Annotated in this window: 54 protein-coding genes (2 of these 54 running past the window's edge); 33 read left to right on the top strand and 21 right to left on the bottom strand. The window is 68.5% G+C overall.

Going from position 1 to position 56,299, the window contains the following annotated elements:
* Together ACIA58_RS27510 and ACIA58_RS27505 are read right to left on the bottom strand one after the other, a co-directional pair.
* Positions 1-505, bottom strand: partial view of a DUF6817 domain-containing protein gene (locus tag ACIA58_RS27510; RefSeq protein ID WP_396406681.1) — the 5' portion only. Its footprint begins 56 nt before the window's first position; 505 of the gene's 561 nt are visible here — the first part of the coding sequence; the start codon lies at positions 503-505; its stop codon lies off the left edge, out of view.
* Between the two features lie 328 nt (positions 506-833).
* Complete coding sequence (locus ACIA58_RS27505) at positions 834-1,781, bottom strand: LysR family transcriptional regulator (RefSeq protein ID WP_396406680.1); 948 nt, start codon at positions 1,779-1,781, stop codon at positions 834-836.
* 97 nt (positions 1,782-1,878) lie between these two features.
* Between ACIA58_RS27505 and ACIA58_RS27500 the strand changes: the two genes are divergently transcribed.
* Complete coding sequence (locus tag ACIA58_RS27500; protein ID WP_396406679.1) at positions 1,879-2,622, top strand: glucose 1-dehydrogenase; 744 nt, start codon at positions 1,879-1,881, stop codon at positions 2,620-2,622.
* A 25-nt stretch (positions 2,623-2,647) separates the two neighbouring features.
* Positions 2,648-3,661: an alcohol dehydrogenase catalytic domain-containing protein gene (locus tag ACIA58_RS27495; protein ID WP_396406678.1), complete on the top strand. Its 1,014-nt coding sequence runs from the start codon at positions 2,648-2,650 to the stop codon at positions 3,659-3,661.
* Positions 3,662-3,794: 133 nt separating this feature from the next.
* Here the strand turns inward: ACIA58_RS27495 and ACIA58_RS27490 are convergent, their stop codons facing one another.
* Positions 3,795-4,238, bottom strand: a complete 444-nt coding sequence (locus tag ACIA58_RS27490) for a DUF6319 family protein (protein WP_396406677.1) — start codon at positions 4,236-4,238, stop codon at positions 3,795-3,797.
* A 41-nt stretch (positions 4,239-4,279) separates the two neighbouring features.
* The gene (locus tag ACIA58_RS27485; protein WP_396406676.1) at positions 4,280-4,897 is read right to left on the bottom strand and encodes a TetR/AcrR family transcriptional regulator; all 618 of its coding nucleotides are present in this window, start codon (positions 4,895-4,897) and stop codon (positions 4,280-4,282) included.
* A gap of 70 nt (positions 4,898-4,967) precedes the next feature.
* Here ACIA58_RS27485 and ACIA58_RS27480 point away from each other — a divergent pair, with 70 nt between their 5' ends.
* Positions 4,968-5,162: a hypothetical protein gene (locus ACIA58_RS27480; RefSeq protein WP_396406675.1), complete on the top strand. Its 195-nt coding sequence runs from the start codon at positions 4,968-4,970 to the stop codon at positions 5,160-5,162.
* Complete coding sequence (locus ACIA58_RS27475; RefSeq protein ID WP_396406674.1) at positions 5,162-6,589, top strand: MFS transporter; 1,428 nt, start codon at positions 5,162-5,164, stop codon at positions 6,587-6,589. Before ACIA58_RS27480 ends, ACIA58_RS27475 begins: the two co-directional genes overlap by 1 nt.
* Here ACIA58_RS27475 and gndA read toward each other — a convergent pair.
* Positions 6,517-7,956, bottom strand: a complete 1,440-nt coding sequence (gene gndA / locus ACIA58_RS27470; protein ID WP_396406673.1) for an NADP-dependent phosphogluconate dehydrogenase — start codon at positions 7,954-7,956, stop codon at positions 6,517-6,519. The two genes, ACIA58_RS27475 and gndA, sit on opposite strands and share 73 nt — an antisense overlap.
* A gap of 135 nt (positions 7,957-8,091) precedes the next feature.
* On the opposite strand from gndA, the gene ACIA58_RS27465 reads away from it, so the two are divergent.
* From ACIA58_RS27465 to ACIA58_RS27450, 4 genes are read left to right on the top strand one after another with little or no spacing between them, the layout of a single operon-like run.
* Entirely contained in the window at positions 8,092-11,262 is a 3,171-nt protein-coding gene (locus tag ACIA58_RS27465; protein WP_396406672.1) for a DUF2961 domain-containing protein, read from the top strand.
* Positions 11,259-11,786, top strand: coding sequence for an isochorismatase family protein (locus tag ACIA58_RS27460; protein ID WP_396406671.1), 528 nt, complete (start codon positions 11,259-11,261; stop codon positions 11,784-11,786). Before ACIA58_RS27465 ends, ACIA58_RS27460 begins: the two co-directional genes overlap by 4 nt.
* A 20-nt stretch (positions 11,787-11,806) precedes the next feature.
* On the top strand, positions 11,807-16,468 hold the full coding sequence (locus ACIA58_RS27455) for a hypothetical protein (protein WP_396406670.1): 4,662 nt from the start codon (positions 11,807-11,809) through the stop codon (positions 16,466-16,468).
* Entirely contained in the window at positions 16,465-17,370 is a 906-nt protein-coding gene (locus tag ACIA58_RS27450; protein ID WP_396406669.1) for a hypothetical protein, read from the top strand. Before ACIA58_RS27455 ends, ACIA58_RS27450 begins: the two co-directional genes overlap by 4 nt.
* Here the strand turns inward: ACIA58_RS27450 and ACIA58_RS27445 are convergent.
* From ACIA58_RS27445 to tyrS, 3 genes are read right to left on the bottom strand one after another with little or no spacing between them, the layout of a single operon-like run.
* Positions 17,367-18,188 (bottom strand): NAD(P)H-binding protein, encoded by an 822-nt coding sequence (locus ACIA58_RS27445; RefSeq protein WP_396406668.1) that lies wholly within the window; start codon positions 18,186-18,188, stop codon positions 17,367-17,369. The genes ACIA58_RS27450 and ACIA58_RS27445 overlap by 4 nt on opposite strands.
* Entirely contained in the window at positions 18,185-19,363 is a 1,179-nt protein-coding gene (locus tag ACIA58_RS27440; protein ID WP_396406667.1) for an aminoglycoside phosphotransferase family protein, read from the bottom strand. Before ACIA58_RS27440 ends, ACIA58_RS27445 begins: the two co-directional genes overlap by 4 nt.
* Before the next feature lie 4 nt (positions 19,364-19,367).
* A complete protein-coding gene (gene tyrS / locus ACIA58_RS27435; RefSeq protein ID WP_396406666.1) occupies positions 19,368-20,561 on the bottom strand; it encodes a tyrosine--tRNA ligase in 1,194 nt (397 codons plus the stop codon).
* 199 nt (positions 20,562-20,760) lie between these two features.
* Here tyrS and idi point away from each other — a divergent pair, with 199 nt between their 5' ends.
* Entirely contained in the window at positions 20,761-21,318 is a 558-nt protein-coding gene (gene idi, locus ACIA58_RS27430) for an isopentenyl-diphosphate Delta-isomerase (RefSeq protein ID WP_396406665.1), read from the top strand.
* Here the strand turns inward: idi and ACIA58_RS27425 are convergent.
* On the bottom strand, positions 21,295-22,167 hold the full coding sequence (locus ACIA58_RS27425; protein ID WP_396406664.1) for an NAD(P)/FAD-dependent oxidoreductase: 873 nt from the start codon (positions 22,165-22,167) through the stop codon (positions 21,295-21,297). The two genes, idi and ACIA58_RS27425, sit on opposite strands and share 24 nt — an antisense overlap.
* Before the next feature lie 79 nt (positions 22,168-22,246).
* Between ACIA58_RS27425 and ACIA58_RS27420 the strand changes: the two genes are divergently transcribed.
* A complete protein-coding gene (locus tag ACIA58_RS27420) occupies positions 22,247-23,155 on the top strand; it encodes a GNAT family N-acetyltransferase (protein ID WP_396406663.1) in 909 nt (302 codons plus the stop codon).
* Here ACIA58_RS27420 and ACIA58_RS27415 read toward each other — a convergent pair.
* The 6 genes from ACIA58_RS27415 to ACIA58_RS27390 form a co-directional block, all read right to left on the bottom strand.
* A complete protein-coding gene (locus tag ACIA58_RS27415; RefSeq protein WP_396406662.1) occupies positions 23,120-24,118 on the bottom strand; it encodes a 2-dehydropantoate 2-reductase in 999 nt (332 codons plus the stop codon). The genes ACIA58_RS27420 and ACIA58_RS27415 overlap by 36 nt on opposite strands.
* A gap of 141 nt (positions 24,119-24,259) precedes the next feature.
* On the bottom strand, positions 24,260-25,219 hold the full coding sequence (locus ACIA58_RS27410) for an ABC transporter permease (protein WP_396406661.1): 960 nt from the start codon (positions 25,217-25,219) through the stop codon (positions 24,260-24,262).
* 2 nt (positions 25,220-25,221) lie between these two features.
* Positions 25,222-26,148: an ABC transporter permease gene (locus ACIA58_RS27405; RefSeq protein WP_396406660.1), complete on the bottom strand. Its 927-nt coding sequence runs from the start codon at positions 26,146-26,148 to the stop codon at positions 25,222-25,224.
* Positions 26,145-27,158, bottom strand: a complete 1,014-nt coding sequence (locus ACIA58_RS27400; protein WP_396406659.1) for an ABC transporter ATP-binding protein — start codon at positions 27,156-27,158, stop codon at positions 26,145-26,147. The genes ACIA58_RS27405 and ACIA58_RS27400 overlap by 4 nt, the downstream gene beginning before the upstream one ends.
* Positions 27,155-28,135, bottom strand: a complete 981-nt coding sequence (locus tag ACIA58_RS27395) for an ABC transporter ATP-binding protein (protein WP_396406658.1) — start codon at positions 28,133-28,135, stop codon at positions 27,155-27,157. The genes ACIA58_RS27400 and ACIA58_RS27395 overlap by 4 nt, the downstream gene beginning before the upstream one ends.
* A gap of 126 nt (positions 28,136-28,261) precedes the next feature.
* On the bottom strand, positions 28,262-30,055 hold the full coding sequence (locus ACIA58_RS27390) for an ABC transporter substrate-binding protein (RefSeq protein WP_396406657.1): 1,794 nt from the start codon (positions 30,053-30,055) through the stop codon (positions 28,262-28,264).
* Positions 30,056-30,221: 166 nt separating this feature from the next.
* On the opposite strand from ACIA58_RS27390, the gene ACIA58_RS27385 reads away from it, so the two are divergent.
* The 6 genes from ACIA58_RS27385 to ACIA58_RS27360 all read left to right on the top strand — a co-directional run bounded on the left by ACIA58_RS27385 (position 30,222) and on the right by ACIA58_RS27360 (position 36,437).
* The gene (locus tag ACIA58_RS27385; protein ID WP_396406656.1) at positions 30,222-30,905 is read left to right on the top strand and encodes a response regulator; all 684 of its coding nucleotides are present in this window, start codon (positions 30,222-30,224) and stop codon (positions 30,903-30,905) included.
* A gap of 2 nt (positions 30,906-30,907) precedes the next feature.
* On the top strand, positions 30,908-32,317 hold the full coding sequence (locus ACIA58_RS27380; protein ID WP_396406655.1) for an ATP-binding protein: 1,410 nt from the start codon (positions 30,908-30,910) through the stop codon (positions 32,315-32,317).
* Between the two features lie 116 nt (positions 32,318-32,433).
* Positions 32,434-34,032, top strand: coding sequence for an ABC-F family ATP-binding cassette domain-containing protein (locus tag ACIA58_RS27375; protein WP_396406654.1), 1,599 nt, complete (start codon positions 32,434-32,436; stop codon positions 34,030-34,032).
* Between the two features lie 120 nt (positions 34,033-34,152).
* Complete coding sequence (locus ACIA58_RS27370) at positions 34,153-34,635, top strand: hypothetical protein (protein WP_396406653.1); 483 nt, start codon at positions 34,153-34,155, stop codon at positions 34,633-34,635.
* 18 nt (positions 34,636-34,653) lie between these two features.
* Positions 34,654-35,808 (top strand): sensor histidine kinase, encoded by a 1,155-nt coding sequence (locus ACIA58_RS27365; RefSeq protein ID WP_396406652.1) that lies wholly within the window; start codon positions 34,654-34,656, stop codon positions 35,806-35,808.
* Positions 35,805-36,437 (top strand): response regulator, encoded by a 633-nt coding sequence (locus ACIA58_RS27360; RefSeq protein ID WP_396406651.1) that lies wholly within the window; start codon positions 35,805-35,807, stop codon positions 36,435-36,437. The genes ACIA58_RS27365 and ACIA58_RS27360 overlap by 4 nt, the downstream gene beginning before the upstream one ends.
* Here the strand turns inward: ACIA58_RS27360 and ACIA58_RS27355 are convergent.
* Entirely contained in the window at positions 36,416-36,931 is a 516-nt protein-coding gene (locus ACIA58_RS27355) for a DinB family protein (protein WP_396406650.1), read from the bottom strand. The genes ACIA58_RS27360 and ACIA58_RS27355 overlap by 22 nt on opposite strands.
* A gap of 78 nt (positions 36,932-37,009) precedes the next feature.
* Here ACIA58_RS27355 and ACIA58_RS27350 point away from each other — a divergent pair, with 78 nt between their 5' ends.
* The 4 genes from ACIA58_RS27350 to ACIA58_RS27335 all read left to right on the top strand — a co-directional run bounded on the left by ACIA58_RS27350 (position 37,010) and on the right by ACIA58_RS27335 (position 43,117).
* Positions 37,010-38,065: a HoxN/HupN/NixA family nickel/cobalt transporter gene (locus tag ACIA58_RS27350; protein ID WP_396406649.1), complete on the top strand. Its 1,056-nt coding sequence runs from the start codon at positions 37,010-37,012 to the stop codon at positions 38,063-38,065.
* A gap of 496 nt (positions 38,066-38,561) precedes the next feature.
* Complete coding sequence (locus ACIA58_RS27345; protein WP_396406648.1) at positions 38,562-41,702, top strand: sugar-binding protein; 3,141 nt, start codon at positions 38,562-38,564, stop codon at positions 41,700-41,702.
* A gap of 36 nt (positions 41,703-41,738) precedes the next feature.
* Positions 41,739-42,143 carry an ArsR/SmtB family transcription factor gene (locus ACIA58_RS27340; protein WP_396406647.1) on the top strand — a complete coding sequence of 135 codons (405 nt, stop codon included), beginning with the start codon at positions 41,739-41,741 and terminating at the stop codon, positions 42,141-42,143.
* Positions 42,140-43,117, top strand: coding sequence for a cation diffusion facilitator family transporter (locus tag ACIA58_RS27335; RefSeq protein WP_396406646.1), 978 nt, complete (start codon positions 42,140-42,142; stop codon positions 43,115-43,117). The genes ACIA58_RS27340 and ACIA58_RS27335 overlap by 4 nt, the downstream gene beginning before the upstream one ends.
* Here ACIA58_RS27335 and ACIA58_RS27330 read toward each other — a convergent pair.
* Entirely contained in the window at positions 43,071-43,580 is a 510-nt protein-coding gene (locus ACIA58_RS27330) for a GNAT family N-acetyltransferase (protein ID WP_396407822.1), read from the bottom strand. The two genes, ACIA58_RS27335 and ACIA58_RS27330, sit on opposite strands and share 47 nt — an antisense overlap.
* An 83-nt stretch (positions 43,581-43,663) precedes the next feature.
* Between ACIA58_RS27330 and ACIA58_RS27325 the strand changes: the two genes are divergently transcribed.
* From ACIA58_RS27325 to ACIA58_RS27315, 3 genes are all read left to right on the top strand, one after another.
* Positions 43,664-43,951, top strand: coding sequence for a DUF1905 domain-containing protein (locus ACIA58_RS27325; protein WP_396406645.1), 288 nt, complete (start codon positions 43,664-43,666; stop codon positions 43,949-43,951).
* A 194-nt stretch (positions 43,952-44,145) separates the two neighbouring features.
* Positions 44,146-44,454, top strand: coding sequence for a hypothetical protein (locus ACIA58_RS27320; RefSeq protein WP_396406644.1), 309 nt, complete (start codon positions 44,146-44,148; stop codon positions 44,452-44,454).
* Between the two features lie 42 nt (positions 44,455-44,496).
* Entirely contained in the window at positions 44,497-45,615 is a 1,119-nt protein-coding gene (locus ACIA58_RS27315; protein WP_396406643.1) for an epoxide hydrolase family protein, read from the top strand.
* Here the strand turns inward: ACIA58_RS27315 and ACIA58_RS27310 are convergent.
* A complete protein-coding gene (locus tag ACIA58_RS27310) occupies positions 45,605-46,549 on the bottom strand; it encodes a zinc-binding alcohol dehydrogenase family protein (RefSeq protein ID WP_396406642.1) in 945 nt (314 codons plus the stop codon). The two genes, ACIA58_RS27315 and ACIA58_RS27310, sit on opposite strands and share 11 nt — an antisense overlap.
* A gap of 42 nt (positions 46,550-46,591) precedes the next feature.
* Here ACIA58_RS27310 and ACIA58_RS27305 point away from each other — a divergent pair, with 42 nt between their 5' ends.
* The 3 genes from ACIA58_RS27305 to ACIA58_RS27295 all read left to right on the top strand — a co-directional run bounded on the left by ACIA58_RS27305 (position 46,592) and on the right by ACIA58_RS27295 (position 48,698).
* Positions 46,592-47,218, top strand: a complete 627-nt coding sequence (locus ACIA58_RS27305; protein WP_396406641.1) for a DUF2461 domain-containing protein — start codon at positions 46,592-46,594, stop codon at positions 47,216-47,218.
* 93 nt (positions 47,219-47,311) lie between these two features.
* Entirely contained in the window at positions 47,312-48,172 is an 861-nt protein-coding gene (locus tag ACIA58_RS27300) for a helix-turn-helix domain-containing protein (protein ID WP_396406640.1), read from the top strand.
* A gap of 148 nt (positions 48,173-48,320) precedes the next feature.
* Positions 48,321-48,698, top strand: coding sequence for a hypothetical protein (locus ACIA58_RS27295; protein WP_396406639.1), 378 nt, complete (start codon positions 48,321-48,323; stop codon positions 48,696-48,698).
* Positions 48,699-48,847: 149 nt separating this feature from the next.
* Here ACIA58_RS27295 and ACIA58_RS27290 read toward each other — a convergent pair whose 3' ends face one another.
* Positions 48,848-49,720, bottom strand: coding sequence for a helix-turn-helix domain-containing protein (locus ACIA58_RS27290; protein WP_396406638.1), 873 nt, complete (start codon positions 49,718-49,720; stop codon positions 48,848-48,850).
* A 451-nt stretch (positions 49,721-50,171) separates the two neighbouring features.
* Here ACIA58_RS27290 and ACIA58_RS27285 point away from each other — a divergent pair, with 451 nt between their 5' ends.
* Entirely contained in the window at positions 50,172-50,366 is a 195-nt protein-coding gene (locus tag ACIA58_RS27285; protein WP_396406637.1) for a hypothetical protein, read from the top strand.
* Positions 50,367-50,395: 29 nt separating this feature from the next.
* A complete protein-coding gene (locus ACIA58_RS27280; RefSeq protein WP_130383591.1) occupies positions 50,396-50,581 on the top strand; it encodes a hypothetical protein in 186 nt (61 codons plus the stop codon).
* Between the two features lie 239 nt (positions 50,582-50,820).
* On the opposite strand, the gene ACIA58_RS27275 is transcribed toward ACIA58_RS27280, so the two are convergent.
* Positions 50,821-51,054, bottom strand: coding sequence for a DUF397 domain-containing protein (locus ACIA58_RS27275; RefSeq protein ID WP_134104684.1), 234 nt, complete (start codon positions 51,052-51,054; stop codon positions 50,821-50,823).
* Between the two features lie 270 nt (positions 51,055-51,324).
* Between ACIA58_RS27275 and ACIA58_RS27270 the strand changes: the two genes are divergently transcribed.
* From ACIA58_RS27270 to ACIA58_RS27260, 3 genes are all read left to right on the top strand, one after another.
* Positions 51,325-52,146: a SigB/SigF/SigG family RNA polymerase sigma factor gene (locus tag ACIA58_RS27270; protein WP_396406636.1), complete on the top strand. Its 822-nt coding sequence runs from the start codon at positions 51,325-51,327 to the stop codon at positions 52,144-52,146.
* Positions 52,147-52,428: 282 nt separating this feature from the next.
* Positions 52,429-53,166, top strand: a complete 738-nt coding sequence (locus ACIA58_RS27265) for a hypothetical protein (RefSeq protein WP_396406635.1) — start codon at positions 52,429-52,431, stop codon at positions 53,164-53,166.
* A 117-nt stretch (positions 53,167-53,283) separates the two neighbouring features.
* Positions 53,284-54,390: an NAD(P)/FAD-dependent oxidoreductase gene (locus tag ACIA58_RS27260; RefSeq protein ID WP_396406634.1), complete on the top strand. Its 1,107-nt coding sequence runs from the start codon at positions 53,284-53,286 to the stop codon at positions 54,388-54,390.
* Here the strand turns inward: ACIA58_RS27260 and ACIA58_RS27255 are convergent.
* Positions 54,356-55,186, bottom strand: a complete 831-nt coding sequence (locus tag ACIA58_RS27255) for a helix-turn-helix domain-containing protein (RefSeq protein ID WP_396406633.1) — start codon at positions 55,184-55,186, stop codon at positions 54,356-54,358. The two genes, ACIA58_RS27260 and ACIA58_RS27255, sit on opposite strands and share 35 nt — an antisense overlap.
* 154 nt (positions 55,187-55,340) lie before the next feature.
* Here ACIA58_RS27255 and ACIA58_RS27250 point away from each other — a divergent pair, with 154 nt between their 5' ends.
* Both ACIA58_RS27250 and ACIA58_RS27245 read left to right on the top strand, forming a co-directional pair.
* Positions 55,341-56,084 carry an ABC transporter ATP-binding protein gene (locus ACIA58_RS27250; protein ID WP_396406632.1) on the top strand — a complete coding sequence of 248 codons (744 nt, stop codon included), beginning with the start codon at positions 55,341-55,343 and terminating at the stop codon, positions 56,082-56,084.
* Positions 56,081-56,299, top strand: partial view of an ABC transporter permease gene (locus ACIA58_RS27245; RefSeq protein ID WP_396406631.1) — the 5' portion only. The gene runs 612 nt beyond the window's last position; 219 of the gene's 831 nt are visible here — the first part of the coding sequence; its start codon is at positions 56,081-56,083; the stop codon falls past the right edge of the window. Before ACIA58_RS27250 ends, ACIA58_RS27245 begins: the two co-directional genes overlap by 4 nt.

The following is a 56,299-nucleotide window of genomic DNA, read 5'->3' as shown; positions in this document are numbered from 1 at the left end:
GGACGGCAGGGGATGCGAGCGACTGCCAGCGCGGGATCTGCTCCTGCAGGAACAGGCCGAGCTTGAGCGCGCGCTCGGAGTCGTTCTCCAGGACGTCGAGCTCGTTGACGATCGTCAGGTCGACGAAGTCGCGGAGGTCCTCGGTGCCGAGCTCCTCGGACGTGCCGGTGAAGCGGTCGGTGACCGTGCGGTGCTCGGCGAGGTCACGCCAGGTGGTCTCGCGGTCGCAGGCGCCGTACCGGTAGACGATCAGCTCGGCCTCGGTGCCGATCACCGACTCCAGGACCGGGCGTTCGGTCTGCCAGTCGAAGAGGTGGGTGGGGAAGCCGTCCGTCCCGTACGCCGCGTGGGCCAGGCCGGCGATCACCAGAGTGTCGGAGGCGCCGAGGGAGCGCAGGCGCTTGGCGACCCGGTGCAGGTGGACGTACAGGCTTCCGCCCGCGTGGTCGATCTCGTCGGCGCCGCGCACCAGCAGCAGCGAACCCAAGTCCTCGAAAGTGCTCATCTGACCCCTTCTCACCCCGGAGCGGCCAGGGCCCCTCGGACCGGCCCAGGTCACCCACGGTAAGGCCAAGCACCCACCCCCGCCCACAGTTGCGGCGTGCCGTTTGGGTCACATCCCGTTCATTCCGTGTTCGCTCGAACACTTGAAGGTCAGGACTTCACCGGACCCGACCCCGGGCCGTCCCCTGAAACGCGGGCCGGCCCATTCCCACCGGCGATGCCGCTGCCGACCATGGATCCATGAGCAACACCGCAGCCCGTTGGACCCTGATCGCCGTCCTGGCCACCATGACTCTGCTCACCATCACGGTGACCAGTGCGCTGGGCGGCTAAGTCGTTGCCGTTGGCAAGGGACGGAGGGCGCGGCGGGTCTCCTCGAGGAGCCGGTGCAGGAGCGGATTCGCGGAGTGCTTCGGCCAGATGAGGGCGAGCACGTTCGGCTCGGCGTCGACCAGCGGAAGCCACGTGAGCCTGGGGTGGGCGAAGTACGTGACCGTGGACGCCGGCGCGATCCAGCAGCCGTGACCCGCCGCGACCAGGTGCAGGCACTCCTCCGGCGTCCGCGCCTGCGGGCCGAAGACGGCGCGGCTGCCGTCCGGACGCGGGTCGATGAACCAGAAGTCGACGACTGCCTGCGGCATCCCGTCCCGGGGACCGACCACCGGTACGTCGGCGAGATCCGCGATGCACAACGTCGTACGCGTCGCCAGCGGATGCCCCGGCGGGAGCGCGACCCACCGTTCCTCCTCGAGCAACGGATGGACGGTGAAGCGCGGATCGTCCCCGATGGGTAACCAGAGGAACGCCGCATCGGCCCGCCCTTCGACGAGCGCGTCGATCTCGTCCGGCAGCGTGTGCGACGAGATCGGCCGTACTTCGACCTCGGGCGCCTCGCGGCGGAGGGCGGCCTCGACCGCGGGCATGAAGTGCGCCGTACTCTGCGCCTTGAACGTGATCCGCAGCGGATCCGGCCGGCCGGACGCTGTCAGCCGAGCCTCGGTCACCATCGCCTGCGCGGACGACAACAGCGCGGCACCCTGCTTGAGCACGACCTCGCCGGCCGCGGTCAGCTCGATCCCGGTCGGCCGCCGCTCGACCAGTGGCGTCCCGATCACGCGCTCCAGCTGGCGGATCTGGCCGCTGACCGCCTGCTGCGTCAGGTTCAGCACTCCGGCGGCCCGCGTCATGCTGCCCTCGGCCGCGACGGCCTCGAGCGCCTGCAAGAGCCGCAAACTCAGATCCACGCCGTCCTCGAATCCACCCGGCCATCGTGCCACAACGATTCGTTGTGCCCTCGCCAACAAGTCTCTGTTTCCACCTGCTGCCATCTGGCAGGACGATCGAAGCAGGTCTGGAGAACGGAGAAGGAAGAGGATGACGCTCAAGGGGAAAACGGCGCTCGTCACCGGCTCGTCGAAGGGACTGGGCCGCGCGATCCTGCTCCGGCTCGCCGCCCAGGGCGCGAACGTGGTGGTCAACTACTCCCGCGACGAGTCCGCCGCGAACGAGGTCCTGGACGCGGCCAAGGCACTCGGGGTCCAGGCCGTCTCGGTCGCCGCCGACGTGTCCCAGGTCGACGGGATCCAGCGGCTGTACGACGCGGCGCTGGACGAGTTCGGCCAGGTCGACGTCGTGGTCGCGAACGCCGGCATGGAGAAGGTGAACGTCCCGGTCGCGGACGTCACCGAAGAGGACTTCGACCTGCTGTTCCGGGTCAACACGAAGGGCCCGTACTTCGTGCTGCGCGAGGCGGCCCGCCGGATCGCCGACAACGGCCGGATCATCACGATCTCGTCGAACACCACCACGGTCCCGCAGTTGGGCGTCGGTCTGTACGGCACCAGCAAGGTCGCCACCGGGTATCTGGCCCGGGTGCTCGCGCTGGAGCTCGGCCCGCGCGGGATCACCGTCAACACGATCGTGCCGGGGCCGATCGACGGCGCGGGCATCTTCACCGATCCGGCGAACGACGAGTACAAGCAGAGCCTGGTCGCGATGGTGCCGATCGGGCGGTTGGGCACGACCGAGGACGTGGCCGGGATCGCGGCCTTCCTTGCCAGTGACGAGGCGGGGTTGATCACCGGTCAGCAGATCGTCGCCGACGGCGGAATGCACTGAGCGCCGAACTTACCGAGGGAGAGAGATGACTGGAACCATGCGTGCGGCCCAGGTCCAGCAGGCCGGCGGACCCTTCGTCGTGACCGATGTGCCGATCCCGGAGCCCAAGGCCGGGCAGATCCGGGTCAAGGTGCACGCCTGCGGGATCTGCGGTGGTGACGCGATCCCGCGGAACGCGCTCTTCGGCACGGTGCTGCCGCGGATCCCCGGGCACGAGATCGCCGGGGTCGTGGACGCCGTCGGCGAGGGCGTCACGGTCTGGGAGGTCGGTCAACGGGTCGGCGTGGGCTGGTCCGGCGGCGTCGACTTCACCTGCGAGTTCTGCCGTCGCGGCGACTTCACGAACTGCGTGAGCCGCACGATCGTCGGCACGTCGTACGACGGCGGGTACGCCGAGTTCATGGTGGCACCGCAGGACGCGGTGGCGCGGATCCCGGAGGGCCTGTCCCTCGAGGACGCGGCGCCGTTGATGTGCGGCGGGATCACAGCCTTCAACGCACTCCGGCACGCGCACGCAGGGCCGGGGGACACGATCGCGGTGCAGGGAGTCGGCGGCGTCGGTCACCTGGCGATCCAGTTCGCCGACAAGATGGGCTTCCGGACCGTGGCGATCAACCGCGGCCGGGACAAGGAGAAGCTCGCTCGCCAGCTCGGAGCGGACGAGTACATCGACAGCAACGAGGGCGATGCCGGTGAGGCGCTGCAGGCGCTCGGCGGCGCGGCCGTCGTCCTCGCGACTGTGTCCCGCGCCGAGCTTCAGTCGGACCTGGTCAAGGGCCTTCGTCCGAACGGTGAGCTGATCGTCCTCGAAGGCGCGGACCCGATCCAGGTCACCGGTCACGCGCTCGCCGAAGGCCGGCTGTCGGTGGCCGGCTGGTACTCGGGTGTGGCGCAGGACTCGGAGGAGACGCTGAACTTCTCGGTGCTGAAGAACATCCGGCCGATCATCGAGACCTTCCCGCTCGAGCAGGCCGAGGACGCCTGGCAACACCAGCCCAAGGCGAACCTGCGGATCGTTCTCAAGACCCAGCCCGAGTGATCCCCAGAACCCGTCCGCAACCACCTCACACGGTTGCGGACGGGTTCTGCATTTGCTGCCCGTGGTGATCAGGGAAGGTGACTACCACGGGGAGTCTGTGCCGGGATCAGCTCGTAGTTGAGCTCAGGTGAGCTCAGTCGAGGTCGGCGAGGGCCTTCTTGGCGGCCTCCAGCTCGGCCTCGAGGGCTGCGACCTTGGCGGCCTGCTGGGAGCGGGCCTCCTCGATGACCTCGTCGATCGGGGTCGACAGGTCCTCATGCAGCTCCTTGGCGGCGCGCGAGACCGCGGCCGCGGCGACGGCCAGGTCGCGGGCCAGGTAGGTCGTGCCCTGCTTGAGCTCGGCGTGCCACTCGCCGTCCGCGGTCCCGGTGACGGTCAGCGTGAGCTCGATGGTCTTCGCCTTCTTGCCGGCCGCCTTCTTCGCCGGTGCCTTCTTCGGCTTGGGAGCCTCGACCGGGACGGACGTGGCTTCGGCCGTTTCGGGCGTCGTTTCGGCCGCGGCCGCCGACGGGTTGATCGGGTCGGGAGTGTCGGCGAGGTCGGACGGCGTCTCTACTGCCAGAGTGTCTACAGTCATCGTTGCGGCGATCTCCTTCTGGGACTGGCGCTGAGTGACTATTAGAACACATGTTCGATTCTCAGACCAACCAGCTTCACCAGGAAGCGGTCGATCTGGTCTGCGAGCGGCGGTAGGTCGGCTTCCGGTTCGTTGATCCGGATCGAGACCGCGCCGTGCACCGCGGCGCGAAGGTCCAGGGCCACGGCGGTCGCGTCGTCCGCGGGCGCGAGGCCGGCGTCCATGCAGGCCTGTACGGCGGCGATCGCCCGCGTCGACAGCTCCTCCTTGAAGACCAGGTGCATCCGCCGGTTGAGCGTGCTCTCGTGCAGCACCTTGTAGAGGCCGGAGTACTCGCGGACCCAGGCGCCGAGGAAGAGGAGCCGCGCGCGTAGCCGCCGCACCGGATCGTCCCCGCCGCCGGCCTCGGCCTGCTCGAGGTCGCGGAGGAGGTCGGTCGTGGACTGCTCGAGCGCGGCGAAGACGAGCGCGTCACGGTCGGCGAAGTGAATGTAGACCGACGTCGCCGCGATCCCGACCTCGCGGGCGACCGCGCGCAGCGAGAGCGCCTCGTCGTCACCCAGCTCGTTCAGCATCCGCAGCGCGGCGTCGATGATCTCCCGTCGCAGCAGCTCTCCCTGCCCGCGACGGTTCCGGCTCCGCGACGTTCCAGCGTCCATAAAGCCGATTGTATTGCAACGCACGTTGCCTTACAGTCGTAGCACTACAGCTGTTCACTTAAGGATGATCATGAGCGAACGCAACAAACAAGCCGTCCTCGACTTCTACGAGGCCGGCCTGAACCAGAAGGACCTCCACGCCACCCTCCGCCAGGACTTCCCCGACCTGAAGGCCGAGGTCGAGCGCGTCTTCGCCGACGGCGACCACGTAGTCGCCCACGTCCACGGCGTACGGGTGCCCGGACAGTCGAACGGGATGTTCTAGTGGCGGCGACGGAAGCGCCGCCGGCGCTCGACGCGCGGCGGTGGTGGGCGTTAGGGGCGGTGGCGACGGCTCAGTTGATGATCGGCATCGACCTGACCATCGTGAACATCGCGTTGCCGTCCGTGCAGCGGGCGTTGGGGATGTCGGATCCGGCACGGCAGTGGGTGATCACGCTGTTCGCGCTGGGGTACGGCGGTTTGCTGCTGCTCGGCGGACGGATGAGCGATCTGATCGGACGCCGACGTGCCCTGCTGATCGGGCTGACCGGCTTCGCGGCCGCCTCAGCTCTTGGCGGAGCCGCGACCGGACCGGCGATGCTGCTCACCGGACGAGGGCTGCAGGGCGTCTTCGGCGCACTGCTGACCCCGGCGGTGCTGGCAACGCTTGCAGCGTCGTTCCCATTGCCGGCCGAGCGCGGGAAGGCATTCGGCATCTACGGGACGGCGATGGGTAGCTCGTCCGGTCTCGGTGTGCTGGTCGGCGGCGTGCTAACGCAGTACCTCGACTGGAGGTGGTGCATGTACGTCAACCTCCCGGTCGCCGCGTTGGCAGCGGGCGGTGTCCTGTACGCCGTACGCCCCGTCCCGCGCGATAGCGGGGTGCGAGTCGACCTGCTAGGTGCGTTGCTGGCAACCGCGGGGCTGATGGCGGTCGTGTTCGGATTCGCTCGAGCGGAGTCGGACGGCTGGAGCGCACCGGCGACGTACGCATCGCTGGCTGCCGGCGTGGTGCTCATTGCCGCGTTCCTGGCGGTGCAGGCGCGTGCGAAGTCTCCACTGCTGCCGCTGCGGGTTATCGCAAACAACAGACGAGCTGCGTCGTACCTGGCTGTGTTCAGCCTGGCGATCGGTATGTTCGCCGCTCTGTTCTTCCTGACCTTCTACCTGCAGAACATCCAGCACTACTCGCCGGTCAAGGCCGGTCTGGCCTTCCTGCCGCTGACTGTCGGACTGATGGTCGGTGTGCGTGCAGTGAGCCGACTACTGGCCAAGGCGACAGTGCGGTCGCTCATCTGCCCCGGGCTCCTCACTATCGCCGCAGGGCTCGCACTGCTCGGCCTACTCAAGGCAGACAGCAGCTACTGGCTGCACGTCATGCCCGTGTTCCTGCTCGTCGGTCTCGGGACCGGATGGGTGCTGATCACTGCAAACAGCACGGCAACACTCGGCGCCGGTCCCGACACTGCGGTAGCCGGCGCCATGGTGATGACCTCTCAACAGATCGGCGCGTCGCTCGGAACTGCGCTGCTCAGCACCGTCGCGGGCACAGTTGCCGCCCGCTCCGATGCTGTCCACGGATTCAATGTGGCGAGCCTCGGAGCGGCCGGCTTCTTGTGTGTAGCTGCGGTCGCGGTCTACTGGGTGCTCTCGGAGCGGTCGCCCGACCACTCCAGGTGGAAGCTGCCCTCACGGTCGACCCGCTTGTAGGTGTGCGCGCCGAACAGGTCACGTAGACCCTGGATCAGCGCAGCCGGCAGCCGCTCGGCCCGCAGCCCGTCGTAGTACGACAGCGCCGCCGAGAATCCCGGAGCCGGTACACCGACCGTCGCGGCGGCAGCCACGACCCGTCGCCAGGCCTCCTGCCCGTTGGCGACTGCTTCCTTGAAGTAGTCGTCGACGAGCAGCGAGGGGAGGTCCGGGTTGCGGTCGTAGGCCTCCTTGATGCGGTCCAGGAACCGCGCCCGGATGATGCACCCGCCGCGCCAGATCGTCGCCATCGCACCGAGGTCGACGTCCCAGTCGTACTCCTCGCTGGCCGCCCGGATCGCGTCGAAGCCCTGCGCGTACGCGACCAGCTTCGACGAGTACAGCGCGTGCCGTACGTCGTCGATGAACGCCTGCCGGTCGACATCCAGCTTCACGTCCGACGGACCGGGCAGTACGCCGGCTGCCGCCTCCCGCCGTACCAGGTCACCCGACAGGGACCGGGCGAACACTGCCTCGGCCATGCCGCTGACCGGGATGCCCAGGTCGAGCGCGGACTGTACCGTCCAGCGCCCCGTGCCCTTCTGCTCCGCCTGGTCGAGGACGACGTCCACGAACGGACCGCCCGCGGTCGGGTCGGTCTGGCTGAGCACCTCGGCGGTGATCTCGATCAGGAACGACTCGAGGTCGCCGGTGTTCCAGTCCCGGAACACGTCGGCCAGCTCGGAGGGGGACAGGTCGAGCACGTGGCGGAGCAGGTCGTACGCCTCGGCGATCAGCTGCATGTCGGCGTACTCGATGCCGTTGTGCAGCATCTTCACGAAGTGCCCCGCGCCGTCCGGGCCGACGTGCACGCAGCACGGCTCGCCGTTCACGTGTGCGGAGATCTTGGTCAGCATCGGCTCCAGCGCCGCGTACGACTCCGGCGAACCGCCCGGCATGATGCTCGGGCCGTTCAGCGCGCCCTCCTCACCGCCGGACACGCCGCTGCCGACGAAGTGCAGCCCCTGGTCGCGGAGCGCGGCCTCGCGCCGCCGGGTGTCGAGGAAGTGCGCGTTGCCGGCGTCGACGACGATGTCGCCCTCGTCGAGCAGCGGCACCAGCTCGTCGATGACCGCGTCGGTCGGCGCGCCGGCCTTGACCATGACGATGATCTTGCGCGGCTGCTCGAGCGACTCGACGAAGCCCGCCAGGTCCGTGGACGGGACGAAGTCGCCCTCGGAGCCGAACTCCGCGACCAGCGAGTCCGTGCGGGCCTGGGAGCGGTTGTGCAGAGCGACGCTGAACCCGTTGCGCGCGAGGTTCCGGGCCAGGTTGCGGCCCATCACCGCGAGGCCGGTGACGCCGATCTGGGCTTTATCAGAGCTCATCGAATCTCCCGCAGTCTCGAGTTGTGTGCGGGTCCAGTCTGCCTGAGCCCTTCTCAGCCGCAAACATCGGTGGTAGACATCTCAGAAATCGATTTCCCAGTCGGTCGGAACTCAACGTCGGAAAGGCCCGCCCCCATGCTCCGTCGTGTCATCGCGCTCGTCGCCTGTTCGCTGCTCGCTCTCCCCGCCACCACGGCTTCGGCCGCCACGCAGACCGGCAACGACAACGGCCCGGTCGGCTGGGAGGTGTACCGCAACCTGGACCGGTTGCCCGAGCTGCAGACCGGCGTACGGACCAAGCAGTTCTCCAGCTTCGGCCGCGACGGCACCAACAACGACGGCTTCGACGGCACCTACTCCTGTCTGCGGACGACGGACGCGGGCTGCGTGATCGCCGAGGACAGCGGTCCAGGTGAGATCGCGTCGATCTGGTTCACCCGGGACGAGGGCGACGTCACCAAGACCGGCACGATCACCGTCGAGCTCGACGGCAAGCAGGTCCTGCACGGCTCCCTGCAGGACATCGTCGACGGCAAGCTCGGCGCGCCCTTCCAGTACCCGCTCGTTGCCAATGCGGTGCAGACCAGCGGCGGCGTCTACATCCGCGTCCCGATGCCGTACCGCTCCTCGATGCGGATCACCACCCAGACCAATCCGCTCTTCTACCACGTCGACTATCGCCAGTTCCCGGACGCGAACGGCATCCGCACGTTCGACCCGAGCGACAAGGCCGAGGACGTCCTGGCCCTGCTCGACGCGGCCGGTACGAAGGACCCCAAGCCCGCCCAGCCGAACAGCACCACCACGAAGACCCCGCTGAACCTTGCCCCCGGCAAGCAGGTGACGCTCGCGGACGCCCGTGGGCCCGGTGAGCTGAGCGCGCTCCGCCTCAAGCTGCCCGACCTGGTCGGTCTCGACCTGAAGAGCTTCGCCGACGACGGCCGTGCGTTCCTCGGCGGCAGCACCTTCACGATGAAGATCGACCCGGCGAACACCGGCGTGAAGCTGACCCGGCGGATGGATCTGCGGATCGGCAACCAGCGCGCGAAGATCCTGGTCGACGGCGCCCCGGCCGGTGAGTGGGCGCCCCTCAAGGCGCAGGGCGCGCAGTGGCACGACCAGTCCGTCGACCTGCCGGCCGCGCTGACCGCGGGAAAGTCGCAGATCACGATCACCAACCAGTTCGTCTCGTCGGACCTGGACTTCAACGAGTTCGCCTACTGGGCCGACTCGATCGTCGGCGGTGAGGTGAAGCGCACCGACACCCTCGACGTCGGGCCGAACCATGTCACCGGCGAGCAGGCGCACGGGTACGCGATCACCCAGCAGAACTGGAGCGGCGAGCACGCGATGGCGTACGCCGCGACCGACGAGGACGCCGCCCGCGTCAAGCCGTCCGACACCCTGCTTGCCGGTGTCCGTGTCCAGGTGACGATCGACGGCAAGAAGCGGGTCGATGCGCCGCTCGGCGAGTTCTTCGGCTCGGGCCTCGGCGAGAACCCGGTCCACTCGCTGTTCTTCGCCATGGATCCCGACGGCTGGTACTCCTCCTGGTGGCCGATGCCGTACGTCGCCCGCGCGACGGTGACACTGGTCAACCCCACGGCGTACCCGCTGACCGGTCAGGCCGACGTGACCGCATCGCGGAACGCCCGCAAGGCCGTCGAGCTGGCGACCGGGAAGATCGGGTACTTCACCGCGATCTCGACCCGCGGCGAGACGACGCAGGGGAGCGACTGGGCGTTCGCCGACGTCACCGGTCGCGGCAAGTTCGTCGGCGTCTCGCAGACGATGGAGGGATTGCTTGCTGACGGCAACACTCGTGGGTACCTCGAAGGTGACGAGCGGGTGTACGTCGACGGTGAGCGGACACCGGCGATCCATGGCACCGGGACCGAAGACTTCTACGAGTCCGGCTGGTACTTCAATGCCGGCACATACTCCACTCCGTTCCACGGCAACTCCGCGCACGAGGTCCGGGCAGGCTTCTGCACGAACGAATGCGACGGCGCGTGGCGGTTGCACATCACCGATTCGGTCGCGTTCCAGAACCAGCTCGACTTCGGGATCGAGCACGGGCAGCAGGACGACCATCCGGCGATCTACGGCTCCACTGCGTTCCTCTACACCGGCTCCGGCTCCGGCTTCGGCGCCCGGGAGACCGACAGGATCGACACCGGGTCGGCCGCGAGCCGTCAACAGCACGCGTACGCCGATGGTGGCACACAGTCGGACCTGAGCGCGGTCTACGAGGGCGACCACGACGACATCACCCTGACCGACCAGGTCCGCTCGAGCACGCAGCCGATCCACTTCACGGCGAAGATCGATCCCGCGAACCGCGGGGTGACCCTGCGACGGACCAGTGACCAGAACAGTCCGGGGCAATCGGCGCAAGTTGTTGTCAACGGCAAGAATGCGGGAACCTGGCTGCAACCCCTCGGCAACACTCACCAGCGCTGGCTGGACGACAACTACCAGCTCCCCGCCTCCCTCACCGCCGGGCGGACCAAGCTAGACATCGAGCTACGTCCGACCGGCCCCGCGTGGACGGCCTCGTCGTACGTCGTGCAGTCGCTGGTCCTCCCGTACGACGACCACCGCCCGCCGGGCGCGGTCACCGGGGCAAGGGCAGTGGGGCGATCCGACAACGCGATCAACGTGACCTGGAACGACGTGCCGGACGACAGCGGGATCGCCTATTACCAGGTCTACGGCACGAAGGCCGGCGGGGCGGAGAAGTTGCTCGGGACCACGCCGCTGCCAGGTTTCCTGCACCGGGGTCTGGGGCTTCATGAGACCTGGTCGTATCGAGTGGCCGCGGTGGATCTGGCTGGTCATGCGGGAGCGAAGTCCGTGGCAGTGCAGGGGACGAGCGGCAGCACGCTGCGGGTCGAGGGTGAGGGGATGTTGCCGCCGGTGTCGTCGACCGTGGCAGTCGATCCGCAGGGCAACTGCTGCGGGGTCAGCTGGTCGGGTGGGGCGCAGGCGTGGATCCATGGCAGTAAGGCCGGCGACAAGACCGTGCTGCAGTTCAGTGTGCCCACGACGGGTTCGTACGACCTGTCGACGGTGCTGACGAAGGCGGCCGACTACGGGATCGCCGACGTGCAGATCGACGGGAACATGCCGGTGAGCTTCGACGGCTACCAGGCCTCCGGGGTCGGTACGCAGACGGTTGAGCTTGGCGCGGTGCAGTTGTCCGCCGGCACACACCAATACGTCGTCACGATCACCGGCAAGAACCCAGCGGCAATCGGCTACCTCGTCGGCGTGGACGTGCTGGACCTTAGGCTCGCCGCGTGAACACTCTCGAGGCCCGTCGTACCGCGCTCATCCTGATCGACCTGATGCCGCGGATCGTTGCGCTGGAGACCGCGCCGCACAGCGGACCCGCCGTACTCGAGCGATCCGTCGCCCTGGCGGCCGCGACGCGCAAGGCCGGCGGGCTGGTGGTCAACGTACGGGTCGAGCGGCCGGGCGTCGACGTCCAGCCGGAGGGCAGCGGGTTCGCACCGACGGCCGAGCCGCAGCCGGGCGACCTGGAGATCGTGAAGCGGGCGATCGGCGCCTTCGGCCGGACGTCACTCGACGCGGAGTTGCAGTCCCGGGGCATCGCGAACGTCGCCCTGGCCGGCATCGCCACCAACTTCGGCGTCGAGTCCACCGCCCGTGCCGCCTCCGACCTCGGCTACGAAACGTTCTTCATCACCGACGCGATGACGGGCCTCGACGAGCACGCCCACAACTTCGCCCTCTCCTACGCCTTCCCCCGAATCGGCGAGACCTGCACGACCGAGGAGTTCCTCAAGGCACTGAGTCAGGCCTGACGTCCGGATAGGCTGCGACGATGGCGAGGCGGTTGCTCGACGTCCACGGCGCAGGTGAGCACAATCTGCGCGATATCGATGTCTCCTTCGCGCCGGGGCTGACGGCGGTCGTCGGCGTGTCGGGTTCGGGCAAGTCGTCGTTGGCCTTCGACGTGGTCTACACCGAGGCGCGTCGCCGGTTCGTCGAGTCGCTGGCGCTCGGCGGGAACAGCGCGCGGGTTCCTGCTGCCAGGGTCCGGCACATCGACGGTCTGGGGCCGGCGGTGGCGGTTGCTCAGAACGTCCTCAACCGCAACCCGAACTCGACTGTCGCGACGTCGGTCGGGCTGCATCCGTTCTTGCGGATCCTGTACTCACGGTTCGCCGAGGTCGAGTGCCCCCACTGCCACCTACCGGTCCGGGGCTTGTCCGCCGAGGAGCGCCTCACCACTGCACTCGACCTGCTCGAAGGCACAGACAGCCTCGACGTCGAGGTAGCGATCGTCCGAGGGCTGCCCGGACGTCATGCGCGCCTGCTTGCCGGCCTCCGAGGCCAGTTCGCCCACGTAACCGTTGATGGACGGCCATGGACACGGTCGATACGTCTGGACCCGGCGCGCCCTCACGACATCGTCGTACGGGTCGACACCCTTCGGTCCGACCAGTCGGCAGCCGAGGTCCGGGCCACCCTGGAGCAAGCCGGCGCCTTGGGTCGCCCCGAGGTACTGCTTGGTGGTACGCCGGTCCTCCGGGCGCCCATCTGCCCGCAATGCGGAGCCTGGGTCCGGCCACTCGCACCGTCCGCCTTCCGCAGCGACAACGACACTTCGTCACACCGGATCGCCGGCAGCACGCTCCAGGAGTTGCTCGGTCGATCGGTGACCGAGGTCCTCGAATTCGTGGAGCAGTTGCCGCTCGGGTCGCGGGCCCGACGCATCCAGGACGAGTTGCTGCGACGCCTGCGCCCGCTGCAAGAGCTGGGTCTCGGCTACCTGGCTCCCGATCGATCGATGCCGACCCTGTCGCGCGGTGAGGCGCAACGCACCCGGCTCGCGGTCGTGCTCTCGGGGCGTCTCGAAGACCTGTTGCACGTCCTCGACGAGCCGACCATCGGGCTGCACCACAGCGATCTCGACCGACTACTCGACGCCATCGCCGTCCTGCCCGGCCCGGTCCTGATGGTCGAGCACGACCCGCAGGCGGTCGCCATGGCAGACGATGTCGTGGAGATCGGCCCCGGCGGTGGCCGTGCCGGAGGACGGCTGGTGTTTCAAGGCCCGCCCGCCGACCTTTGGCGCGCCGACACAGCGTCCGGAGTCAGCTTCTCGGCCGGCGCTCGGCGGCGCCGATCGTCACGCGTGGTGTCGGACGATCGGATCCGGATCACCGGAGCCAGCCTGCGCAACCTGCGCGAGGTCGACTGCGAGATCCCGCTGGGCTCGCTGACGGTGATCACCGGGCCGTCAGGAGCAGGCAAGACCACCCTGAGCCACGAGGTGTTGTTGGCATCCTTACGCGAGCGCGGTCCGGTCGGCTGTACGACGTTCGACGCGCCGGTGACCCGTGCGCGTGCGGTGGACCAGGCGCCGTTGGGCAACAACCCACGATCGAACCCGGCGACGTACACGAAGGTGCTCGACAGGATCCGCGACGTCTTCGCGAGCGAGACCGGACGCTCCGCGTCGGACTTCACCTTCAACCGGGCCGAGGGCGCCTGCCCGGACTGCGAGGGGATGGGATCGGTGGCGATCGGCCTGAACTATCTGGCGCCGATCTGGGTCCCGTGCGATGCATGCGATGGCCGTCGCTACCGTCCCGGGGTCCTCGAAGCGACCTGGGCGGGCAGGTCGATCGCCGAGGTGCTGGAGCTGACCGTCGACGACGCAAGCACTGTGTTCGCAGAGCATCCGGCGGTGACCCGAATCCTGCAGTCGCTCCAGGAGGTCGGCCTCGGTTATCTCACCCTCGGGCAACCGTCTCCGAGCCTTTCCGGTGGAGAAGCCCAACGCGTGCGGCTCGCCCGTGAGGTGGCCAAGGCCCGGACCGGTGACCTGGTCCTGCTCGACGAGCCGACGACGGGCTTGCACCCCGGCGACCTCGATCGGCTGCTCGCGGTGCTCGACCGACTGACGGACAACGGCTGCACGGTGGTCGTCGTCGAGCACCAGCCTGACGTGATCGCTGCCGCCGACTGGCGCATCGATCTGGGTCCGGGCGGTGGTCCCGACGGCGGACGCCTGCTGCACAACGGGCCGCCCACTGCCGAGAAGCAACCGCGGGTGCGGCCGCGAGCCAAGCCGCGCCGGGACCGGCGGTCCAGCGATGCGATCCAGGTACGCGGCGCCCGCGCGCACAACCTGCAGGGTGTGGACGTCGACTTCGCCAAGGGCAGGTTCACCGTCGTGACGGGCGTATCGGGTTCGGGCAAGTCCTCCTTGGTCCATGACGTCGTCGAATCCGAGGCGACCAGGCGGCTGCTCGAGTGCCTGTCCGTGTACGAGCGCCAGTCGGTCCACGAGGGTCCGGAGGCTCCGGTCGACTCGCTGACCGGAGTCGGCCCGACGATGAGCATCGACGCGTCCGGCCTGAACTACGACGGGCGCGGGCCGGGCGTCTACGTCTGGGATGCGGACCGGGTGACCGTTGGCCGGTCCAGCGACCTCGACCGCCTGATCGCCGTGGTCCTCGCCCGAGCGGGCCTTCGCACCTGCCTCAGCTGCGGCCACGACGCAGTACGCCGGACGTCCCCGAAGCCTGAGGCAGCGTGGAGCTGTGGCGACTGCGGGACCAGCGCGGTGCCGATCGAGCCGCGTCATCTGATGGGGTCGCCGGTGTCCATCTGTCCGCGGTGTTTGGGACTCGGAGTCGAGCGGGAGTTCGACTTCGCCAAGCTGATCGTGGACCCGGATGCGACTGTCTACGGCGGCGTCTTCGGCGGCAGTCTGTCCTGGTTCGGCACAACCGTCGGCGAGGAGCCGCCGATGCGGTCGCTGGCCGAGCGGTACGGGTTCGATCTGGACCGCACTCCCTGGAAGGCGTTGAGTGACGAGGCCCAACACGCCGTCCTGTACGGCGACGCGTTCTGGCGCGGGTTGAACGCGTGGGCCGCGAACGACGTCGGCGGCAAGGAATCGACCGTTTTTCCATGCCGGGAGTGCGATGGCCGGCGGTTGCGTGCGCCGTACCTGGCGATCCGTCTCGAGGGGCGTGGGCGGGACGAGCTGTTCTCGACCTCGCTCGCTGATCTCGAGGCCGTCCTGACCTCGATGGAGGTGCCTGCCGATCGACAAGCGGCAGACGCGCGGACCACCGCGCTACAGCGGCTGGGTTTCCTGCGTACCGTCGGGCTGGGCTATCTCCAACTGAACCGCTCGACCTGGACGCTGTCGGCCGGTGAAGCGCAACGGATCAAGCTGGCATCGGTGCTTGGCGGCGGACTCGTCGGGATGACCGTCCTGCTCGACGAGCCCTCCCGAGGGCTCCATCCCTCGGAGGTGGCCGCCCTGGCCCGGACCCTCACCGAGTTGCGGGCCGCCGGCAACACCGTCATCGCCGTCGAACACGACCCGACGCTCATCCGTGCGGCCGACGACCTCATCGAGATCGGTCCCGGTCCCGGGCGATCGGGTGGTCGGCTGGTCGAGCTCGACAGTCCGCAGTCGGTGACCCGGGCGGTTCTCGACGGACAGGTTCCGGCGTACCGCGAGGACCGTCGAGAGCCGACGGGTTGGATGCAGGTGACCGGAGCGCGGGAGAACAACCTTGCTGGACTCGACGTCCGCATCCCCCTCGGTGTACTGATCGGCGTCTGCGGGGTGTCCGGGTCGGGCAAGTCCTCGCTCGTCGTCGACACCATCGCGCTGGGCATGATCCCGCCGAGGACCAACATCGCCGGCCGCGGCGTGGTCCGCGTCCGGCCCGGTGACCACGACGCCATCTCCGGTGCACCCGGACGGACGGTCGTGGCCGACCAGTCCCGTGCCGAGATCAGCTCACCGGGGATGTTCCTCGGGCTCATCGGCGCGGTCCGCAAGGAGTTCGCCGCGAGTGAGGAAGCCATCGAGCAGGGCATCACGATCAAGGACCTGACCTATCGCTGCGACGCCTGCAAGGGCAAAGGCATGTGGAACCTGGACATGTCGTTCCTGCCGTCGGTGCCGCAGACCTGCGATGCCTGTCATGGCTCCGGGTACCGTCGCGAGGTCGCCACCTTGCTCCAGCGGGACCGCAGCCTCGCCGACCTCGAAGCTCTCACCGTCGAGGAGTTGGTCGACGAGTGGGGCGACGTCGACGCGGTACGTCGGCTGGGCGGGTCGGCCGTCGCGCTCGGGCTCGGCTACCTCGTACTGCGCCAGCCGGGCTGGAGCCTCTCGGGCGGCGAAGCGCAGCGGCTCAAACTCACCAAGGAGTTGGCCCGCCCGACGAAGGCAAGCACTCTGTATGTGCTGGACGAACCCACCGTCGGCCTCCACGCCACCGACGTCGCGGTGCTCGTCCGTACGCTCGACAAGCTCGTTGCTGCTGGCAACAGTGTGCTCGTGGTCGAGCACGATCCGGCCTTCCTCGCCGCCTGCGACTGGCTCATCGAGCTCGGCCCGGGCGCCGGCCTGGACGGCGGCCGGATCGTCTTCGAGGGCTCACCCGATGCTCTCCGACGAGCAGACACTGCCACCGCGCCCTACCTTCGCGGGGTGCGGCCATGAACCTCAGCACTCTTCTGCTCGGAGATCCGTCCCCGTCGCTGCGGTGGCGGGCCGCCCGCGAGCTGGAGGGCGCCAACGACGACGATGCGGAGGTCGCCGCTTGGCGCGCGGAGATTGATCAGAGCGCCGAGGTCAACGAACTCGTCGCGCGGCTGGAGGCAGCTGAGCCTTACGCCGCGGGCTATCTGCTCTGCCAACTCGCCTACGTCGGCTATCGCGGTCCCGCCACGGCGGCCGCGGTCGAGAAGATCTTCAAGGCCCAACAGCCGGACGGCTCGTGGTCGATTCCGGCAGGGACCGAGGGTCCTCGGTTCATCACGATGGAGACCGTCGTACCGCTGCGCGGAATCGTCGCTGCCGGCTTCGGCACCGATCCCAGGGCCGAGCGTGCCTTCGAATGGCTCCTCGGCGTGCGGCTCGAGGACGGATCCTGGCCGGCCGGTCCGAAGGCCGACCTCGGCGAAGCAGGCCGACCGGCACCGCCGGAGAAGGAGTACCGCCGACTGACCCGCGGGCTCGGCTGCCGATCGGCGACGACCGGCGCCGTTGCCTGTTTGGCGTTGCACCCCGAACGACGGCGGTCCGACGCGGCCCGGATCGGCGTCGACCACCTCCTGGCCCGGGAGAACCGCGACCCCTCGACCATCGGCTGGGAGGTGTCCCGTCTGGTCGGGCTTGAACGGGCGATGGGACAGGTGACGTTCTATGTCACCCACGACCTCGCCTTCCTGCTCGACCTCGCCTCCCGCTGCGGTGTGTCCTTGCAGGACCTGCACGACCTCGTCGACTACCTGGAAACGCTGCGCGGACCGTACGGCCTGTGGCAGCACCCCAGCCATCCGCAGCTCACCGGCTGGCTGTCTCTCGACCTCGAGACCAGCCTTCGCCGTCTGAGTCCTTAGTGGAACAGGGCGGCGTTCTCCCGCACCCAGGTCTGCAGGGTGCGCGCCGGTTGGCCGGTGACCTTGGCGACGGTGTCGTTGACCGAGGTTTCATCGACTGTGCCGTCGCCGAAGAAGCTCTCGATAGCAGCTGCGTAGGGCTCGGGCATCGCGGCGAACAACGCGTCGTGGGTCTCCGAGCGGCTCATCGGGTACGCCGTCAGCTTCCGGCCGATGCCCTCGCCGAGGATCGCGACCTGCTCGACCGGAGTGAGTGCGACCGGGCCGGTGAGTCGCAGTACTTCGCCGTTGTGTGAGCCCTGGAGCGAGCGGACCGCGACGTCGGCGATGTCCCGCGGATGGATCGTCGAGACCGGTACGTCGGGGAACTGCACCCGCACCTCGTCGCCGGCGCGGAGCTGGTCGAGCCAGCGCAGCGTGTTGGACATGAAGGAGTTCGGGCGCAGGAAGGTCCAGTCCAATCCAGCGGCCCGGACGGCCTCCTCGGTCGCGTGGTGGTACGCCGCGACGGCGTTCGTCACCTCGCCGTCGAGGGACGAACTGGACAACACCACGACCTTCCGAACTCCGGCACGTGCCGCGTTCGTGAGCAACTCGTCCAACCGGTCGTACCCGCTCAGCAAGAACATCCCGGTGACGCCGGCCAACGCGTCCACGAAGGTGTCCGGCCGGTTCAGGTCGCCGTACGCAGGCTCGATGCCCGTCGGCAGGGAGGTCTCCGAGCGGATCAGTGCCCGCCCCGGGATGCCTTGTGCTGCGAGCGATTGCACCACCGCGCCGCCCGCGTTGCCGGTCGCGCCTGTCACCAGGATCGTCATAGTCCGCAGCCTGCCACATCGAGGGCCGACCGCAGGCAGATCGCCGGGTCGTCCTGGTGGTAGATCCGTTCGCCGGGCTCGATGTTGTCGAGGAAGCGCTGGTACATGAGCGCATAGGTCAGCGGCCCCAACACGCTCATCGGCGCCAGCGCGCGCATCGGATCACAGCCCGGGACTGCTCGCCGCCAGGCCGCCGTCCACACCTCGGCCGCATGGTCGCGCTTCTCCGGTGGGAGGAAGTCGTGCAGTCGCCTGATGTCGGTCGCCGGATGACCGACGAACGTGTCGGCCCAGTCGACGATCACCCGATGCGTACCGTCCGAGCGCCAGTTCCCGGGATGGAAGTCGCCATGCACCAACGTCGTCGGCAGCCCCGCGGAGTCGAGCTCACCGACGATCGCCGGCAGCCGATCGACCAATCTCAGCAGACCGCTCACCTCGTCGTCGGACAACGCGACCCGGGGGATCAGCGGGGCAATCTCGTCCGCCAGAGCATGCGGCAGCAACTGTGGCGCATCGAGATCGTCCACCGGGAGGGATGCCTGCACCGCGACCCAGCGGCTCACGACGCTCTCCACCGACGGGCGGTCCGGCTCCCAGCAGTCCGTCCCGGGGGCGTGGGCGAGCAGTGACCAGCGGTTCTCGCAAGACGTCGCCAGTACAGCTGGTGCGAGCGTCTCGTCGTACCGCCGGATGTGCTCGATGATGTCCGCGTCGATGCTGCAGAACCTGCTGGTCGCCTTCGCCCAGGCTCCCGGGAAGCGGATCAGGCAGGAGAGGTTCCACGTCTTCACCTGGATGGCGTCGAGAGGGCCGACGACGTCACGCGCCCACTCGATGAGCCGCGATGGCCCGCCGACCTCGGCCCAGGTCGACCGGAGCGGATGCGCCGCGACGATCGAGTCCCACTCCGGCAACGGGCTCTCGTCGAGTACGCCGGGACGCGGCTCGTCCAGCGCCTCGACGTGGTACACGACCCGCCCGCCGCGTCCGATCACGGCCTCGTCCGCACGCACGAGCCGCAGTACGAAGGTCCGGACCCCCAGCAGCTGATCGAGATGCCGGGTGATGGCCTCGACCTCCGACCACCACGCTGGCTCCACCTCGAACGCCGGCGCCCGGCCGACGTACCGGGCGCCGACGCTGACCAAGGCCTCAACCGTCTTGACTTCCACCGGCCTACTGTCGCGTGATCCGGTGCCAAGTGCGAGCACCCGACTTGAGTACGACGTCGTTGCCGAGGTCGACGGCCGCCGCCGGATCCTCGACGCGCACCCCGTTGATCGCCACCGCGCCCTGACGCAGTAGCCGACGCAGCTCGGAGTTGCTGTCGTCCGGCCGCGCCGCGCGCAGCAGGTCGAAGGCGGTCGCGTCCGCACCGGCGAAGACGAGCGAGGGTATGTCGGCAGGCTCCGCCCGATCCGAGAAAGTACGACGGAAGGCGGCCAGCTCTGAGCGAGCAACGCCTGCGCCGTGGTACCGCGTGACCACCGCCGCGGCCAGCCGGAGCTTGACGTCGCGAGCCGCCGGACCACCCGTGGCCGCCGAGTCCGCTAGCGCAGCGACCGTCTCCAGGGGCAGCTCGGTGTAGACCCGCGCGTACGGCTCGACCAGCTCGTCCGGGATGCTCATCAGCTTCCCGAACTTGTCCCGCGGACTGTCGGTCAACCCGATGTAGTTGTTCAGCGACTTGGACTGCTTCGCCCGCCCGTCTATGCCCGGCGTGATCGTCGTCGTGATCACGACCTGCGGCGGCGCCCCCAGCCGCTGCTGGAAATGCCGGCCCAGCTGCTCGTTGAACAGCTGGTCCGACCCGACGATCGTCAGATCACTCTGCATCGCGAAGCTGTCGTATCCCTGCAGCACCGGGTAGACCAGCTCATGTACGGCGATCTCCCGCCCGGCGGCGACCCGCTCGCGGAACATGTCCCGGCTCATCAGCTGCGCCTGTGTCACCTGTGCGAACAGGCTCAACAGCTCCGCCACCGGCATCCCGTCGTACCACTCCGAGTTCCGCCGTACTTCGAACACGTCGGGATCGGTGCGCAGGACGAGGGACACCTGCTCGAGGAACGACGCCGCGTTGGCGTCGATCTGCTCCGGTGTGAGCACCGGCCGGGTCTCGGAGCGGCCGGTCGGATCCCCGACACGGGTGGTGAGGTCGCCGAGCAGGAACGCCACGCGGTGCCCGAGGTCCTGCAGTTGCCTCATCATCCACAGGTTGACCGCGTGCCCGAGATGCAGATCCGGCGCGGTGCAGTCGACGCCGTACTTGATCCGCAGCGGACGCCCGGAGTCCAGGCGCTCGCGCAGGTCGTCGGCGCCGATGACGGTGTCGGTGGTACGGCGTAATCGCTCGATCACGGCATTCATGGGGTTCCTCTCGCGACGAGGCACCCGCCAGTGCCTCCGGCAACGGAAAGAGGCAGGAACCGGACGGTTCCTGCCTCGGAGGCTCTGGGTGGAGCGAGAGCGGGTACTACCGAATACCGGCTCCTCCCAGAGCCGGTCGATATCCCACCCGTCGCTTGATCACGCGCTCAGATTAGCAGACCCGCCTAAGCTCAGGGGCGTGAGCGATGAGCGGGTAGTGCTGGTGGACGAGGGCGGGCGGGCGATCGGGACCGAGGCGAAGGCAACGGTCCATCACGCGGCGACCCCGCTGCATCTGGCGTTCTCCAGCTACGTGGTCGACGCGGCCGGCCGGGTGCTGCTCACCCGGCGGGCGTTCGAGAAGCCCACCTGGCCGGGCGTCTGGACCAATAGTTGCTGTGGGCACCCACTTCCGGGCGAGCCGGTCGACCAGGCGGTACGCCGGCGGCTGGCCGACGAGCTGGGGATCGTCGTGGAGCCGGTGGATCTCGTGCTGCCCGAGTTCCGGTACCGCGCCGAGATGCCGACCGGCATCGTCGAGAACGAGATCTGCCCGGTGTACCGGGTGCGCTGGACCGGTGACCCCACGCCGAACCCGGCCGAGGTCGCGGCGTACCGCTGGGTCGAGTGGGGCGAGGTGCGCGACGTACCCGACCTGTCGCCCTGGTGCCTCCTGCAACTGGACGAGCTCAGCACACCACCCGCCGAGTGGCCGCTCGCCGACCCGAGCCGCCTACCACCCGCCGCCCAGGTCTAGCTCCAGCAGATCACTGTGTACGGCGACAGCCGCCGTACTCGCATGACCCGCCGCGCCGATCGCGAGGAGCGCCGGCGCCGTCGTCGTACCAACCGCGTACACGCCTGGCACGGTGGTGCGCCCGCCCTCGTCCGCCACGACCGCGCCGTCGGCAACCTGACACCCGAGCCGCTCGGCGAGATCGCTCTGCTGATGCTGCCGCACCACGACGAACAACCGCCCCGGCGCCAGCACCTCGCCGCTCGCGAGCGTCACCTGCGGCGCAGTCACCTTCGCGACCCGCTCGGTCCGGACCTTCACGCCGGCGACCGACAGGCGGTCCAGTTGCGCGTCCGTGAGCTCGTCCCCGTCCGTGCACAGCACTACGTCGTTGCTCCAGCGGCTCAGCAACAGCGCCCGCGCGACCGAGCGATCCGGCGCACCCCGCATCCCCAGCTGCACGAGCGGCTGATCCCGCACCTCCCACCCATGACAGTGCGGGCAGGCCACCACCGACTGGCCCCACCCGTCGGCCACCCCAGGCACGTCCGGCAACTCGTCCCACAACCCGGTCGCCAGTACGACGGCCCGCACCCGCTCGCCGCCGACCACCAACCCGTCGTCGTCCACGACAGCGTCCTCGACCCGCACCTCCCGGAACTCGACGCCGTACGCCGCAGCCTGCCGTCGCCCCGCCGCGAGGAGCTCGCCCGGAGCGAGATCCTCGGCGCCGAGGAAGTTGTGCACATGCGACGCCGCCCGATTCCGCGCCCGGTCGTCGTCGAACACGACCACCTGCCGCCGCGCCCGCCCCAACGTCAGGGCCGCCTGCAGTCCCGCCACACTTCCACCGATCACCGCTACGTCCATGCGATCAGTATACGAGAAGATTTGTCTCATATTCCAAAACAAGTGGCCGTGCGGAAGATACCGGCCGCCTAATGGGCGAATGATCGAGATCCGGCCGGTGACGACGGACGCCGACTACGAGGCCTGGCGCCAGGTGCGCATCGCGGTCCTGCCGCACGAGCGGTGTCCGAGTGTGGCCGAGTTGCGCGAGCTCGAGACGCCGGAGCGGCTGCTGGTGCTGGCCGAGCTGGACGGCGCGGTCGTCGCCAACGGGCTGGCGGACAGCTCGGACGAGGCCGGGCGCGGGTTCGTGTCGCCGCGGGTTCGGCCGGAGGCGCGGCGGCGCGGAGTCGGCACGAGGTTGCTCGAGGCTCTGGCCGATCATGCCGGTGCGCTGGGTTTCCAGGTCGTCGGTTCAGGGGTCGAGGACGAGGGGTCGTTCGCGTTCGCCCAGCGGTTCGGGTTCGTCGAGACGGGTCGCCAGGTCGAGCAGGTACGCCGGATCGGCGCCGAACCGTGGCCCGATCGGCCGACGGAGTACGACATCGTCACCGTTGCCGAGCGCCCCGAGTTGTGGGCGACGGCGTACGAGCAGGTCGCGCTGGCGACGTTCCCGGACATGGACACCCCGACGCCGCTCGACGTGTCGGCGGAGGAGTGGGCGACCGAGTGGATCAACGATCCGGCGGCGATGTTCCTCGCCGTGGCCGGTGACGACGTGATCGGGGTCGCCGGGCTGATGCTCGACACCGACAAGCCCGAGCGGGCCGAGGTTGCCTATACCGCCGTACGACGGGACTGGCGGGGGAAGGCGGTCGCGTCGACGCTGAAGCGGACGAGCATGGCGTGGGCGGCCGAGCACGGCATCACCGAGGTGTACACCTGGACCCAGCAGGGCAACGCGAACATGCGCCGCCTGAACGAGCACCTCGGTTTCACCTACGCAGCCGTGAGCATCAACGTCCGGGCGAACCTACCGCTGGAGTTCCCGGAGCAGCTCGGCTCCTGACCACGCCCGACGCGCGGTTTCGGCGGCGCGGATCAGCTCGACCAGCTTGGCGTTGACGGGTGCGGGGCGGCCGAGCGACTCCGCGAGCCGGACGACCTCGCCGTTCAGGTAGTCGATCTCGGTCGGCCGTCCGGCCTCGAGGTCCTCCCACATCGAGGTCCGCGCGAGCGGGTCGATCGCGAGCATCTTCGACGCGAGCCGGCGGAACAGGAAGTCGGGCAGCCGGAGGATCGACGGGAAGCGGCGCATCGGAACCGCGAGCAGTTGCGCCGGCTCGATCCCGGCAGCGTCGAGGATCGCGAGCGTCTCGCTCTGCGCGGCGGCCAGGCAACGGCGGTACGCGCGCTCGGAGAGCTCGTCGCGCAACGGCAGGTTCGACAGGGCGTTGATCGGGTTGTTCAGATTGAGCAGGAGCTTCGCCCACTGGACCGGCAGGATGTCCTCGTGCTGCGTCAGCGGCAGCCCGGCCCATTGGAACGCCTCGACGTACGGCGCCAACGCAGCGTCCCGGCGTACGTCGAGCGCACCCTCAGTGCCCTGATGGAACACCCCGGCGCCCCGGTTGAGCACGTTGAACGGCACCATGCCGGGCACCACGACCTGCTCGGTCAACCGCGACCGCAACAGCTCGCCGTTGCGCACGCCGTTCTGAAAGCTCACCACCACAGCGCCGGGCTTCAGAACCGGCGCCAATTCGGCGGCCGCGCTCTCGGTGGCAGCCGACTTCACCGTGACCAGCACCAGATCGGCCCCGGCCGCAGCTGCCGGCTCCGTCTCGTACCGCACGTCGCCCGGCGCGATCCGCAGATCCGCCCCGAGATAGTCGGTCAGATGCAGACCGTGCGCCGCAAGCTCCGCAGCCATCCGCTGCCGGCCGACGAACGTGACAGCCGTCCCGGACGCCGCCAGCCGGCCTCCCACATAACAACCGATGCCGCCTGCGCCGTACACAACGATCTTCACGCGGACAACGTACCGAAGGACAGGAGGTGTTCGGGAGGCTCAGCCTGGCGCCCGCCCAAGACCGCCAGGTAGAGCACCCCACCTCCTGTCCTTCGGTACTACCCCGAGGCCAACCCGACCAAGGAACCCCGGGCGTCTCATCTAATGGAGCCGCACCCTCGGATCCAGTACGGCGTAGGCGATGTCGACCAGGATGTTCGCCACCACGACCGCCGCCGAGGCGAACAGCACGATGCCGATGATCACCGGCAGGTCCTGCTGGTTGATCGCGACCACCGCGGTCTGACCGAGTCCGGGCAGGCTGAACACGGTCTCGGTGACCACCACGCCGCCGATCAGCTGACCGAGGTCGATGCCGAACTGCGTGACGACCGGCGTCAGCGCACTCCGCAGACCGTGGACGACGACTACCCGTCCTTCCCCGATCCCCTTCGACCGTGCGGTCCGGATGTAGTCCTCGCCGAGGACGTCCAGCATCGAACCGCGGGTCAACCGGGTGTACGTTGCCGCGAGCAACAAGGCCAGCGCGATCCAGGGAAGCACCAGGTGCTGGAACCACGGCCCGACCCCGCCGGCCAGAGGCGAGTACCCGCCGGCCGGGAACCAGTTGAATCCCGTCAGCGTGAGCCGGAAGTACAGGAAGTACAGCAGCAGCAGGCCGAGCAGGAACGACGGGAACGAGTAGAAGAACAGCGCGAACAACGTCAGCCCGCGGTCCGCCAGCGTCCGTGGGTGCGTCGCCGAGATCACTCCGTTGAACACCCCGAGCAGCAACCACAATACGGCCGCACCGAGCGCCAGCGACACCGTGATCGGCAGCGCCTGCCCGATGATCTTGGTCACCGGCACCTGGTGGTAGTAGTCGTACCCGAGGTTGCCCTTCACCGCGTTGCCGAGGAAGTGCAGGTATTGCTTCCAGACCGGCAGATCCAGACCGAGCCGGTGCTTGATCAGCGCGATCGTCTCCGGCGTGCCCTGCCGGCCGGCCAGCGTCTGCGCAACGTTGCTCGGAGCAACGAAGAACAGACCGAACACCGCCAGGCTGATCAGCCACAGGACCAGGATCCCGTGACCGATCCGGCGAATCAGGAACATGGCCATCGTCAGCTCCGATCTGCGCGGGGATCGAAGGCGTCCCGGACGCCGTCACCGAACAGGTTGAAGGCGAGCGTGGTGATCAGCAGCGCCAGACCGGGGAACATGATGAACCACCACGCGGTCGTGTAGTAGTTCTGCGACGCGCTGATCATCCCGCCCCAGTCGGCTGTTGGCGGCGGCAGACCGAGTCCGAGGAACGACAGCGTCGCCTGGGTCACGATCACCACCGGGATCAGCAGCGTGGTGTAGACGATCACCGGAGCCATCACGTTCGGCAGTACGTCGACGAACATGATCCGCGTGTCGCCTGCCCCGAGCGAGCGGGCCGCTTCGACGAACTCACGCTCCCGTAACGACAGCACCTGACCGCGCACGATCCGGGCCACGGACGCCCAACTGAAGCAGCCGATCACCAGCACCGTGACGGTCAGACTGGGACCCGTCACCGACACCAGCGCGATCGCCACCAGCAGGAACGGGACCGACAGCACCACGTCGATCAGCCGTGCCAGAACGGTGTCGGTGATCCCCCCGAGGAACCCCGCCGCCAGGCCCAGCACCACTCCGATGACGACGGTGATCGCGGTCGCGGCCACGCCGACGAGCAGCGACACCCGGGCGCCGTACGCGATCCGGACCAGGATGTCCCGGCCGAGGTCGTCGGTGCCGAGCCAGAACGTCCCGTTCGGCCCGCGCGGCAGGCCGTCCGGCGTCAGCCCGATGTCGCGGTACTGCTCGTTCGGCGGATGCCCGGTGATCGCGGTGAACACCGGCGCGAAGATCGCCATCAGTACGATCAGCAGGATCACCACCAGCGAGATCATCGCCACCTTGTCCTTGCGCAACCGCCGGACAGCCAGGACGAACGGACTCCGCCCCTCGATCGCCTTCGGCTCGTCGAGGACATCAACCATCTCAATGGCGGTGGTCATGATGCCTTCAGATCGGGGACGGCGGTGGACAGGTCCTCGCCCACCGTGAGCGGATAGAAGCAGGCGGTCCGGTGTGCGGCCGTGTCGTCCAGCACGGAAACGAGCGGCGGCTCCTCGCCGGCACAGTCCAGGCGCGCTTTCGGGCACCGCGTGTGGAACCTGCACCCCTCCGGCGGGTTCGTCGCGGCCGGGATGTCACCACCGAGGATGATCTGCTCGCGGCTGTCGGCGGTGTCCGGGTCGGCGACCGGCAACGCGGACAGCAACGCCCGCGTGTACGGATGCCGGGTCTGGCCGAACAGCTCGTCCGTCGGCGCCAGCTCGACGATCTTGCCCAGGTACATCACCGCGATCCGGTTGCTCACGTGCCGGACCACGGACAGGTCGTGCGAGATGAACACGTACGTCAGGTCGAACTCTTTCTGCAGATCCGCGAGCAGGTTGATGATCTGCGCCTGGATCGACACGTCCAGCGCCGATACCGGCTCGTCGCAGATCACCAGCTTGGGCCGCAGCGCCAGCGCCCGGGCCACCCCGATCCGCTGCCGTTGGCCACCGGAGAACTCGGCCGGGAACCTGTTGTAGTGCTCGGGGTTGAGCCCGACCAGCTCCATCAGCTCCTGGACCTTCTTCTTCCGCTCGTTGCCAGAGGCAATGTTGTGGATGGCGAACGGGTCCCCGATGATCGATCCGACCCGGCGGCGCGGGTTCAGCGAGCCGTACGGGTCCTGGAAGATGACCTGCACGTCACGCCGCAACGGCCGCATCGCCTTGCGCGACAACTTGGTGATGTCCCTGCCCTCGAACCACACCGAGCCCGCCGTCACGTCGTACAGATGGGCCATACAGCGCGCCAGCGTGGACTTGCCGCAGCCGGTCTCGCCGACCAGGCCGAGAGTCTCGCCCTTCTGCACCTCGAGCGAAACGCCGGCGACCGCCTGGACCACCCCTTTGGAATGCGTGGGGAACTCCTTGCGGACGTCCTCCACCTTCAGCAGTACATCGTTCATGAAGCGATCGCCTCGCTGTTCTCGTGCGGTAGCCAGCAAGCCGACTGGTGCCGGGGATCGCGGGCGACGTCGATGAGCGGCGGCGCCTCGGTCCGGCACTTGTCGAACACGTGTGGGCAGCGGGCCGCGAACGGGCAGCCCTTCGGCAGACTGATCAGGCTCGGCGGTGTCCCCGGGATCGGGGTCAGCCGGTCACCGCTGCGGGCCGGCAGCGACGCCAGCAGGCCCTGGGTGTACGGATGATGGTTGCGGTAGAAGATGTCCCGCCGCGGCGCCCGTTCCATCACCGCGCCGGCGTACATCACCACGACCTCGTCGGCCATCTCGGCCACCACGCCGAGGTCGTGGGTGATCAGGATGATCGCCGTGCCGAACTGCTCCTGCAGCCGGCGCATCACGTTCAGCACCTGGGCCTGCACGGTCACGTCGAGCGCGGTGGTCGGCTCGTCCGCGATCAGCAGCGCCGGGTCGAGCGCCATCGCCATGGCGATCATCACCCGCTGCCGCATCCCGCCGGAGAACTGGTGCGGATAGTCGTCGATCCGCTCCGTGGCCCGGGGGATGCCGACCAGGGTCAGCAGCTCGGCGGCCCGTTTCCGGGCCCCCTGCTTGCTGATCTCGCGGTCGTGCGCCCGGATCATTTCCACGATCTGCCAGCCGATCCGGTACTGCGGATGCAGGCTGGACAACGGATCCTGGAAGATCATCCCGATCTGGGCGCCCCGCAGCCGGCGCAACGTCGACTTCTCGGCCGTGATCAGGTCGGTCCCGTCGAAGAACGCCGTACCGGACACCTTCGCGCCACGGGTGAGGCCGGTGATGGTCTGGGTGGAGACGCTCTTGCCGGAGCCGGACTCGCCGACCACGGCGAGCGTCTGGCCGGCTTCCACGTCGAACGACAGCCCCCGGACGGCGCGGACGGTGCCGTCCGGGGTGTCGAAGGAGACCTTGAGGTCCCTTACTTCAAGCAGGGCCATGGGGCCTCCCGTCCTGGACTGAGGAGCGCAGGGAGCGAAGCGACCGGAGCGACGAGGGAAGGACGGGAGTCACAGCCCCATGGCCGCCGCGCCGGGGGCGTGGCATTCAATACAGCCATGGGATGGTCAGCCGCCCTGCTTGTCCTTGGACAGCCACACGTTCGTCGGGTCGTAGTTCTGCATCGACGGGACGTAGACGGCGTTGTGGACCTGAGCGGCGTGGTAGTTCGCCTGCTTGTTGCTGGTCAGCGGGTAGAACGCGGCCTGCTCCATCACCCGGGCATCGGCCTTCGCCCACAGATCGGCTGCCTGGGCGTCGGTCGGCGCGGCGATCGCCTGCTTGATCATCGTGTTGGTCTCCGGGTCGTTGTAGAGGCCGAAGTTGCTCCCGACCGGCGGGAACGACGGCTCACCGGAGAACAGCGGGTTGAAGAACGACAGCGCCGCGTTCCCGTACCAGTCGGCGCCCCAGCCGGCCAGCGACAGGTCCCACACGCCGCGCTGGGCGACGCTCGGCACCTGCAGGTACTTCACGTAGAAGTCCGCGTTCGGCGACGGCACCCCGACGACCGTGATGCCGGCCTTGGACAGGTCCTGCTGGATCGTCTGGAAGGACTTGCTGCTGCCCTCGGTCGCGTTCCGGTACAGGAACTTCAGCGTCAGGTGCGGGACCCCGGCCTCGGCGAGCATCTGCTTGGCCTTGTCGGGGTTGTACGGGTACGGGTCGATCTGCTTGGACCCCAGGATCACGTCCGGCAGCACGTGCGTCAGCGGCGGGTTCAGCGTCTTGCCGCCGAGCACCTGAAGGATGTGGTCGCGGTTGATCGCGAAGCTGATCGCCTGCCGCACCTTCGGGTTCTGCAACGCCTTGTTGTTGTTCGGCGAGGCGGTGTTGTAGATGACGTACGGGTTCGAGCTGGAGGTGTCGCCGATGTTGAGGTTCGGGTCCTTCTTGGCCTGCAGCGCGGGCAGCTGCGACGGCGGCGGCGCGACGTCGAACTCCATGTCGGCCGACGGCGAACCGGTCTGCAGCTGCTGCTGGACCGAGTCCTGCGTGACGGTCTCGTTGATCAGGATCTTGTCGACGTAGGCCTTGCGGACCGGGTCGGTGGCCGGGTCCCAGGCCGGGTTGCGCGAGTACGAGATCGACTTGGTCGGCACCCAGGAATCGACCTTGTACGGGCCGTCGGACGGGAAGTGGTTGCCGAGCTCGGTGCTGGCCGGCAGGTAGTTGAGGGACTCGACCGGGGCGGGGGAGAAGGCCGTCAGCGTCAGCATGCCGACGAAGTACGCCGCCGGCTGGTTGAGGTGGAAGACGACCGTCGTGGCGTCCTTGGCCTCCACGCCGGGCAGCGGCGTCTTCTCGATGTAGTCCTTGATCCCTGCGATCGTCTTCGGGGCCTTCGCGAACCCGTCGGCGAACGCCTTGTAGCCGACGATCAGGTCGGCGAAGTCCGGGATGCCGCCGAACGGCTGCACCGGGTTCGCGGTGCGCTTCACACCGAGGACCAGGTCGGCAGCGGTCACCTGACGGGCCGGCGTGGTGTTCCACTTCGCGCCGGGCCGGATCTTGAACGTGTACGTCTTGCCGTCCGCGCTGACCCCGCCGTTCCCCGCGGTCGGCAGCTCGGTGGCCAGGTCGGCGACCGGCGTGGTGTTCTTGCCCCCCGGATCCGCCGGATAGGTGAACAGCTGCCTGCTCCACATCCGCAGGTTCTGGTAGCCCACCGCGTAATAGCTCAGGTTCGGATCCATGTAGTCGACATCGCCGGCCCCGAGAATGTTCAGGGTGCCGCCGGTGACCGGGGTGGCTGCGGTGCCTCCGGATCCGGACGCCGTTCCGCCGCCGTTGCTGCAAGCCGCGAGCACGATGCTCGCCGCGGCGGCAAGGGATACTGCCGCCAGCCGTCTTCTGGCCATTGGTCCTCCTCCGGGACTCGATAGCGCCGAAGTTAGGACTTCCGGGCCCAACCGGAACCGCGGTCACGGAACCGTCAAACAGATGTCAACGCCCGCCCGCCCGAAGATGACGGATTCATGACAGCCGTAACCGTCGTTGCGCCCGTCCGTGAGCGACACTGGTCCCGTGGCACACAGCTTGCTGCTGGTCGACGACGAGCCGCGGATCCGGCGGGTACTGCGGCTTGCCCTGGAGGACGAGGGTTACCAGGTCGCGGAAGCCGCCAACGGGTACGACGCTCTGGCCGCACTGCGCCGGGAGCCGCCGGACGTGGTGCTGCTGGACCTGATGCTGCCCGACCGGGACGGGTTCACCGTCTGCCGGGAGATCCGCCGGTCCAGCGACGTACCCGTGATCATGGTGACCGCACGGACCGACAGCCACGACGTGGTCGCCGGGCTGGAGGCCGGTGCGGACGACTATGTGACCAAACCGCTGGTCGCGAAGGAGCTGTCGGCCCGGATCCGGGCGCTCCTGCGGCGGGTCGAGCCGTCCAACTCGCGGCAGGCGGACCTGGTCGAGATCGGTGACCTGCGGATCGACGTACCGGGTGCCGAGGTGACGCGGGACGGCGAGGCGTTGCCGCTGACCCGGACCGAGTTCAAGCTGCTCGCCGAGCTGGCCGGCGCGGAGGGCAAGGTGCTCAGCCGGGAGCAGTTGCTGTCGAAGGTCTGGGGCTACGGGTACTTCGGTGACAGCCGGATCGTCGACGTCCACGTCCGCCGGCTCCGGCTGAAGATCGAGCGCGACCCGGCCAGCCCGAAGCATCTCGTCACCGCCCGCGGCCTGGGCTATCGACTGGTGAGCTGACCTTGCTGGGACGGTTCAGCCTGCGGGGCCGCGTGATGATGGCGTACGGCCTGCTGGCGCTCGGGTTGTCGACGGTGCTGGCGATCGTGACGTGGGGCGTGGTGTCGGACTACCTGACCCACCAGCGCGGCGGGTCGGCGGAGTCGGTGACGTCGGACAACGCGGCGGCCCTGCGGTACGGGCTCTTCGGGGCGCCCCAGCCGTGCGTACCGGCCAGGGAACGCGCCGACTGCGGTGGTCTGATCCTCCAGGACGACGTTCAGGTCCTGCAGGTCATGCGAGGGTTGCCGTCCACGGATGCGGCCGCCTCGATGGTGTACGTCGCCGATCACTGGTACTCGCTGACCGGGAAGCCGTCCGACCTGCCGTCCGACCTGATCCAGACCGCGCTCGCCGGCAACGTCGTGCAGCGGCGGATCGAGGTGAGCGGACAACCGGTGCTGGCCGTCGGCGTACCGCTGGGACGGCCGGACGAGGCGTATTTCGAGTGGCATCCGCTGACCAGCCTGGACAACACGCTGCTGAAGCTGAAGCTCACGCTGATCGCGGCGGCGATCGCGACCGCGCTGGTCGGGCTCGCGGTCGGGCGGCTGGCGAGCACACTCGCGCTGCGGCCGCTGGCCGAGCTGACCCGGGTCGCGGACGCGGTCGCACGCGGGAAGCTGGACGCCCGGCTGGATGCGGAGGAGGACCGGGATCTCGGTGGGCTGGCGCGCTCGTTCAACCAGACGGCCGCCGATCTGGAACGCCGGGTGGCGGTCGACGCGCGGTTCGCGGGTGACGTGAGCCATGAGTTGCGTACGCCGTTGATGACAATGCTCAACTCGATGCAGCTGATCCAGAACCACCGCGCCGAGCTGCCGGCCGCCGTGCGGGAGCCGGTCGAACTTCTCGGGGACGACCTGGATCGCTTCCGGCGGTTGGTGATCGACCTGCTGGAGATCTCGCGCGACGACGGCGGTGACCGGGGGAGCCGGGAGATCGTGCGGATCGCCGATCTGGTCCGGGCCGCGGCCGACGCGACCGCCGGGCGGGAGCTGACCACGGTCGAGCCGGAGGCCGAGGGGCTCACGCTGCAGGCCGACAAGCGCCGGCTCGAGCGGGTGATCGCCAACCTGGTCGAGAACGCCGAGGACCACGCCGGCGGGTGCAAAGGCGTCGGGGTCGAGGCCGGCGGTCTCGGCGTCGTCATCACCGTCGACGACGCCGGCCCCGGCATCTCCGCCGAGGACCGCGCCCGCGTCTTCGAACGCTTCGGCCGCGGCGAAACCTCCGGCCGCGGCCGCGGCGTAGGTCTGGGCCTGGCCATCGTCGCCCGCCACGTCCAATGGCACCACGGCACCATCCAGGTAACCGACCGCCCCGGCGGCGGCGCCCGCTTCATCGTCAACCTCCCCGCGAAAATCAGCTGACGGTTCTGGCGCCACCCGTCTACTCTGGGGGTATGGCTACTTGCCTCTGTGTCTAGCTGGCGCACTCCATCTGACAGGTGAAGTGCGTCTACTAGTATTCACGGAGAGTAACCATCATGATCACCGCTCGCGGTGTTGATATTCGTGTCGGCGCTCAGCTGCTGCTGGCCGATCTTTCGTTCACTGTCGGCGCGGGCGACCGCGTCGGGCTCGTCGGCCGCAACGGCGCCGGCAAAACCACCCTGCTCACCACCCTCGCCGGCGAACGCCGCCCGGCCGCGGGCGACATCGCGGTGACCGGCTCCGTCGGCTACCTGCCGCAGGACCCGCGCGCGGCCGACCCCGAGGTCACCGTCACCGACCGCATCCTGTCCGCCCGCGACATGGACACCGCCGTACGCCGGCTCCGCGCCGCCGAGACCGCGATGAGCACCTCCACCGGCGAGGCGCAGGAGAAGGCGATGGCGGCGTACGCCCGCGCCGAAGCGGCCTTCCAAGCCGGCGGCGGCTACGCGGCAGAAGCGGAGGCGGCCCGGCTCGCGGCCGGCGTCGGCCTGCCCAACCGCGCCCTCGAGCAGCCGATCGGTCACCTGTCCGGTGGTCAGCGCCGCCGGGTCGAGCTGGCCCGGATCCTGTTCGCGCAGCACGACATGCTGCTGCTCGACGAGCCGACCAACCACCTCGACGCCGACTCGGTGCTCTGGCTGCGGCAGTTCCTGCTGTCGTACGCCGGCGGCCTGATCGTCATCAGCCACGACCGCGAGTTGCTCAGGGCAACGGTCAACCGGGTCTTCCACCTCGACCCGCAGCGGCTGACGATCGACATCCACAACACCGGCTGGAAGAAGTACCTCGAACAGCTGGACGTGGACGAGCGCCGCCGGCAGCGCGAGCGCGCGGTCGCCGAGCGCAAGGCCGCGGTCCTGCACGCCCAGGCGGCGAAGATGCAGGCCGGCGCCAGCACCGCCATGGCGGCCAAGAACATGGCCCGCCGTGCGGACAGGCTGCTCTCCGACCTCGAGCCGGTACGCCGGGTCGCCCGCGTCGCCAAGATCCGCCTGCCGGCACCGGCGCCGTCGGGCAAGACGCCGCTGTCTGCCGTCGGCCTGAAGAAGGCGTACGGCGGACTCCAGGTGCTGGACGGCGTCGACCTGGCCGTCGACCGCGGCAGCCGGGTCGTCATCCTCGGGCTGAACGGCGCGGGCAAGACGACCCTGCTCCGGCTCCTCGCGGGCCGCGAACAGCCCGATGCCGGTCGCGTCGTACCCGGTCACGGCCTGCGGCTCGGGTACTTCGCCCAGGAGCACGACACCCTGGACCTGGCCGGCACCGTCCGGCAGAACCTGGCCGCGGTCGCGCCGGGGCTGACCGACGGCGAGGTACGGAACGTGCTCGGCTCGTTCCTGTTCAGCGGTGACGACGTCGACAAGCCGGCCGGTGTGCTGTCCGGTGGCGAGAAGACCCGGCTCGCGCTCGCCGGGCTGGTCCACTCCAGCGCGAACGTGCTGCTGCTGGACGAGCCGACCAACAACCTCGACCCGGTGTCGAGGGACGAGGTCCTGGGCGCGGTCGGCAGCTACCCGGGTGCGATCGTGATGGTCACCCACGACGAGGGCGCGATCGAGGCGCTGCGCCCGGACCGGGTGCTGATCCTCCCGGACGCTACCGAGGATCTGTGGTCCGACGACTACCTGGACCTGGTCTCGCTGGCATGAGTCAACCCTGGGGTTGAGGCTCGGGTTCCACCCGGGTCTCACCTCCGGGCTGACGTTCGGGTAGGCGATTCCGAGGAGTGTTGTCACCAACAACGAAACCTCCTCGGAAGGAACCCAGAAATGTCGGCCGTGATCGGTATCTTGGTGGGTCTGCTGGTGCTGGTGCGCGTGATCGGCCGGCAGGTGACCGGTTCGCTCGTCACCCAGAAGTCGCTGTTCCTGATGCCCGTGATCCTCTTGGGCGTCGGTCTCTTCTCGCTCTCCTCCGCCGTGCACAGCGCGACGACCGGTGAGCTCGCCTTCCTCGCCCTCGACTGTGTCGTGCTGGCCGGCTTCGGCGTCGCCCGCGGCGCCAGCGTCCGGCTCTCGCCGACCGACCAGGGCCTGTTTCAGAAGGGCACCGCTGCGACCCTCGTCCTCTGGCTGGTGACGATCGCGCTCCGGATCGGTACGTCGTTCGCTTCGGCGGCGCTCTGGCCGCACAACACCTTCGGTACCTCGACCCTGGCGCTGACGATCGGCGTCACGCTGGCCGCCCAGAGCGCGATGATCTACCGCCGCTCGCTCGCCATGAACCTCCCGTTCGCCGCCGAACGGGTCTGATCCGGGCATGATGAGGGCATGAGCTCCAGGCTTGCGGACCAGGTACGGGGTTCCTCCGTACCTGGTCTGCTGCTGCGCGCGGTCCCCGCCGTCCTGACGATCGTCACGGTCGCGTTCGCCGCCCGCGACCACGATCAGCAGCGCCTGCCGTACGGCGTGATCGTTGCCCTCGGCGTGATCGTTGTCGCCAGCAACGTCTCGCTGTTCCGGCTCAGGTACGGCGAACCGCCCGGCCGGACCGTCTACGGCCTGCTGGCGTTCGCGATCGGCGGGTCGTTGCTGTGGTACGCGCTCCCGCAGAGCGTGATGCTCTTCGTCCCGTTCTGGGTCAGCCGCATAGCGGTCCGCTACTACCGGGCCGGACCGCTCGAGTGGACCGTCGTGGCGATCGCCATCCTCGGTGGGAGCGTGCCGCTGTACATCACGACGCGCTCGGCGCCGGGTGCGATCGGGGCGGGCTTCGGCGTGATCGCGCTGACGCTGGCCGCGGTCAACCGGCGTAACCGGGAGCAGCAGTTGGAGGACCTCGAGGTGTCGCTGGCACGCAAGCAGGCCGCGATCGAGGAGCACGAGCGCGCGGCGGCGCTGGCCGAGCGGGCGCGGATCGCGCGGGACGTGCACGACGTACTCGCGCACTCGCTGGCCGGGTTGTCGTTGAGTCTGCAGGGCGCGCGGCTGATGCTCGTGCGGGACGGTGCATCGCCGGAGGCGGTCGAGCAGGTGACGCGGGCGCAGGGCCTCGCCGCCGAGGGTTTGGCCGAGGCGCGGCGGGCTGTTGCGGCGCTGAGGGAGGACGCGGTTCCCGACGTACGGGCGCTGGCTGACCTCGTCACGGCGTACCGGCTGGAGAGTGGGGCGACGGCGGACTTCGAGGTGGAAGGCGAGCCGCGGGAGCTGCCGGCGGACGTGATGAGCACGATGTACCGAACTGTGCAGGAAGCGCTGGCGAACACCCGCAAGCACGCGCCGGGTGCGCCTGTGCAGGTGAGGCTTTCGTACGGCGACGTGGTCAGCCTGACCGTCGACGACCGGCCGGGGAAGCGGCCCGAGCGGGCGGCGCCGGGCGGCTATGGTCTGCTCGGAATGCGTGAACGGGCCGACCTGGTCGGCGGATCATTGGAGGCCGGCCCGACATCCACGGGCTGGCGAGTGGAGCTCAAGGTCAAGGTATGAGTGTGCGAGTGGTGGTCGCGGACGACCAGACGGTGGTGCGGGACGGGCTGGTGACGTTGCTCAAACTGTTGCCCGGGATCGATGTGGTCGCGGCTGCGTCGGACGGCCAGGAGGCGGTCCAGTTGGTCGCCGAGCACGATCCGGACGTGCTGCTCGTCGATCTGCGGATGCCGACGATGGACGGGGTCGAGGCAACCAGGCGCGTGCGGGCGGATCATCCGCGGACCGAGGTCGTCGTACTCACGACTTACTCCGACGACGATTCCGTGCTGTCCGCGCTGCGGGCCGGTGCACGTGGATTCCTCACGAAGGACGCCGACGCGGAGTCGATCGGCCGCGCGTTGGAGGCGGCCGCCGACGGTCAGTCGATCGTCGACGCCGAGGTCCAGCGCCGCCTGATCGAAGGGGCTACCACCAAGCCGCCGGAGCCCACGGACACCGGCCTCACACCGCGCGAGCTAGAGGTGCTCCGGCTTATCGCCGAAGGCCTCTCCAACACCGAGATCGCCCGCCACTTGGTTGTCAGCGAGGCCACGGTGAAGACGCACATCAACCACCTCTTCGCGAAGGCGAACCTCCGCGACCGGGCCCAGGCCGTCGCCTACGCCTACCGCTTGGGTCTCGCCTGACGCACCGCATCCATCAGCAGGTCGAGATGCCCGCGGTGCTGCGCGGTCTCCTCGATCATGTGCAGATAGATCCACCGCAGACTGACGAACTGCCCCTCGAACGACCCGCGTACGGCGCGCTCGTCGAGCGACTCGATCTGGGCTGTGATGTGCCTGCTGGCGTCGCATGCTGATCGGTAGAGCTCGCTCAGTTCGTCGACTGTGTTCTCGGTCGCCGAGTGGAACTCCCAGTCGCGGTCCTGGTCGAACGGCGCGGACCGCCACGGCTCGGCGGGTGGGACATCGAGGAGTTTGTGGCTGAACCACAGGTCCTCCATCGCGGCGAGGTGTTTGACGATGCCGCCGACGGTCAGGTCTGTCGCTTCGAGGGTGCGGGCTGCCGCCTCGCCGCCGGTCACCTCGCCGAGGGTTCGCAGTACGCCGGCGCGGTGGAAGTCGAGGAACTGCTCAAGGGACTCGCGCTCGCCGGCGGTGACGTCCGGGTAGGGGTTCACGTTTCACAGTGTGACGGTTCATGCGACTGGGTTGCATCTGGGTGGGGTGTCGGCGTTTACTGGCGAATCGTGAGGTGGATGGACGTCAGCGGACGTGAGCGGGCCGCGGTCGGTGCGATGGCGGCGTTCGTGCTGCTGTTGCATCTGGTCGGGTGGGGTGTGTTGGCGCTGGTCGTTGCGCCGCGGCACTACGTGCTGGGCTCGGCCGGGGTGTTCGGGGTGGGGCTCGGCGTGACGGCGTACACGCTCGGGATGCGGCACGCGTTCGACGCCGACCACATCGCGGCGATCGACAACACGACCCGGAAGCTGATGGCGGACGGGCGGCGGCCGATGTCGGTGGGGTTCTGGTTCTCGCTCGGGCACTCGACCGTGGTGTTCGTGCTGTGCTTCCTGCTCGGGATCGGCGTCCGCGCGCTGGCCGGGCAGGTCGCGGACGACTCGTCCCGCCTGCAGCAGATCACCGGCGTCGTCGGCACGGCGGTCTCGGGTGTCTTCCTGTACCTGATCGCCGCGCTCAACCTCGTCGTACTGGTTGCCGTCGTCAAGGTGTTCCGCCGGATGCGCACCGGCGAGTACGACGAGGCCTCGCTCGAGCAGCACCTCGACAACCGCGGCTTCATGAACCGCATCCTGGCCGGCGTCACGAAGGCGGTCACCCGGCCGTGGCAGATGTACCCGATCGGCTTCCTGTTCGGCCTCGGCTTCGACACCGCGACCGAGGTCAGTCTGCTCGTCCTCGCCGGCGGCGCGGCCGCGTTCAGCCTGCCGTGGTACGCCGTACTCACGCTGCCGATCCTGTTCGCCGCCGGGATGAGCCTGCTCGACACCATCGACGGCTGCCTGATGAACTTCGCCTACGGCTGGGCCTTCGCGAAACCCGTCCGCAAGGTCTACTACAACATCACCATCACCGGCCTGTCGGTCGCCGTCGCCCTGATCATCGGCAGCATCGAACTCATCTCGATCCTCACCGACAAACTCCACATCAACCACGGCCCCCTGGCCGCCATCGCCGCCGTAAACCTCAACTACGTCGGCTACGCCATAGTCGCCCTCTTCGCCCTGACCTGGGCCACCGCCCAAGCCATCTGGAAATACGCCCACATAGAACAAAAGTGGTCCCCCCGCTAACCACAAGCAGGGTGCCGCGCGGTGTCGCTCGAGGGTGCGGCGGGTCGTCCTGGGGTACCGACGAACGGGTAGTGGGGCCGCGGTCGGACGCGCTGGTGGGCGCCTCCGCGCTCGCTGCATCGGCGCCGGGCCGACCACTACCCGTTCGTCGGTACGCGCCCCTCAGATTCTCGAGGCGGAGCGCATGCTGGTGTACCTGGGCGCGTGTACTGCCTGGAGGTGCTCGGCATACCTGGGCGGCCGGGGTGTTTGGGGTACCGACGAACGGGTGGTGGGTTCGTGAGTTGCCGCGGCGGGGGAGGGCTTCGGGCTCGGTGAAGGGGTGGCGGGCTGACCACTACCCGTTCGTCGGTACCCGCGGCCGGATTCGCGGGTCGGGCGGCCGGCGGTGGTTGCTGAGCCGTTGACAGCTTGGCCGGTGGGCCTCAGAGTGTGGTTTGCGAAAGCGGTTTCGCGACTCGATCTACACGTGTAGGCGCACATGGGAGGACCGCGTATGTTCGGCTCGATTCGGAAGGTTGTCGTGGTGGTGGCCGTGGGGCTGCTGGGTGCGACGCAGTTGGTGTCGACGGCAGCGGCCGCGGGGGATCCGGGGATCGTGTTCAGCAGTCCGGTGGCCGCGGACGGGATCACCGCGTGGCCCGGTGATGCGGACAAGACCCCGGAGCATGCGGCGTCGACCCGGCTCGGAGTGCCGTGCTGGCAGACCAGCAACGACCCCAAGGATCAGTACGTCTACCTGAACATCGACGCGGCCCGGATCCCGGCCGGCGCCACCGATGCCGTCCTCACGGTCAACTACTTCGACACCCCGGGCCAGCAGCTCACCGCGCAGTACGACAGCGTCAGCGCCGCGTTCACCCCGCTGCCGTGGTTCACCTTCCCCGGCACCGGCGCCTGGTCGAGCACCGAGTTCCGGATGTCCAACATCAACTTCCAGAACCGTGCGAACGGCGCCGACATCCGCCTGATGGCGAACGCGCCTGGTGGCGTCATCAGCTCGGTCTGCATCAGCTCGGTCAGCATCTCGTTCGCCGACACCACCGGCATCACGGTCACCAACCAGAGCCTCGTCTTCCAGCAAGGCTCCGGCAACGTCACGCTCACCTCGACCGCGCCGTCAGTTGCCTGGAGCATCACCGACGACCAGTACCTACCGGTTGCCTCAGGCAACACAACCAACGGCACGATCAGCACCGCCTCCCTCGGCGCCGGGTTCTACAACCTCCGCCTCACGGCAGGAGACACGGTCGTCGGTACGACGCTCGCCGTCGTCCCACCGCTCCCGGCGGGGACCCAATCCCCACAAGGCAAGTGGGGCGTCAACACGCACATGAACCACTACTACGACCTCAGCGCAGCCCTCATCCGCACCCTCGCCCTCGCCGGCTTCTCGCACATCCGGGAAAGCCTCGAGTGGCCGCGAATCGAATCCGGCTCACCGGGCAACTACGCGGTCGATCCGCAGGAGGACGCGGTGATCGCGGACGCCAAGGCGAACGGTCTGACTCCGCTGCTGGGCACCGGCTACCGCAACCCGCTCTACGACGGCGGTCACACGCCGAGCACTCCGGAAGGCCTCGCGGCGTACGGCCGCTACCAGAGCTGGTGGCTCAAGCATTTCGCAGGTACGACCAACGACATCGGGACGTACAACGAGTACTACCAGCCCGGCTTCAACGACAGCGCCTGCGGTATCACGGGTGCGTGCTTCGTCCAGCTGATGAAGGCGGCGTACGAACAGACCCACGCCGACAACCCCGCCGCGAACGTCCTCGCGGACATCGGCCCGAACAAGGGTGACACGTCGTTCCGTGACCAGATCCTGTCGCTCGGCGGGCTGGCCTACGTGGACTCGATCGACGCCCACATCTACACGTTCGCCGGCCCCGAGGGTGATCTGGACACTCAGATCCAGAGCCTGCGCACCCAGTCCGACGCGCACGGGGGCGCCGGCAAGCCGATCTGGATCAGCGAGGAGGGCTACCCGACCGCTGCGAGCTTCGGCGGCTCGATGCTCGACCAGGCCCGCAAGTCGATCCGCAACGACACGATCATGATCGCGAACAACGTCAGCCAGTTCTACTGGTACGACGCCCTCAACGACGGCACGAACCTGGACGACAAGGAGAGCACGTTCGGCCTCCTGCAGGCTCCGGCGGGACCGATCGCCGGCATGGCCCCGAAGCCGGGCCTGGTCGCGAAGGCGACGGCGATCCGCGCCCTCACCGGCCTCGCGTACAGCGGCCGCGACACCCTCGCCGCCCCCCTGTACTCGTACCGCTTCGGCTCCGGTACGTCGACCACGCGCGTCCTGTGGTCAACCGGCACCGGCACGTCCACCGTGCAACTCAACACCAGCGTCCCGCTCCAGGTCACCGACATGTACGGCCATGTGACCACACTGACGCCGACCGCCGGCATGGTCACGATGACCGTCGACCAGGATCCGGTCTTCGTGAAGGGTGCGGCCACGAGCGTCGCCGTCACCACGGCACCTCAGGCGAAGGTCGCCGCCGCAGACCCGTCGAACTCGCAAGAGCCGACCGCGGTGACGGTCACCATCAAGGGCACCGTGCGCAACGTCGGCCCCGCGGCCGTGACGGTCGCGGGCCAGACCAAGCACGCGGTGGTGCTTCCAGGTAAGGACACCAAGGTCACGATCCCGGTCCCGGCGAGCGACACTCTTGGTCCTCGCCACGTCGTCGCCACCGTCGCGCGGCTCGGCAAGACCACGGCTCGCCTGGTGGCCTGGACCAGCGTCGAACCAGCGACCAAGATCCGGGTCGTCCCGCAACTCACCCAGTCCACGCCGGCCGGTCTCGGCGTCGAGCTCACCAACACCCGAGCAAGCACCGCCGCGACGATCCAGGACCTGAGCTGGACGGTCGCCGGCCAGCACGGTACGGCGGGTGCGGGCCAGTCGATCGCACCGGGGCAGAAGGCAACAATCGCGATCCCGGTAGCAGATCTCCAACCGTGGAAGGCCTACGCCTATACCGTCGACCTCACCACCTCCGACGGCAACAAGGTCTCCGCCAAAGGCGCGACCGCCTTCGACCCGATCGTGCTCTCGGCAACGACTCCGACGACGTCGATCAATCTCGCCACCGACGCAAGCTGGCTGACCTTCACCCGCCCGTGGGGTGGAGCCGCGGACCTGTCCGGGACCGCCAACTTCCAGTACGACGCAACTGGTCTGACCATCAACGCCGCCGTCACCGACGACGTCTTCGCGCAGACCGAAACCGCCCCGAACCTGTGGCGCGGCGACAGCCTGCAGTTCGCGATCAGCAACGGGCTCCCCGGCGAGAACGGGACCGCCACCGAACTCGGCGCCGCTCTGCTCCCGACTGGCCCCGCCGTCTACACCTTCGGTACGTCGGACGGCAGCCCGACCGGGACCACGCCCGGCGCGACCGCCGCGATCACCCGCGCCGGCGGCGTCACGTCGTACCAGGTGAAGGTGCCGTGGGCGGCGCTCGGGTTCCCGGGCCAACCGACCGGACCGGTCGCGATCTCGCTTGCCCTGAACGAGAACGACGGCGCCGGTCGGGCCGGCGCGCTGCAGTGGGCGAGCGGCATCGTCACCGGCAAGACCACGACGTTGTTCCTGCCCGGAACGTTCACGAGTTAGTTGCGAACGGCGGCAGCGATCGCCTACCGTTGATATATGAACAGATCTGCAGATGTGCAGGCCATGGACGCTTGCAACATCAAGCTGGTCGACCCGGAGCGGGTCGCGAGCGTCAACGCCAGGATGCCGGGCGAGGACGACATCGTCGACACCGCTGACGTGTTCGGCCTGCTGGGCGACCCGCGGCGGCTGAAGCTGCTGGTCGCCCTGCTCGACGGGGAGCTGTGCGTCTGCGATCTCGCCGCGATCACCGGGCTGAGCGAGTCCGCCACCTCACACGCCCTGCGGCTGCTCCGCGCGCACCGCGTGGTCTCTGTACGGCGTGACGGGCGGAACGCGTTCTACCGCCTCGACGACGCGCACGTCCGGATGCTGGTCGACCTGGCCGTCGCGCACACCGAGCACACCGACGCCATCCATCCGGAGAGGTCGGAATCATGAGCGCGGGGCACGGCCACGGTCATGCGGTGAGCCCGGCCGCCGACAAGAAGCTGCTCAGCGGCGCGCTCGCGCTGATCGTCGGCTTCATGTTCGCCGAGGTGATCGTCGGGCTGGCGGCCGGTTCGCTGGCCCTCGTCACCGATGCGGCGCACATGCTGACCGACGCGATCGCGCTCGCGCTGGCCCTGCTGGCGATCCGGCTGGCCGCGAAGCCTCCGGCCGGCGGGTTCACGTACGGCTTCAAGCGGGTCGAGATCCTGTCCGCGCAGGCCAACGGCATCACGCTGCTGCTGCTCGCGGCGTACTTCGTCTACGAAGCCGTCAACCGGATGATCCATCCGCCCGAGGTGAAGGGTGCGCTGGTGCTGATCACCGGCGTGGTCGGCATCGCGGTGAACCTGCTCGCCACCTGGCTGATCAGCAAGGCGAACCGCTCGAGCCTGAACGTCGAGGGCGCGTTCCAGCACATCCTGAACGACCTGTTCGCGTTCATCGCGACCGCGATCGCCGGTCTCGTCGTACTGCTCACGGGGTTCGCCCGGGCGGACGCGATCGCCGCGCTCGTGGTCGCGGCCCTGATGCTCAAGGCCGGCATTTCACTGGTCCGCGACTCCGGCCGGATCTTCCTCGAGGCCGCGCCGACCGCGATCGACCCGCAGGCACTCGGCGCGGAGCTGTGCGCGATCGAGGGCGTGGTCGAGGTACACGACCTGCACGTCTGGGAGATCACGTCCGGCGAGCCGGCCGCGTCCGCACACATCCTGGTCGCCGAGGGCCTCGACTGTCACCAGATCCGGGTTCAGATCGAGCACGTGCTCGCCGAGCGCCACCACCTGACGCACTCGACACTCCAGGTCGACCACGCGACCGCAGCCACCGGTGAGGCGCACTGTAGCGACGCGCACGGCGCCGTACATCGCTCCTCGATCACAAGCGCTGGACGAGCACCTGACCCAACCAGTCCGGCTCATTGACCCGCGGTACGGCGAACGCCACGTCCCGCGTGAAGCCCTGCGACTCGTAGTACCGGACGAGCGCGCCGTCGCCACCCGCGAAGCAGTCGACGCGCATCACGCTCACTCCGGCATCCCGGGCCAGCTCGCGGGCGTGGTCGAGCAGTACGCCGCCGACGTTCTGCCCGGCGGATGCGCGTTCGGTCACCAGGAGCCGGATGTACAACTCGGGCTCGGTTGCCGGCGGCACGTACTCCATCGCCGCGCCGACCGCGAGCGCGCCGACCAGCCTGCCGTCCGTCTCGCCGACCCACAGCCCGTCGTCGGCGAATCCAGTGATCTGAGCGACCCGCCGCGGGCTTGTCGAGTGTGGTGCCGTACCCCACTGCTCGGTCTGCCCGCGAGCGACCAGCCACTCGGTGGCTCCGTCGAGCAGTGCCAGCACCGCCGGTACCTCGTCCCGCCCGGCCCGGCGGATCATCATCTGCACCTTTCCAGAATAAGTTGGCCACGGATGTCGAAAGGGCGTCGGCAGTCTCTACCTAGGGGTGTAGAGAGGAGCTCACCATGAGCGACAAGACCGGAAAGCTGGACAAGACCTTCACCGCGCCGCTGCTGAAGAGCGACGCCAAGGGCGGCTGGACCTACGTGCAGATGCCGGATTCGGCCGAGTACTTCGGCACCCGCGGCCTGGTCAAGGTCCGCGGAACCATGGACGGCCACGCGTTCGAGAGCTCGTTCATGGCGCTCGGCGACGGCACCCACAAACTGCCCGTCAAGGCCGACCTGCGCACCCTGCTCGGCAAGGAACCAGGCGACGAGATCACCGTTCACCTGGAAGAACGCCTCGGTTGACAGTGACTTTCATTTGATCTGAGATCACCGTCACAGCCGGTCATGTTCTGAGTAAGGACTCTGTGAAGAATCGGTCCTGACGGCCTGCTCGGGTGGGGATCATCGCGGGCCTGACCGTAAGTTCGATCCTTGGGTGGTCCGTCGAAGTCAGGAGTGATCGAAGTGCTACGGGGCTCACGGGGTGTGCCGTCGGCATGCCCACACCATGCACCAGCGGATCCGGTCTGACCGTGATCACGCTGAACAAGATTCTCGGTGTGGCCGGGGTGGTGCTGCTGCTCGGTGGCGGCCTGCTCGGGTTCCGCTCGGTCTCGGCCAGCGGGACGCGCTGCGGTTCGGCGTTCCAGCCGGCCGGCGGGATCACGCCGATGGCGTGCGACAACGCCCTGAACGGCGCCAGCACGCTGGTCACCATCGTGATCAGCGCCGGTGTGCTGTGTCTGATCGCCGCCGTCGCGGTGAAGGTCGTCCGCGACCGGACCCGCGCCAAGATCACCGCCTGAAATCCGACGCGCCGGTACGACCCGATGTGACACCGTGCCGGTGTGACGATCGAACCGTTCCGGCTGGACGTGCCGGAGAGTGACCTGGACGACCTGCGCCGGCGCCTCGACCTGGTCCGGTGGCCCGCGGAGCTGCCCGGCGTGGGTTGGTCCCGCGGGGTTCCGCTGGCCTACCTCCAGGACCTGGTTGCGTATTGGCGGGACGGGTACGACTGGCGGGCAGCTGAAGCGCAGTTGAACGAGTGGCCGCAGTACAAGACCTCGATCGACGGTGCTGACATTCATTTCGCCCACCTCCCGTCGGCCGAGCCGGACGCCCTGCCCCTCGTCCTGACGCACGGCTGGCCGGGGTCGATCGTCGAGTTCACCGAGGTCGCCAAGCTCCTGCCCGACTTCCACCTGGTGATCCCGACGATTCCGGGCTTCACGCTGTCCGGGCCGGTGCGCGAGCCCGGCTGGGAGTTCAAGCGCGTCGCCCGCGCATGGACCGAGCTGATGACCCGGCTCGGCTACCAGCGGTACGGCGTACAGGGCGGCGACTGGGGTGCTGCGGTTTCGCGGGAGGTCGGGCGGACCGACCCGGACCGCGTGATCGGCGTACACCTCAACCTGATCCCCGGCGCGGGCGCGACGTCGGAGCCGGCACCGGAGGAGCTCGAACCGCTCGACCCGGCCGAGCGCGAACGCACGTGGGCCTCGTGGCGACGGCAGCAGGCGTTCGCCACCGAGCAGCAGGGGTACGCCGACCTGCAGTCGACCCGCCCGCAGACGTTGGCCTACGCGCTGACGGACTCGCCCGTGGGCCAACTGGCGTGGATCGCGGAGAAGTTCGCGACGTGGAGCGATCCGTCAACGCCGATCGACCGCGACGCCCTGTTGACCAACGTCATGCTCTACTGGCTCACCCGTACCGCGGGATCGGCCGGCGCGATCTACTACGAGCGCGCGCACGCCTCGTACTGGGGTCAGCCGGCTGAGCCGTCGCGGACGCCGACGGCGCTCCTCGATCTCGCGCACGAGAACTTCGTCCCGCTGCGGCACAAGGTCGCTCACACCGACAACATCGTCCGGTGGACCAGCCATCCGCACGGCGGTCACTTCGCCGCTCTCGAACAGCCGGAGGTGCTGGCCGCGGACATCCGTGCCTTCATCAAGGCTTGAGCACGAGCTTGCCGGTGGTCCGGCGAGCCAGGAGATCCTCGTGAGAGTGCCGAGCCTCCTCGAGCGGGTACTCCCCGCCGACGAGCGGTGTGAGCTTCTTGGCGGCCGTGAGCGCGAGGAGCTCGGTCAGCGGTTCGACGTACCCGCCCGGGAGGTCCATCGCGGGAACCAGCCAGAAGCCTGCGACCGAAAGGTTGCGCTGGGCAAGCGCACTCGGATCGACGGACGGCCGTCCTTCACGGCCGGCGTTGCCGTAGTTGACCAGCCGACCGAATCCGGCAAGGCACTCGAGACCGGCCAGCATTGTCGCGCCGCCGGTCGAGTCCAGCACGACGTCGACCCCATCCGTTGCCTTGAGCACCCTCTCGGCGTAGCCGTCCGGGTTGTTGTCTACGGCAACGTCCGCTCCGAGCCGCAGGGCGAGCTCTCGCTTGGCGTCCGTCGATGCCGTCGCAATGACCCGCCCGGCCCCGAAGTGCTTCGCGAGCTGAACGGCCAGTGAACCGACTCCGCCCGCGGCGGCGTTGACCAGGACGGTCTCGCCGGGGCTCAGACGCGCGCTGTTCTTCAGGACATGCCAAGCGGTCAGTCCCTGGATGAGCAGCGCGAGCGCCTGCCCGTCGCTGACCTCGTCCGGTACGTCGACAGCCCGGTGCGCCGGCGCGACGGCGTACTCGGCGTACCCTCCACCGGTCTCGAAGATGGGGGAGAGGATGCGGCGACCGTTCGTACGGCCGACGATCTCGACGCCGGGGACGAAGGGGAGCGTGACGCCACCGCGGTACGAGCCGTCGGTGCGATGGGTGTCGGCGAAGTTGACGCCGGCCGCACTCACCTCGACCAGCAGCTGATCCCGTCCGGCGACCGGCGGATCGAGCTCGGTCGGGACGAGGACCTCGGGACCGCCGAACTGGGTGACCTGGATCGCGCGCATGGGGGTGTCGGTCCGATCTGCCGGGCGAACTATCGTTACCGCATGAGTTTTACCGGGTTTCCGGCTGCGGCGCTGGACTTCTACGACGATCTCGAAATGGACAACACCAAGTCCTTCTGGACGGCGCACAAACAGGTTTACGAGGAGTCGGTCCGCGCGCCGATGGCGGCGCTGCTGGCGGAGCTCGAGGAGGAGTTCGGGACGGCGAAGCTGTTCCGCCCGTACCGCGACGTGCGTTTCGCCAAGGACAAGACGCCGTACAAGACCCACCAGGGAGCGTTCATCGACCTGGCTCCCTCGATGGGCTGGTACGTCCAGGTGTCCGCGCCCGGCGTACGAGTAGCCGCCGGCTTCTACGACGCAACCTCCGAACGCCTCGCGCGGGTCCGCACCGCCATCGACGACGACCGCCGAGGCAAACAACTGGAGAAACTCCTCGCCAAACTCACCAGAGCCGGCTGGACCGTAGGCGGCGACAAACTGAAGACCAGCCCCCGAGGCTACGACCCGGACCACCCCCGCATCGACCTACTCCGCCACAAGTCCCTCACGGTCTCCAAGTCCTACGGCTTCGAGCCCATCATCCACACCCCCCAACTAGCCACCCAGATCCGCACCGACTGGCAAGCCACCAAACCCCTCCTAACCTGGCTCACCGACAACAGCTGACGGACCGTGAGGGCGCTTGTACCGTGCGAATCCGACCAGTGATAATGGCGGCGATCTCGAATCCATGAGGTCGGAAACGCGAGGTTGTGGAAAATGCCGAGGCCAGCTGGTCCGCCGACCGTTCGGCTTCGTCGGCTTGCAGCTGAGCTGAAGAACCTCCGCGTCGAGGCGCAACTGACCCGCGAGCAGGTCCAGGAACAGAGCGGCGTCAACCAAGGAACCCTCTGGCGCATCGAAAAGGGCCAGGCCAAACCCCACACCGGCACCCTCGAAACCCTCTTCGATCTGTACGACGTCCCACAACCCCGCCGCGCCGAACTCCTCGAGATGATCCGGGGAGCGAGGCAGCCCGGCTGGTTGCGCCAGTTCAAGGACGTGATTCCTCAGGAATACGCCGCCTACATCAACTTCGAGTCAGAGGCGAAGCTCGTCCACAACTACGAATCGTCGTACATCCCGGGACTCCTGCAGACGGAGGAGTACGCGAGGGCGACAGTGGCTGATTTCCTGCCGCTGGAGCCTGAGGTGATCGAGCGGAACGTGCAGGCGCGGATGGAGCGTCAAATCGCGCTGACCGGAAAGCGGCAGGGACGAGCGCCGCTCGAGTTCTGGGCAGTCATCGACGAGGCCGCGCTCCGCCGGGAGGTCGGCAGTCGAACTGTCATGCGGGCCCAACTCGGCCGCCTGCTGGAGATGAGCGAGCGCTCGAACGTCACGCTCCAGGTGATCCCCTTCGACCGCGGAGCCCATCCCGGAATGACCGGAGCGTTCGTCCGGCTCGCCTTCGGGTCGATGGCACCCGACCTCGTGTACGTCGAGAGCCTCGCCGGCGACATCTTCCTGGAATCCGAGGCGGAGATCGACCGGTACGGGCTGGTGTTCGATCACCTCCGGGCGATCGCGCTCAGCCCACGCGACTCGACGGCCATGATCGCCGATCTGACCAGGCAGTAGTTATCCACAACCTCGCGTTTCGGCCGCGTTCCGGTACGAAGTCGTCCTCGAAAGGCGCAGAACAGGCTCCGAATGGCGCCTGAGTGAGCCGTTCGGGCCGCCTGGATTCGTATGGTGCCGGTGCTCGTCCGGTCCGTACGGTCGTTGCATGGCGATCGCGGAGATGAGTCTGGAGTTCTGGCCCGGCAGTTCACCGGGTCCGGGCTCGGGCTCTCAACGCATCCTGTACTGCTACGCCCACGAGCGCCTCGCTCGGCGGCTGCGTGATCTCGTCGAGGTTCAGAAGGCCGCGTTCCATGCGGCGGAGCAACGCGGCTATCGCCTCGGGCCGCTCTTCGTCGAACAAGACGACTCCGGCCAAGCCATGCAGGCGCTGATCGACGCTGCCATGGCACACGCAGGCAGGGCGGCAGTCGCGGTGCCTCATCGCGGACACCTGATCCTGCTCGGCGCACCGCGCGAGTGGCAGCAGTTCCTCGAGGAACTGGTCGATCATCCACTGATCTTCACCGGCCACACCTCATGACCAGCGGGGCGGCATGCCGGATCCCTGTCGCCCGTGCCCGTCCTGCCTTCCACACAGTGCAGATCGGGAAGGACCGCATGCCCAACACGTCGACCCGACGAACGCAGCCGCTTGTCCCTCGGCCCCGGTGGGTCTGGGACTGGTTTACGTCAGCGTTCGAAGTCTTTGCGGATGTCGGTGAGGATGTCGCGGGTTTTGTTCGGGGGTGGGGCGGCGACGCAGAGGGCTTCCATGGTGGCGGTGTACTGGTCGAGGTCTTCCAGCTTGTCCAGGTAGAGGGCGCTGGTGAGGTGCTCGATATAGACCATGTCCGGGAGGTCCTGCTCCGGGAAACGGAGGATGCTGTAGGCGCCGCCGGTGGCTGCGTGGCCGCCGACGCTGAAGGGCATCACCTGGAGCGTGACGTTGGGCAGCTGCGAAGCATCGATCAGGTGGTCGAGCTGCTCGATCATGCTCTTGACGCCGCCGATCGGCCGGCGAAGTACAGCCTCGTCCACGACGGCCCAGAGGCGAACCGGCTCCGGGCGGGTCAGGACGCCCTGGCGGTTGCTCCGCAGCGTCACGCGACGCTCGACCTCCTCGCCCGGGATCATGCCTCGACCGAGCTGGACCACCGCACGGATGTAGTCGGGCGTCTGCAGCAGGCCGGGAATGAACTGAAGCTCGTAGACACGGATCAGCTGCGCTGCGGCTTCGAGGTCCAGGTAAGAGTGGAACCAGCTCGGCAGCACGTCGCCGTAGCGGTGCCACCAGCCCGGGTTGTTCGCCTCGCGCGCGAGACGAAGGAGCCGCTCGCGCTCCTCCTCGTCGTCGAGTCCGTAAAGACTGAGCAGGTCGCCGACGTCGCGTTCTTTCAGGCCGACGCGGCCCAGCTCCATCCGGCTGATCTTGGACTCCGACGAGCGGATCTCCCAGCCGGCATCGGAGCGGCTGATACCGGCGGCCGCCCGCATGCGGCGAAGGTGCGCTCCGAGAATGACGCGAAGCGCGGTCGGTCCGCTTTGCGCGCCCGACTCCGTCACCCCAACCTCCCAGCGGCCCCAGCGGTCTCCATCAACAGCAACCTCACCCGCAAGTGCACATCATCGCACGGCGGGGTGCTGATCTGCCGAAGTTCTTACACAAGAGCGGCGAATCCGCAGCAGCGATCACGGAGCGTCAGCCTAGCCGATGCCGCCATTGCCCAATTTGTCAGTACATAGTATGCGACCGGCACGCCCTCGAACACCGTTCGCCAAGCGTCGGTTGAGTCTGATCCAGGCGGAAAGGAGTCCGTTGTGGTCTCGAATTGGAAAACGTGCGGATGCACGTGCATCGGGCGCTTGCATTCGTCGCGTGCCGACGCCATGATTGCTTCATGCACAGAAGGTGAGCTGAATCTCGCGAAACGTGACATCGCGTGATCCGGCAGGCCGGTCCTTACAGAGCGCCAATGGCCCCCCGTTGGCTTGACTGGTTGGGGAACCCGAGTCGATGAACGACAACGACAGTGAAGTTGTGGAGCAGACCGCAGGCCTGGCCGGCGGCCGCGCGCCCGAGGAGCTGACGGAGCGGGAGATCCAGGATCTGGTCGCGCGTTGCCCTGAGCAACAGCGCTGGGCCTTCGAGGGCTGGTTGCGCGGCGTTCGCCAACTCGACGGCGACCCCATCGTGAGCCTGGCTCCATGACCACCGACAGAGCAGTAGGAGGACGGAAAATGGTGCGGATCTGGCTGGGCGACCACCTGATCGCCGAGTACGTCGCCGAGCCGGACCGCGCGTCGCGGTACCAGCGGGTGATGACGCCGAAGTTCACCGGATTGCGAATCACCGTTGACAATGCGGCCACCGGGAAGGCATCCGAGCTGCCGAGCGAACAGCTCTGGCCGCTCACCGTCCAATAGTTCCGTACCCGCCCCTCAGGCACGCCAGGGCTGACTCTCGCCGGAGAGTCGGCCCTGGCGTTTTCATGTGCCGGGCTGATCGTCCAGTCCTGCGCCGAACGGCTCGCCGGCCGCCGCGTGACGTAGTTGCGCCGGCCGCCCAGCTCCAGCAGTGAGCCGGCCTCCGGGCGCACGAAAGGGCCCCTTCGTCACTCGCCTGGCGAAGGGGCCCTTGCTTCGGTGTTGCCGCTGTGTGTTGTTCAGGCGAGATAGTCGAACTCGCCGTCCTGAACGCCGCCGAGGAACGCCTCGATCTCGGCCTTCGTGAACACCAGGGCCGGGCCTTGGGTGAAGCGCGAGTTGCGCATCGCCACACCACCGTCCGGCAGCTTCGCTACCTCGACGCAGTTGCCTTGGGGGCCGCTTCGCTGGCTCTTCTTCCAGATCAGCTCACTGTTCGAGTCGCCGGGCATGCCGTTGTAGATCGCAGTCATCAGCTGCACCTTCCATACGTCCTTGGCATATGCACGTGCATTTGGCCTTGCATCTGCATCGTACACACTTTTGGGTCACGTGTCCGCTTCCTTACTTCGTGTGATCGAGTTGAGGTCAAACGCCCGTTCTCCGGCGTGTCCGGTCGCGATCAGTGACAATTTCAGGTCGCATGCATGAGAATCGGAGAGCTGGGTACGACTCCCCTTGCAGGCATGACCGTGGTTCAGCGAAGTGCCACGCCGTGACGAGACAGTCGCGAGGTCATACCAATGGTCACGAGCATCATGGAGCGGGTTTCCACCCGCCGAGCCACTCCGGCCGATCGGGCCGCACGTGAAGCAGCTACCCGGGAGCTGATGGAACGCCGGGCTGCCAGTACCGACGAAGGTGAGCGGCAGGAACTTCTCGAACAAGTCGTCGAGCTCAACCTGGAAATGGCGCAGGGCATCGCGCGCCGTTTTCGTGGGCGCGGCGCAGAGGCGGACGACCTCGAACAGGTCGCCTACCTGGGGCTGGTGAAGGCAGCCCATCACTACCGGCTGGAGGCGGACACCCCGTTCATCGGGTTCGCCATCCCGACCATCCGCGGCGAGGTCAAGCGGTACTTCCGCGACTGCGCCTGGACGGTCCGGATCCCACGCCGGCTGCAGGAGATGCAGGGCACGATCGCAACCAAGCTGCCCGAGCTCGAGCAGCAACTGAACCGCGAACCGACGCCGAGCGAGATCGCCGAGCACCTCGAGGTCGAGGTGGCCGAGGTCGAGCAGGCCCTCGCGGCGAAGGGCTGTTTCAACGTGTTGTCGCTGGACCGCCCGGCCGAGGCCGACGCGGAACTGACGCTGGCCGACGTGGTCGCCGACGACGACGACGCGAGCATCGACCAACTGGAAACGGTCGAGATGCTCGAGCCGGTGCTCGCCGATCTGGGCGAGCGCGATCGCCGGATCCTCCAACTGCGCTTCATCGAAGGCTGGACGCAGTCGGAGATCGGCAACGACATCGGCGTCAGCCAGATGCAGGTCTCGCGGGTCCTGCGCAGGATTCTCGACGACCTGCGCGACAAACTGGCCCCGACCCAGGCCGCCGCCTGAGAGTTGCCCGCAGCAACTGTGCCTTGGTGGTAGTAGAGGCGCCAGGTGCCGTCGGTCCGTCGCCAGATAGAACTGGGACGGACCGGCGCACCGTCAGTTCGGCGTGCCCCGAACCTCCCGGAAGCCGCACCGCAACTCCGCCTGACCGTGATTGGCACCTCGTCGTCCGTCCGGCTGATCCCAAAGTCGGGAAGGGAGCGGCGGGGGATGCTCACCCAGGGTGTGGGGGAGTTGCACAATGGAGGGGGACGAGGGGATAGGTAGTTGTTGTTGGCGTTGCGCATGTTCAAGACCGTGCCCGCGGACGCGGTCTCGGTACTGCGCGCCTACCCGCCGATGGTGGTGTGCTTCGCAGCAGCGTTGACCGGCACCGCGATGGTGTTCGACGTCTTCTACCTCGTCGCCAGCCCCGGCCTCACGCTCGCTCTTGTATATACGGTGCCGGTGCTTGCCGGTCTCATCGCGGGACTGGTCGCGGCGGCCGATGACGTCGACCTGGAGCGACGGGTACTACTCTGCACGGTCGGCCTGGCGATCGCGCTCGGCCTCACCAACGCCATCGTGGTGGCAATGATCGCCGCGATGGTCCGCACCGACCCGTCGAACTGGGGCTCCGGCGGCCAGTCGGTCCTGTTCGCCGCCTGCACCGTGCTCGCGGTCGCCGTCTCGATCGTTGCCTGCCGCAAACTGATCGACGCACTCGGCCTCGAACTGCGGACGCGGCTCCCGCATCGCCGTCGGCCTGTCCCGGCGCCGACTGTTTCACTCGTGGCACCGCGGCCCCGCGTGAGCAAGGAGTCGGCCGCCCGCGCCCGGCCTGTCCCACCGCCGCCGCCACCACCGGTCGTCGCGCAGGATGACGAGGAGACGATCCCGATCTTCGTCCCGCCGCCCCTCAAGGTGGTCGACCCCGACGAGGCCCGCCCGGTGACCGCCTCCGGCCAGGTCACCCCGCACACCTCGCGCATGCGCCGCACCACCCGCCGCAGCAACAAGCCCGGCCGCCGCCCCGGCACGTAGCGCGCTGCCCCGGCGGGTAGCGCGCCATCCCGGCAGGTAGCGCCCCGTCCAGGCAGGTAGCGCCGCAGGTCGCTGGTCGGGCGCGCGGCACATTCGGAGTACTGCGAGACTGATCCTGTGTGGGATCTGGTGATTGTGGGGGCCGGCCCGGCCGGGGCCGCGGCTGCGCTGGGGGCGTTGAGGGCGGATCCGAGCTTGTCGGTGCTGCTCGTCGACCGGCACGACTTTCCGCGGGACAAGGCGTGCGGCGACGGAATCGCGCCGCATGTGCTCGACCTTCTCGCGGAGGTCGGCGTCAAGGGGATCCTCGACGACTGGACGCCGGTACGGCGGTTTGTGCTGAACCGCGGGAGTGCCGGCGTGGATCGGGAGATGGCGCGGCCGACCTGGGTGGTGCCGCGGACGGTGTTCGACCAGCGTCTCGTCCAGGCTGCGCAAGAGGCCGGAGCTCACCTGATCCGGCGGCGGATCCGCAGCCTCGCGATCCAGCGGCAGTCCGTCACGGTCGACGGCGATCTGGACAGCCGGTTCGTGGTCGGGGCGGACGGCGCCCATTCCGTCGTACGGCAGGAGCTCGGGGTCAAGCCGGGTCCCATCGCGCTCGCGATCCGTGGGTACGCCCCGACGCCGAGCGCGCGAGCGGCGAGTCAGGTCATCGCGTACGGTCCGGGCCGGCAGCCGTCGTACGCGTGGTCCTTCGACCGCGGCGACGGCTGGTCGAACGTCGGGTACGGCGAGCTCCTCGCGGGCACCCGCCCGACCCGGGCCGACCTGCTCGAGAACCTGGAGACCCTCCTGCCGGGGGCGACCGACGGCGGCAAGTCGTGGTGGGGCCATCACCTGCCGCTCGCCGGCCGGAGGTGGCGCCCAGCGAGCGGTCCGGTGCTGCTCGCCGGTGACGCGGCCGGCCTGATCAACCCGATGACCGGCGAGGGCATCTATTACGCGGTGGCGACCGGCCTGATCGCCGGTAAGTCGATCGCGGATGCGCTGCGGGCGGGCAACTCAGACGCAGGTACGCCGTACCGTCGCCGGACGTCCCGTCTGCTGTCGAGGCACCTGCGCCACACTGCACTCGTCGCCCAGCTCAGTCGCTCGGACCGCATCCTCGACGCGGGCATCCGTGCGGCCAACGCGGATCAGCGCATCTTCGACGACCTGGTCGAGCTAGGGCTCGCGGACGGCTACCTCACTCGCCGCTTGCTCCGGAAGCTGCTGCCTTGACCGCGTAGTCCACGGCATCGGTCACCCGCTCGACCGGCCAGTCGAGGCTGCGAGCCAGCTCCGACGAGCTGAGCGGCCGATCGGCCTGCCAAAGGACAGCGAGGACAGAGAGACAGTCCTGGAACCCTGCGCCGCCGGACATGTCCTCGCTGAGCCGTTGGAAGAACTCGGCCATCTGCGTCAGCCGCTCGCCCGCCGGGGTGTCGCGTCCGACGACGCCGACGCCCTCGGCTGCGGTCTCGGCCCAGTTGACGTTGGTCCGGGCACTGACCTCCCACGCCTTCAGCCAGACGTCCTCGGCGATCACGTAGTGCTGGAGCCGCCGCTGCGGATCGGGCTCGCGATGAACCATGCCCACCCGCTCGAGGTAGCCGATCGCCTTCGAGATCGACGCCGGGCTGACGCGCAACTCCCGGACCAGGTCCGCCGCGGTGAGCGTGCGCGAGTCGGACGTATAGAGCAGTGCAAGCACCCGCGACGCCATCCGCGGCAACCCGCCGTCGACCATCATCGCCGCGAACCTCTCGACGTACGCCGCCCGCGGATCGCCGAACTGTCCCGCACTCTGCGCCGTACGACGATCCCCGTCGGGCCGCCGCCGTCGCGCCCGCGAAGCCGTCGCGTACTGCGCATGATCCGCCCGGTACCCGCCCGCGCCGCCGTTGCGTGCGACCTCCCGGCTGATCGTCGACGTCGGCCGCTCGAGTTGCCGCGCGATCTCGGCGTACCCGGATCCCTCGGCCAGCCCGGCCGCGATGTCGAGCCGGTCCTGATGACTCAGCCGTCCTCCGGGCATCCGGAACCTCCGCGCGTTTACTGTCAGGTCATTGCAATGAATTGCATTCTCTCGCACCCTCATTGCACAGAATGCCATGTTTTACAGGGTTTTGCGACCAAGCATCCGCACAAGATGATTGCCGATCGGGTGAACGCAACGTAATTTCGCGACCATGGTTATGACAGTGGACGGGCTGCGGATGCGGTACGGCCACACCGAGGTACTGCGCGATGTGTCCTTCACCGCCGGCCAGGGCGAGGTGGTCGCGTTGCTCGGCCCGAACGGTGCGGGCAAGAGCACGACGATCGAGATCCTCGAAGGCTTCCGGCTCCGCTCGGCGGGCCGGGTGGAGGTGCTCGGCGTCGACCCGGCCGCGGGCGACGAACGCTGGCGGTCGCGGATCGGCATCGTGCTGCAGTCCTGGCGAGACCACGGGAACTGGCGCGTGCGCGAGCTCCTGCAGCACCTCGGTTCCTACTACGCGCCGTACTCGACGCCGACCGCGCCGCGCCCGTGGCCCGCGGACGAACTGCTCGACGCAGTCGGGCTCACCTCGCAGGCCGGGCAGAAGATCAAGACCCTCTCCGGTGGTCAGCGCCGCCGGCTCGATGTCGCGATCGGGATCGTTGGGCGCCCCGACGTACTGTTCCTGGACGAGCCGACGACCGGGTTCGATCCGGAGGCGCGGTACGAGTTCCACGACGTCGTCCGACGGCTCGCGGCCGATCAAGGTACGACGATCCTGCTCACGACTCACGACCTCGACGAAGCGAGCAAACTCGCGCACCGCATCCTCGTCCTCAGCGCAGGCCGCATCATCGCGTCCGGGACCGCCGCCCAACTGATCGCGGCTGCCGACGAGGCGTCGCTCGAGGATGCCTATCTGGCCTTGGTTCGCGGACGGGAGCACCGATGAGATTCCGACCTGGCTGGCAGCGTGGGTTGATCGAGCTGCGGCAGTCGTTCACCAACCCGGCGGAGCTCGTCAGTCACTTCCTCTGGCCCGTGCTGATGCTGGTCGCGCTGTTCTTCCTCAGGCATCGCGACTTCGGCTCCACCGGCCTCCTGCTCGGAGCACTCGCGCTGCCGAGCATCCTCGGGATGAACGCCGCCATGGGGATGGTCAGCATG

Source organism: Kribbella sp. NPDC051586, from assembly GCF_044453965.1.
In the GTDB taxonomy this organism is placed as follows: Bacteria; Actinomycetota; Actinomycetes; order Propionibacteriales; family Kribbellaceae; genus Kribbella.
Note: the sequence above shows the minus strand (reverse complement) of the source record. Positions and strands in the feature narration are given on the sequence as shown.

Bases quoted from the DNA above. Each gene is read 5' to 3' on its own strand.
- ACIA58_RS27490 (WP_396406677.1), bottom strand. From the start codon at position 4,238: ATGACTGTAGACACTCTGGCAGTAGAGACGCCGTCCGACCTCGCCGAC.
- ACIA58_RS27395 (WP_396406658.1), bottom strand. From the start codon at position 28,135: ATGGCCCTGCTTGAAGTAAGGGACCTCAAGGTCTCCTTCGACACCCCG.
- ACIA58_RS27405 (WP_396406660.1), bottom strand. From the start codon at position 26,148: ATGACCACCGCCATTGAGATGGTTGATGTCCTCGACGAGCCGAAGGCG.
- ACIA58_RS27270 (WP_396406636.1), top strand. From the start codon at position 51,325: ATGGTCACGAGCATCATGGAGCGGGTTTCCACCCGCCGAGCCACTCCG.
- ACIA58_RS27280 (WP_130383591.1), top strand. From the start codon at position 50,396: ATGGTGCGGATCTGGCTGGGCGACCACCTGATCGCCGAGTACGTCGCC.
- ACIA58_RS27465 (WP_396406672.1), top strand. From the start codon at position 8,092: ATGCTCCGTCGTGTCATCGCGCTCGTCGCCTGTTCGCTGCTCGCTCTC.
- ACIA58_RS27425 (WP_396406664.1), bottom strand. From the start codon at position 22,167: ATGGACGTAGCGGTGATCGGTGGAAGTGTGGCGGGACTGCAGGCGGCC.
- ACIA58_RS27370 (WP_396406653.1), top strand. From the start codon at position 34,153: ATGTCGGCCGTGATCGGTATCTTGGTGGGTCTGCTGGTGCTGGTGCGC.
- ACIA58_RS27410 (WP_396406661.1), bottom strand. From the start codon at position 25,219: ATGGCCATGTTCCTGATTCGCCGGATCGGTCACGGGATCCTGGTCCTG.
- ACIA58_RS27365 (WP_396406652.1), top strand. From the start codon at position 34,654: ATGAGCTCCAGGCTTGCGGACCAGGTACGGGGTTCCTCCGTACCTGGT.
- ACIA58_RS27345 (WP_396406648.1), top strand. From the start codon at position 38,562: ATGTTCGGCTCGATTCGGAAGGTTGTCGTGGTGGTGGCCGTGGGGCTG.
- ACIA58_RS27350 (WP_396406649.1), top strand. From the start codon at position 37,010: ATGGACGTCAGCGGACGTGAGCGGGCCGCGGTCGGTGCGATGGCGGCG.
- ACIA58_RS27450 (WP_396406669.1), top strand. From the start codon at position 16,465: ATGAACCTCAGCACTCTTCTGCTCGGAGATCCGTCCCCGTCGCTGCGG.
- ACIA58_RS27390 (WP_396406657.1), bottom strand. From the start codon at position 30,055: ATGGCCAGAAGACGGCTGGCGGCAGTATCCCTTGCCGCCGCGGCGAGC.
- ACIA58_RS27420 (WP_396406663.1), top strand. From the start codon at position 22,247: ATGATCGAGATCCGGCCGGTGACGACGGACGCCGACTACGAGGCCTGG.
- ACIA58_RS27265 (WP_396406635.1), top strand. From the start codon at position 52,429: ATGTTCAAGACCGTGCCCGCGGACGCGGTCTCGGTACTGCGCGCCTAC.
- ACIA58_RS27305 (WP_396406641.1), top strand. From the start codon at position 46,592: ATGAGTTTTACCGGGTTTCCGGCTGCGGCGCTGGACTTCTACGACGAT.
- tyrS (WP_396406666.1), bottom strand. From the start codon at position 20,561: ATGAATGCCGTGATCGAGCGATTACGCCGTACCACCGACACCGTCATC.
- ACIA58_RS27360 (WP_396406651.1), top strand. From the start codon at position 35,805: ATGAGTGTGCGAGTGGTGGTCGCGGACGACCAGACGGTGGTGCGGGAC.
- ACIA58_RS27480 (WP_396406675.1), top strand. From the start codon at position 4,968: ATGAGCGAACGCAACAAACAAGCCGTCCTCGACTTCTACGAGGCCGGC.
- ACIA58_RS27340 (WP_396406647.1), top strand. From the start codon at position 41,739: ATGAACAGATCTGCAGATGTGCAGGCCATGGACGCTTGCAACATCAAG.
- ACIA58_RS27495 (WP_396406678.1), top strand. From the start codon at position 2,648: ATGACTGGAACCATGCGTGCGGCCCAGGTCCAGCAGGCCGGCGGACCC.
- gndA (WP_396406673.1), bottom strand. From the start codon at position 7,956: ATGAGCTCTGATAAAGCCCAGATCGGCGTCACCGGCCTCGCGGTGATG.
- ACIA58_RS27455 (WP_396406670.1), top strand. From the start codon at position 11,807: ATGGCGAGGCGGTTGCTCGACGTCCACGGCGCAGGTGAGCACAATCTG.
- ACIA58_RS27275 (WP_134104684.1), bottom strand. From the start codon at position 51,054: ATGACTGCGATCTACAACGGCATGCCCGGCGACTCGAACAGTGAGCTG.
- ACIA58_RS27400 (WP_396406659.1), bottom strand. From the start codon at position 27,158: ATGAACGATGTACTGCTGAAGGTGGAGGACGTCCGCAAGGAGTTCCCC.
- ACIA58_RS27325 (WP_396406645.1), top strand. From the start codon at position 43,664: ATGAGCGACAAGACCGGAAAGCTGGACAAGACCTTCACCGCGCCGCTG.
- ACIA58_RS27500 (WP_396406679.1), top strand. From the start codon at position 1,879: ATGACGCTCAAGGGGAAAACGGCGCTCGTCACCGGCTCGTCGAAGGGA.
- ACIA58_RS27250 (WP_396406632.1), top strand. From the start codon at position 55,341: ATGGTTATGACAGTGGACGGGCTGCGGATGCGGTACGGCCACACCGAG.
- ACIA58_RS27485 (WP_396406676.1), bottom strand. From the start codon at position 4,897: ATGGACGCTGGAACGTCGCGGAGCCGGAACCGTCGCGGGCAGGGAGAG.
- ACIA58_RS27310 (WP_396406642.1), bottom strand. From the start codon at position 46,549: ATGCGCGCGATCCAGGTCACCCAGTTCGGCGGTCCCGAGGTCCTCGTC.
- ACIA58_RS27300 (WP_396406640.1), top strand. From the start codon at position 47,312: ATGCCGAGGCCAGCTGGTCCGCCGACCGTTCGGCTTCGTCGGCTTGCA.
- ACIA58_RS27330 (WP_396407822.1), bottom strand. From the start codon at position 43,580: ATGATGATCCGCCGGGCCGGGCGGGACGAGGTACCGGCGGTGCTGGCA.
- ACIA58_RS27445 (WP_396406668.1), bottom strand. From the start codon at position 18,188: ATGACGATCCTGGTGACAGGCGCGACCGGCAACGCGGGCGGCGCGGTG.
- ACIA58_RS27295 (WP_396406639.1), top strand. From the start codon at position 48,321: ATGGCGATCGCGGAGATGAGTCTGGAGTTCTGGCCCGGCAGTTCACCG.
- ACIA58_RS27335 (WP_396406646.1), top strand. From the start codon at position 42,140: ATGAGCGCGGGGCACGGCCACGGTCATGCGGTGAGCCCGGCCGCCGAC.
- ACIA58_RS27255 (WP_396406633.1), bottom strand. From the start codon at position 55,186: ATGCCCGGAGGACGGCTGAGTCATCAGGACCGGCTCGACATCGCGGCC.
- ACIA58_RS27320 (WP_396406644.1), top strand. From the start codon at position 44,146: ATGCCCACACCATGCACCAGCGGATCCGGTCTGACCGTGATCACGCTG.
- ACIA58_RS27375 (WP_396406654.1), top strand. From the start codon at position 32,434: ATGATCACCGCTCGCGGTGTTGATATTCGTGTCGGCGCTCAGCTGCTG.
- ACIA58_RS27285 (WP_396406637.1), top strand. From the start codon at position 50,172: ATGAACGACAACGACAGTGAAGTTGTGGAGCAGACCGCAGGCCTGGCC.